This is a genomic window from uncultured Sutterella sp., assembly GCF_937923675.1.
GTDB lineage: Bacteria > Pseudomonadota > Gammaproteobacteria > Burkholderiales > Burkholderiaceae_F > Sutterella.
This window is the reverse complement of the sequence record NZ_CALDXB010000082.1, coordinates 1-57,671: the sequence shown is the minus strand read 5'-3', so window position 1 is coordinate 57,671 and position 57,671 is coordinate 1. Positions and strand designations below refer to the sequence as shown.

The window sequence follows — 57,671 nt, the reverse complement described above, 5'->3', positions numbered from 1 at the left end:
AGTTGTTCTGAATGAAGTCGCGGACGTTTATGTCGCGCTTCCAGTGCGTGCCCGTAAAGGTGCGCCAGGCTTCAGTCATGGTGGAACTCCTATGAATTAAAAAGAGAAATTAAAAAACTGGGGAAATCGGTACTGGTGTTCAAAGGCTTTTTGCCGCGCATCCGAGAATGCGCTCGGCATTGAGGATGCGTTCCTTCGACGGGGGCGGGAGGCCCTTCGTGCGGCAGGGAATGCCGAGCGCCTCCCACTTGGGTTCGGCAAAGCTGTGAAAGGGAAGAACCTCGACGCGCTCGACGTTGTCGAGCGTCTGAATGAAGCCGGAGAGGGCCTTCAGAGCCTCATCCTCGTCCGTCCAGTCGGGCACGAGCACGTGCCGGATCCAGACGGGCTTCTTCTTTTCCGAGAGATAGCGCGCGAAGTCGAGAATGGTTTCGTTCGTGAAGCCCGTGAGCTTTTTGTGGGCGTCGGGGCGGATGTGCTTGATGTCGAGAAGCACGAGGTCGGTGACGGCCATCAGGCGCTCGAACCCGGCGAGATTTTCAGGGTCGCGCGTAAAGGGCAGTCCGCTCGTGTCGATCGTGGTCGAGACGCCCGCGCGCTTCGCTTTCTCAAAAAGCTCCGTCACGAACTCCATCTGCAGCAAGGGCTCCCCGCCGCTCACGGTAATGCCGCCCTTTTCGCCCCAGTAAGGACGGTAGCGGAGCGCCCGTTCGAGGACTTCATCGGGCGAAACAATTCGCCCCGTCTGAATGCGCCAGGTATCCGGATTGTGGCAGTAGACGCAGCGCATCCGGCAGCCCTGCACGAAGACGACGAACCGCACTCCTGGTCCGTCGACGGATCCGAATGTTTCGTAAGAATGAATGCGGCCGGTAGTCATGGCGGGTGAAGAGATCCTCTGTCGGTCGGGTTCATGGGGTACTTCCCTAGGGGGAAGCCCTCGATTTCGAGCATTCCTTACTCTAAGCGAAGGGAAGCCGTAAGTCATCATTCCTTTGGATGAGAAGGACAACGAAAACGAAAGCAAAGACTACTGAATTCAAGCCTTTCCTGAGGAAAAATGGACTGAGGACGGCGCCGTCCCAATGTATACGAGCCTTGCGGGAGTTACAGTCAAAGAAAAGCCCGCGGAGCCGAAGAGGCATTTCCGCGGGCTGATAGGAAATATCGATTTGTTGAATAGCTTTTATCAAAGAACGCGCGCGAGGAAGGATTTCGTGCGCTCTTCCTTCGGCGCCACGAGGATCTCTTCGGGAGAGCCCTCTTCGACGATGCGGCCGCCGTCCATGAAGACCACGCGGTCGGCGACTTCGCGCGCGAAGCCGATTTCGTGCGTGACGACGATCATCGTCATGCCGGAGTCGGCGAGGCGCTTCATGACGGAGAGCACTTCGCCCACGAGTTCGGGGTCGAGCGCCGAGGTGGGTTCGTCAAAGAGCATCACCTTGGGCTCCATTGCGAGCGCGCGGGCAATCGCGACGCGCTGCTGCTGGCCGCCTGAGAGGCTCGCCGGATAGTCGTTCGCCTTTTCAAGGAGCCCGACGCTTTTGAGGAGCTCAAGGGCCTTTCTGCGGGCCGGTTCCTCGGCGACCTTGAGAACGATCTGCTGCGCGAGCATCACGTTTTCAACGACCGTCTTGTGGGGCCAGAGGTTGAAGCGCTGGAAGACCATGCCGAGATGTTCGCGCACCTTGTTGAGATTCGTCTTCGGGTTCGTCACCTCGACGCCGTTCACGAAGATCTTGCCCGAGGTCGGAACCTCGAGCTCGTTGATGCAGCGGAGCATCGTGGACTTGCCCGACCCCGAGGGACCGAGGACCACGACCTTTTCGCCCGGACGGACGGAAAGGTTGATGCCGTCCAAGACCACGTGATCGCCGAAGGCCTTCTTCAGGTTCTGAATCTCGACGATGGCGTTTTTGTTTTCTTCACTCATGACGTGCTCCCAAGACCGTTGTCGCCGCGACCGAGCCTCGCTTCAAGGCGGCGGATGCCCCAGGCGAGAAGAAGCGTCATCACCCAGTAGACGCAGGAAATCGTAATGTAGGGCTCCCAGTAGCGGGCGGAGGCGCCGGCCACCGTACGGGCGGCGTAGGCGAGTTCGGCGAGACCGATCGCAGAGACGAGGGACGAATCCTTCAGAATGGCGATCGCGTTGTTGCCGAGCGCCGGGAGCATCCGGCGGAAGGCCTGCGGCAGGATGATCTTGCGCATCGCCTGGAAGTAGGTCATGCCGAGCGAGCGGGCGGACTCCATCTGCCCCTTGTCGAGGGACTGGATGCCGGCGCGGAAGATTTCGCACATGTAGGCGCCGGAATTCAAAGTGATCGCGCAGATGCCGGCGAGCATGGCGCCGTAGTTGGCGCGGATTTCACGCGCAAGCGCACCGTCGATCAGAAGGCCGTCGACCGGATGAATGAAGATCGGGAGCACCGCGAAGTGCATGAGGAAGATCTGCACGAAGAGTGGCGTTCCGCGAAAGAAGCTCACGTAGACCGCGATCGGCCAGCGCACGCCGAAATGAAGGAACGACTTTGCGGGTTCGTAGCGCGCGGAGGCGAGGCGCCCCATGCCGAGGAGCGTGCCGAGAATCATGCCGAGGAAGACGCAGATCACGGTGATCTGAACGGTCATCCAGGCGCCGTGCACGAAGAGCGGCCAGTATTCAACAATGACGTCGGAATGAAAACCAAACATTGAGGGTCCGTTTATAGAAACGCGCCGGCGTCCATCTTGTGAGGACGCCGACGTGGTTTGGAAAAAGCTTTTGAGCGGGGAGGGAAGGAGGCGAGCCGCTTCTCAAAACCTCGGCGGCTTGGGGAATCCTTCCCTTCAGGCAATCAGATCAGGCAGATCAGCGGGGAAGCTTCGGAGCGTCCGTGCCGAACCACTTCTGATAGACCTTGTTGTAGGCGCCCGAGGAAATGGCCTTTTCGAGGCCGTTGTTCACGTCGTTCAGGACCTTCGTGTTGCCCTTTCTCACGCCGATGCCGAAGTATTGTTCGGCAAAGCCCGGATCGCGGCACTGGTTGAACTTCTTCTCAGGATTCTGCTTCACGTACCACTGCAGAACGCCCACGTCGCCGATCATCGCGTCGACGCCGCCATTGGCGAGCTCTTCAAGCGCGAGGGGCGTGTTGTCGAAGCGGCGGATGTTGGTCGAGGCCTTGCCGAATTCCTGCGAGGCGGCAATGTCGCCGGCGGACGCATTGACCACGGCAATGAGCTTGCCCTTCAGATCCTTCAGGCTCGTAATCTTGAGGTTCGAATTCGTGAGGATGAGCTGGTGGGCGAGGAAGTAGGGATGCGAGAAGTCGACGGCTTCCTTGCGCTTCTCCGTGATCGTGATGCCCGACATGACGATGTCGCGGTCGCCGTTGTTGAGGCCGGCGAAGATGCCGTCCCACGGCGTATTGATGAATTCAACTTCGAAGCCGCCCGCCTTGGCGATTTCCTTCATGAGGTCCACGTCGAAGCCGACGAGCTCCTTATTGGGCGTTTCGTATTCGAAGGGTCGGTAGGTCGCACCCGTGCCGACCGTGTAGGTCGCGGCGCTGGCGATGCCGGCGGCGAGGGCGGCAGAGAAGAAAGCGGCTGCAAAGACGGCTTTGGTCTTCAGAGACATGTTCTTAGTACTCCGGAAAAATGCGTGTGCGGATGCGGACGCACGGAAGGAAAGTTGAAAAATACCGGCCGTGATTGTGGGCGTTTTGTTCCGCGCGCGTAAAGGTCTGGCGGGCAAAGAATAGAGGGTTTTATGAGCTAACCGAGGTTCTCTACGAAAAGAAGGTTAGTTGCCGACAATTGTCGACAAATAAGGAGAATTGATTTGCAAGTTTGCTGTCGCCAAAAGTCAGTCTTTACTAGTTTTGAAGGACAAAGGAAGGTTGTGCTGGAGTTGGTGTTTTTTATGGTTTGAGAGAGCGTTAACACGAGAGGGAGCTCTCTGCGCCGTCCGGAAAAAGAGGGCGGATTAACCGGTCTGCCCGGCTAATCCGCCTTTCATCAGAAAATGGAGTCGATTAGGCTGCGAAGCGCTCGCGCGTCTTCGGGGCGGCTGCGAGAAGGCTCACGATCTCTGTGCGGAAGTCATTCACTTCGTCGAGCGCCATCAGGCGGCGGGCGAGCTCGGCAGAATCCACTTCAAAAAGCACCATTTCCGTTACGGACCGGAATTTTCTGAGGAGTGCCTCGTCGGTCACCGGATTCGTGGGGGCACCCAGGGGCATCGGGACGCGTTCCTCCCAGCTGCGGCCGTCCGCAAGGGTCACCCGCACGATGGGTTCGTCGTCGTCCTTCTGAGAGGGATCAATTTCAAAGCGGATTCGCTTCATCATCTCTGCAACTCTCGGATCCTCGCGGCGGCTTCTTGCAAAGGACGCGAGACTTGCCGAACCGAACACGAGGTCGGCTGCGACGCTGTAGGGAATCGAAAGCTGCGCCGCGTTCATCGGGTGAATGGCAAACTTGCCGCACATGCCGTGCACGAATGGATTGATGATGACGAGAATTTCCTTGATCTCATCAGCCTTGAAACCGTGCTTGGCCATCAGATTGTCGACCGCGTCGATTGAAGAGTGCGTTGACCGGCAGGAAGCGTGGGGCTTGATGGAGACGCGCGCGAGCTTCCAGTTAGTCCCGAGGTCCCTCAACCACGCATCGGGGTCGGAAGACGTGGGCGCAAAGCTCTTGTTGAAGCCGCCCCAGACTTCCTCAAAAACCATGGATGGGCCGGTGAAGCCCTGCCTCGCGAGGACGGCGCTCATGAGGCCGCCCCAGGCGGCGTGCCCGGCATGAAGGCGCTTATTCTGAGCTCCATCGTGGACGCAGGACCAGAGCCCGGATGCAAAGGAGCTTGCGAGCCCGAGCGCCATCTCTGTCTGGCGGTCATCGAGCTCAAGAATTTTTGCGGCTGCCGCAGCGGCGCCGAAGGGGCCGCACGTGCCGGTTGAATGGAAGCCTGCGCCGTTATGCGCTTCATATGCGCCGCAGGCTTCAAGAGCGCGGCGGGCAACGTCGTAGCCGAGAACGACGGCAGTAATGAATTCCCGGCCCGTCACCTTGCGCCCGGAGAGTTCGGCAGCCGCCACGGCCGCCGGGACGACGACGGCGCCCGAGTGGTCGCACCCGCCCGTGTCGTCAAGCTCGAAGGCGTGAGAAGCCGTGCCGTTGATGAGCGCGGCGTTCAGCGGGGAAACCGTTTCGCCGGCGCCCCAGAGGGAGGCTCTTCCTTCGCCCGCTTCCCGAAGGGTTTTGAGAAGAAGCTGGGGTTCGGGCGCAATTGCGCCCGCAATGCCCGCTCCGATGCTGTCGAGGATGTGCCTCACGGCTTTTTCGGCAATCGGGCGGGGCAGGTCGTCATAGGTCGTATTGACGACGAAGCGCGCGAGCTTCGCACTTTTGGTTTCAGTTATTTCTGTCATGGTTCAGGTCTCGGAGTAGAGATTTTTTGCGATGTGAATGGTACGACGGATGTGATTTGCTGCCCCTGAAGATGCACGGGCGGTACATCAAATATGGGTAATGGAATTCACTGCTTCAGGTGCCGATGCAAGCCATGTCAAAACGATGTATTCATCTCTAAAATCTGCCCGTTTCCCGTGCGCTGTTCACATTGGATGTTTTGGACAGCGCTTCTCTCATTCAGAAATTCCCTCTTACCACCATGGAAATGGATCTTTCTTTCTGGCTGCAGCTTGCGGTCGTGCTCGTCTGCGTCGCCATCGGCGGCAGACTGGGCGGCGTGGGCCTTGGCGCCGCGGGCGGTCTCGGCGTCTGCATTCTCGTTCTCGGCATGGGCATTCAGCCGGGTTCGCCTCCGGTCTCGGTCCTACTCATCATTACGGCGGTGATCGCCTGCACGTCCGTGCTTCAGGGCTCGGGCGGCCTCGACCTGCTTGTGCGCTGGGCGGAAAAGCTCCTTCGCAAGTGGCCGCGCGCAATTACCTTCGTGGGGCCGCTCGTCTGTTCCTTCTTCGTGATGCTGGTCGGCACGGCCTATGTCGCCTTCGCGGTCTACCCGGTGGTGGCTGAAGTGGCGGCGTCAGCCAAGGTTCGTCCAGAGCGCGCGGTTTCCGCATCCGTCATCTGCGCCGGCATCGGGGTGATGGCTTCTCCCATGTCGGCCGCCATGGCTGCAATGGTGGGCATCATGGCGATGCAGGGCATTGCCTTCTGGCAGATTCTCGCCTGCACGGTTCCGACCTTCATTCTCACGGTCCTCGTGACGGCGCTCTCCGTCTTCTGGCGCGGCTGCGAGCTTGAGGACGATCCGGAATTCAAGCGCCGTCTCGCGAACGGCGACTACCAGTGGCTCGCCGGTGTCAACGCCACGCAGAAGTATGAGGAGAAGCCTTTCGCCCGCCGCGCTGTGGCGATCTTTCTGATCGGCATTCTCGTCTCGATCTGCATGGGCTCCATCCCCGGCCTTCGTCCGGCCTGGGAAGCCGCGGGCAAGGTCTCGCAGCTCCCGATCCCGTCGCTCATCCAGATGGTGATGCTCGCCACGGCCTTCTTCATCATCCTCCTCTGCCGCGTGCCGCCTGAAAAATTTGCCTCCGGCTCCGTCTTCCGTTCGGGCCTCATCGGCGTTGTCGGCGTCTTCGGCATTGCATGGTGCACGGGCACCTTCTTCGACCTTCACACGAAGCTTCTCGCCGACGTCTTCTCGAGCCTCGCAAAGGACGCGCCCTTCGTCTTCTGCCTCGCCGCCTTCTGCGCCTCGAGCGTCATCTTCTCGCCCACGGTCTCGACCACGATCATGATGCCGCTCGGCCTCAAGTTCGGGCTTCCGCCGGAATTTCTCATTGGCACCTGGGCCTGCTGCTTCGGCGACTTCATGATCCCGGGCGGCGCTCAGATCGGCTGCACGGCCTTCGACCGCACGGGGACGACGAAGCTCGGCTCTTTCGTCATCAACCATTCGTACCTGCGCCCGGGGCTCGTCTTCGTGGTGAGCGGCACGATCATCGGCTGGTGCATTTCGAAGATCGTTTTCTAAAACGACATCGCTCCCGGGAAAGCGTCGCTTACGACGCTTTTCCCGCGAAAAGAGAAAAGGCCGGAGTTCCTCTGCGGGAGTTCCGGCCTTTCTTTTGGGTGAGCGCTGAAGGTGCTTCTCTCTCTCCTCTCTCAGCCCTTCTGCGGGAGGAGCGCTTCAATGAGCTCTGCCTCAAAGGCAAGGAGGAGGCTGTCCTCATGAAGCGCTGCCCCGTCGATCAAGAAGACGTCCTCGGCGCGTTCGCCAAGCGTCGCAATCTTCGCGGTCTGCAGGTTGACGCTGTATTTGGCAAGCACCTGCGAGATCGCATATAGAAGCCCGATTCTGTCCGTGCCGACGAGATTCAGAATGAAGGCGCGGTGCGATTCGTCCGGGTGAATATTGACGCTCGGGCGCGTGGGAAAGTGCCTCGAGCGGCGCGAGAGCCGGGCCTTGGGCGCGGGCGGGAGCGGCTTCTCGTCGATCAATGCGGCGGCGAGGCTCTTCTCCATCTGCGCGAGCTTCTCAGGCGTGTCGAACCGCCCGAAGGCGTCGGCCACGAGGAACGTGTCGAGCGCCCAGCCGTGGCGCGTGGTGTGCACGCGTGCGTCGACGACCGAGAGCGAATTCTTCCCGAACCAGGCGACGGACCGGAGGAAGAGGTCCTTTCTGTCGCGCAGGTAGAGGAGAATCGTGAGGCTTTCGGTCGTGGCATTCCGCTTCACGCGCACGATGGGCGTCGGGTCCATGACGTGGAGCGAGAGCATCTCGGTGTGCCAGGCGATCTCCTCGCTCGTATGACGCATGAAGTAGACGAGGTCGAGTTCGCGCCAGAGGCGATTGCGGGCCTCGTCGGAAACGCGGCCGTGCAGGAGTTCGACCGCTTCGCGGCGCCGCCTTTCGGCGACGTCGGCGAGCGTGGCCTCGCCCCCGGTGCCGACGATCCGGTCGAGCGCGGCATGGTAGAGGTTCTCGAGAAGCGCCGCCTTCCAGGGCGTCCATACCTTGGGCGAGGTCGCGCGGATGTCGGCGACGGTGAGAAGGTAGAGGGCGTCGAGCCGCTCCTTCGTCCCAACGAGGCGGATGAAGCGCTCGACCACCTCCGGGTCGGAGATGTCTTCCTTCTGCGCAACGCGGCTCATGACGAGGTGCTCGCGCACGAGGAAGGTGATGAAGCCCGTATCTTCCTCTGAGAGCCCGAAGCGGCGGCAGAAAAGCTCCGCCTTCTCCGCGCCGATGATTTCATGGCCGCCCCCGAGGCCCTTCCCGATATCGTGAAAGAGCCCGGCAATGAGAAGCCTCCACGAATCGGGCAGCGCCGTCATGAGCTGCGTGCAGAGCGGGTACTCGTGGGCGTGCTCGGAGCGGCGGAAGCGGCAGAGGTTCTTGACGACGAGAATCGTGTGCTGGTCGACCGTGAAGATGTGGTAGAGGTCGTGCTGCATCTGGCCGACGACATGCCGGAAAGCGGGCAGCATGCGGGAGAGAATCCCCCAGGCATTCATCATGGCGAGCGCATCGTCCGCGCCTTTTTCAAGCTTGATGATGTCGAGGAAGGTCTTCTGGTTTTCCGGATCCTCGCGGTAGGCGACGCCGATCTTCGGGGTCGCGTGCCAGAGGGCGCGCAGGAGCCGCGTGGAGAAGCGGGTGAGCTCGGGGTGAAGCGCAAAGACGAGGAAGGTTCTGAGAATCGCCTTCGGGTCCTTTTCGTAGACATCGTCCCCGGCAATGTCCATTTCGTCGCCGAGCGCGAGAAAGTCGGCGCTGAGGCGCACGGGCGTAGCAAGGGCAGAGCCTCCGACGAGACGGTCCGAGATCGTCTGGAGCTGGATGATTGACATCTGAACGACCGACTTCGCATTCCAGTAGTAGCGCTTCATGAGGGCTTCGGACGCCCGCATGAGGCCCGTCGCCTTGTAGCCGAGCCGGGCGGCAAGCGCTTCCTGAACGTCAAAGAGAAGCCGGTTCTCGTCGCGGTTCGTGAGGAGATGGAGCTCGATTCTGAGCTTCGCGAGGAAGCGGAAGCACTCCTCGATCGTATGCATCTCGCGCTCGGTAATGAGGTCCGCGTCCTTCATGCCCTGAAGGCTGTCTGCGAGGCCGGCCGCACGGGCGCACCAGAGAAAGACCTGAAGGTCTCTGAGGCCCCCGGGCGACTCCTTGAGGTTGGGTTCGAGGGCGTAGGGCGTATCTTCGTACTTCTGGTGCCTGCGGCGGAGTTCGAGCATCTTGTCGCGAAAGAAAGCCCGGGCGTCGAGGCTCGCGAAGAAGTCGTCGCGGGATTCGTCGTAGAGCTTTCGTTCGCCCCAGAGGAAGCGGCTTTCGAGATACGTGGTCGCAATCGAGACGTCTTCGGCCGCTTCCGCCGTGAATTCCTTTTCCGTTCTCACGGCCGCACCCACGGTGAGGCCGAGCTCCCAGAGCGCGGCGAGGAAGGCCGAAATCCTTGCCTTCGTCTCCTCGTCCTCTCCCCGGTCGTCTGAAAGGAGAACGAGGAGATCGATATCGGAGTGGGGGAAAAGTTCTCTCCGGCCGTAGCCGCCCACGGCGGCGAGCGCGAGCCCGCCGGAGGGAAGCTCCGCAAGGCCCCCGAGCGCGAGGACGGCGCGGTCGAGCGCGGCGCTGTGCGCGTTGAGGCACGCTTCCGTGTCGTGCGATTCATGCCAGGCGTCGGCAATGCGCGCGCGGTCTTCCTTAAAGCGCTCGACGACGGCGCTCAGCTTTTCCGGACTGATTTCCATGGCGACCGGGACTCCGCAGAAAGAAACGAGGAAATGAAAAGGCGGTCCGCATGAACCGGCGCAAGCTGCCGGCGGACGGACCGCCTTTTCAAAGACTAAAGGGTGAGGGAGAGCGCTCAGAGGTTCTCGGGAAGCTTCCAGCCCTTCACGAAGGCGGGAGGCGCCTGCGTGCCCTTGCTCACCGTGAGGACGTCGTAGCCGGTTTCCGTCACAAGCACCATGTGCTCCCACTGGGCGGAAAGCGAATGGTCCTTCGTAACCACCGTCCAGCCGTCGCCGAGCATGGTGACGCCGTAGCGGCCGGCATTCACCATGGGCTCGACCGTGAAGACCATGCCGGGCTCGAAGACGGGCGTCTGATGATGAACAGGGAAGTGATTGACGTGAGGCTCTTCATGGAAGCCCTTCCCGATCCCGTGGCCGCCGTAGTCGCGCACGACGGAGATGCCGTTCTGGTCCGCATAGCGCTGGCAGGCAACGCCGATGTCGTTGAAGCACCCGCCCGGGCGCACGGCGTCGATGCCCGCCCACATCGTGTTGAAGGCGAGGTCGACCAGGCGCTTGCCGGCAATGGTGGGCTTCCCGACGATGAACATTCTCGAGGTGTCGCCGTGGTAGCCGTTCTTGATGCTCGTCACGTCGATGTTGACGATGTCGCCCGACTTGAGGATCTTCTTGTCGCTCGGGATGCCGTGGCAGACGACGTGATTGATCGAAATGCAGGTCGTCGCCGGATAGGGCGTCATTCCGGGAGGCGTGTAGCCGAGGCACGCCGGAATGCACTTCTGCACGTTCACGGTGTAGTCGTATGCGAGGCGGTCAAGTTCTCCGGTGGAGACGCCGGGCTTCACGAACGGCGTGAGATAGTCGAGGAGCTCGGCCGCAAGACGGCCGGCAATGCGGAGTCCCGCAATGTCCTCGGGCGTTTTGATGGAAATCGCCATGATGTCTGCTGGTAATGGAAAGTCTGAGGAAATGAAATCCGGCCCGGGAGAAAACGCAGAGGCATTTCGACGCCCCCGCTCAAGAAGCTTCTCCGGAGCGCAGGCGCGGGGGAAAAGCGGGAGCGCTCTCCTGCGCCTGAAAGGTGCCCCACATTCTAATGAGGTGACGCGGCCCGGGGTCCGGAAGTCCTCGGTAAACGCGTGCGGCGGAAACCTGCTGCAACGATATGTTTCTAAGGATTCGCTAACGAAGGACTAACGATTCGCTAATCTGCGCGTCCTAAAGTTGTAAACATCAGGGGGCGCCGCAGCGCTTCCCGACCGGAAGCAGCAGGAGGGAAAGAAGTTCCCGCCTGATGAAATCCGGCAGTTTCAAATAAAAAGGCTCCCCCATGAACGGGAGCCGGGAGAGAAAAATCATGACCCGCCGCACCAATCTTCGCCTTGCCGCTCTTGCTTCGATCGCCGCTCTGGCTTTTGCCGCCGCTCCTGCCGTCCAGGCTGCCGGCCCCACGGGCTTTGACGCTCCGGCTTCGGCTGAAGCCCGCGCCCCGCAGGGCTTCGGCAACAACAAGGTCACAACCGTTCAGTGGGTGCTTGAAAAGGGCGCCGATGATCAGATTGTCGTTCTGCGCGGCAAGTTCACGCAGCACCTGAGGGGCGACAAGTACGAATTCGAGGATGAGGCCGGCACCGCCATCACCGCCGAACTTGATCACGACCGCGACTGGTCGATGGTGAAGAAGGACGCTCCGATGGAAATCCGCGCCGAAATCGACCGCGACTGGAACCGCACGAAGCTCGACGTCCGCTCCGCGAAGCCCCTGAACTAATCAAAGCGCTTCGAACGGAGACGAAATCGAAAAAAGATCCGTTTTCCGGTTGAAATCAAATTCGCGCGCACGTAAAATGCGCGCCTTGTTCCGGCCTCGGGATTTTCTCTCCTGAGGCCGGAACTATTCCGCCCGGTGTCCATGGTCGGCCCGGGTATGTACATTGCGCGCGGTCTGCGCCCGAGGTGCCTTTGATTCCGAGAAGAAGAATTGGTTCCTGCAGGCCGTGTCAGACTGACAAAACCTTGGAGAAATCAAATGGTCAGCATGCGTGAAATGCTCGAAGCGGGTTGCCACTTCGGTCATCAGACCCGTTTCTGGAACCCGAAGATGGCTCAGTACATCTTCGGCTCCCGCAACAAGATTCACATCATCAACCTCGAAAAGACGGTTGTGATGTTTGATGAAGCCTGCAAGTTCGCCCGTCAGCTCGCGAGCCAGGGCGGCCGCATCCTCTTCGTCGACACGAAGCGCGGCGGTCGCGAAATCATCGCTCAGGAAGCTCAGCGCGCCGGCTGCAGCTGGGTCGACCAGCGCTGGCTCGGCGGCACGCTCACGAACTTCAAGACGGTTCGCGGCACCATCAAGCGCCTCAAGGAAATGGAAGAGCAGCTCGAGGACGGCACCGCCGCCAAGCTGACGAAGAAGGAAGCCCTCGACTTCCAGCGCTCCGTTGAGAAGCTCAACAAGTCGATCGGCGGCATCAAGGACCTCACGGGCCTTCCCGATGCTCTCTTCATCGTCGACGTGGGCTACCACAAGATCGCCGTTCAGGAAGCCAACAAGCTCGGCATCCCCGTCATCGGCGTTGTGGATACGAACTGCTCGCCCGAAGGCATCGACTATGTCATTCCGGGCAACGATGACTCCTCGAAGGCTGTTCAGATCTACGCCGCCGGCATCGCCGACGCCGTGATCGCCGGCCGCGCCGACAGCGCCGTCTCCGCCGAGGAAGCCCCGGCTGAGGAAGAGTTCATCGAAGTGGCTGCCGCTGAGGAAGCCCCGGAAGCGACCCCCGCTGCCTAATTGACGGCTTTTGATGGCCAGGCCCCGCCGGATGCGACGGGAGGGCCTCTCTGAGAGAGGCGCGTATCCCGTCGGCATCTGACCGGCTCACAAAGGAAATGGGGCTCATTTCGGGCCCCATTTTCTTTTAGAATCCATACCGATTTTTTGTTCCTCTGATTGGAGTTAGTGAACATGGCTGCTATTTCCGCCGCCCAGGTTAAGGAGCTGCGTCTCAAGACCGACGCCCCGATGATGGAGTGCAAGAAGGCGCTCACCGAAGCCGAAGGCGATATGGCCAAGGCTGAGGAGATCCTGCGCGTCAAGCTCGGCAACAAGGCGAGCAAGGCTGCTGCCCGCATCGCCGCCGAAGGCGTCGTCGTCGTCTACGTCTCGCATGACCGCAAGCTCGGCGCGATCCTCGAAGTCAACTCCGAAACCGACTTCGTCGCGAAGAACCCGGAATTCCTCAAGATGGCTCACGACAGCGTCAAGCTCGTCGCTGAGAAGAACCCCGCCACGGTCGAAGAGCTCCTCGCTCTCCCGCTCGACGGCACCACCGTTGACGGCGTCCGCACGGGCCTCGTCGGCAAGATCGGCGAAAACATGACCTTCCGCCGCTTCCAGCGCATCGAAGCGAAGGGCGAACTTTCGCACTACGTCCACGGCAGCCGCATCGGCGTCATCGTCGACTTGGTCGGCGGCGACCATGAGCTCGCTCACGACATCGCCATGCACATTGCCGCCTCGAAGCCGAAGGCCATCGACGAGACGGGCATCGATCATGCCCTCATCGAGTCCGAACGCCGCATCGCCATCGAGAAGGCCCGCGAAGCCGGCAAGCCCGAGCAGATGCTCGAGCGCATCGCCGAAGGCTCCGTGAAGAAGTTCCTGAAGGAAGTCACGCTCGTCAACCAGCCGTTCGTCAAGGACGACAAGAAGACGATCAATGATCTTCTCAAGGCCGCCAAGGCTGAAGTCGCCACCTACGTTCTCTACGTTGTGGGCGAAGGCCTCGAAAAGAAGAGCAACGACTTTGCTGCTGAAGTGGCCGCCCAGGCCGCTGCCGCCAAGCAGGCGTAACTGCTTCTTTGAGGCTGAAGGAGACTTTCTCTGAAGAGCTCTGAGGAGCTTTCTGATTCCGGCAGTGCATGCACGGGCATTTTCGGAAAATGAAGCGCTTCTCCTGAAGCTTCCCTCCGGGAAACTCTCCTCCAATCGAAAGGGACGCTGCCTTCCTTGCACGAAGGGGCGTCCTTTCCTTTTGCGCGTTCGCAGCGGGTGCGAGCGGAAGCAAAAAGTTCTAAGCAATATTCCTCAGCCGCGTATAATTTCGCCCCGAGCCAGAACTTGGCAGACGGGCACGGTCCCTGAAGCCTGATGCCGGCAATCTTCCCAACAGTCATGCATTGAGGAGTTGATCGATGGACAACGCAGCGCAGGGTAAGCCCGTTTACAAACGAATTCTTCTGAAGCTTTCGGGCGAAGCCCTCATGGGCGATGATGCTTTCGGCATCAACCGTCAGGTGCTTCAGCACATGATTGAAGAAATCCGCTCCGTCCTTGATCTGGGCGTGCAGATCGGCATCGTCGTGGGCGGCGGCAACATCTTCCGCGGCGTTGCGCTCGGCGCCACCGGCATGGACCGCGCCACGGGCGACTACATGGGCATGCTCGCCACGGTGATGAACGCCATGGCTCTTCAGGACTGCTGCCGCAACAACGGCATCGAGGCGCGCGTGCAGTCGGCGCTTCATATTGAACAGGTCGCCGAACCCTACATCCGCGGAAAGGCCCTGCGCCATCTGCGCCTGGGCCGCGTCGTGATCTTTGCGGCCGGCACCGGCAACCCCTTCATGACGACCGATACCACTGCTGCGCTTCGCGGCGCGGAAGTGGGCGCCGACATCGTCCTCAAGGCGACGAAGGTCGACGGCATCTACACGGCCGACCCCAAGAAGGATCCGACTGCCACGATGTATGACGAAATCACCTTCGACCATGCGCTTCGCACCAACCTCAAGGTGATGGACGCCACCGCCTTCGCGCTCTGCCGCGAGCAGGGGCTCCCGATCAAGGTCTTCAACATCAACAAGAAGGGGGCGCTGCGCCGCGTCGTCCTCGGCGAAAAGGAAGGCACGCTCGTTCATAGCTGAGGCCGACCTTTGATAAAATAACAAATTGCGCATGGGCCGGAGGGTTCGCTTTCCGGCCCATGTTCGTACCGAATTCAGTGATTCAAAAGTTTCCGCTCTGGATGCGCCTTGAGCCTTCACCAAGGTTCGGCGCCTTAAGCGGAAATGCTCCAAGGAGATTTTTTATGACCGCTCAGGAAGTTATCCAGCAGACCGAGCACAAGATGGGCGTCACCGTCGAGAAGCTTCGCGAAGACTTCACGCGCATCCGCACGGGTCGTGCCAGCACGGGCCTGCTCGACAAGATCAAGGTCGACTACTACGGCTGCCCGACCCCGATCAACCAGGTTGCTCAGGTGGGCGTCGGCGACGCGCACACGCTTACCGTCCAGCCCTGGGAAAAGAACATGGTGAAGGTCGTCGAGAAGGCGATCCGCGACTCCGACCTCGGCCTCAACCCGGCTACCTCGGGCGACGTCATCCGCGTGCCGCTCCCCCCGCTCACCGAAGAGCGCCGCCGCGAACTCTCGAAGATCGTGAAGGGCTTCGGCGAAGACGCCAAGGTTGCCGTGCGCAACCTCCGCCGCGACGCCAACGGCCAGATCGAACGCCTCGAGAAGGATAAGGAAATCTCCGAGGACGATCAGCGCCGCTTCGAGACGGACATTCAGAAGCTCACGGACCGCTACGTCGCCGAAATCGACAAGGTGATCACGGAGAAGGAAAAGGAAATCATGACGGTCTAAAGACCTTCTGAATTCCATTTCAAAGAAAAGCCCGCAGTCTGCTTTTTCTGAGCAGTGCGGGCTTTTTGCTGTGTTTGAGCTTCCCGAAGCCGGAAGGAGCGATTTCTCAGCTTCCCGGGAGGAGTCAGGAGGACCTGCCGCATCCCGGGTGAACCGCTGGGGGAAGCTTGAGTCTCTCCGCCTCAATCCTCCGCGAGGAGCCTGAGGATTTCGTCTCTCGAGAGGCGGTTCGACATGTCGGAGCCTTCGAGAAGCGCGTCCGCCAAAGACTTCTTCGTTTCATGGAGCCGGATGATCTTCTCCTCGATCGTGTTCTCGGCGATCAGGCGGTAGATCGTCACCGGATTCTCCTGCCCGATGCGGTAGGCACGGTCCGAGGCCTGGCTTTCGATCGCCGGATTCCACCAGGGGTCGAGAATCGCAACGTAGTCGGCGGCAGTGAGGTTGAGGCCCGTGCCGCCCGCCTTAAGGCTGATGAGGAAGAGCGGCATTTCTCCCTTCTGGAAGGCGTCGACCAACTTCTGGCGCTGGCCCGCGGGCGTTGCGCCGTCGAGATAGAGGTACTTGATCTTCTTCTTGTCGAGTTCCTTCCTGAGGATCGCGAGGTAGGACGTGAACTGGCTGAAGACGAGCGCCCGGTGGCCGCCTTCGATGAGCGTATCGGCGAGCTTCAGGAACGCATTGATCTTCGAGGACTCGAGCTTCAACTTCGGATTCACGAGTTCGGCCGCGCACGCCGCCTGACGAAGCTTCATGAGTTCTGCAAGGGCTTCAATCGGATTGATTTCGCCCGTCTCGAGGCGCTGCGAGGCCGTTTCGCGCAGGCTCTCATAGAGCGTGCGTTCGGCTTCGGAGAGTTCGACCCGGAGCGTAACCTCGGTCTTTTCGGGGAGTTCGTCAAGCACCTCGGCCTTCGTGCGGCGAAGGATGAAGGGCGAAATCAGGCGCTTCAGAAGCCTCTGGCAGTTGCGGTCCTTGTTGCGCTCGATCGGAATGATGAAGCGCTCCGCGAAGCTCTGGCTGCTCCCGAGAAGGCCGGGGTTGGCGAACTCGAAGAGATTCCAGATTTCGCCGAGGTTGTTCTGAAGGGGCGTGCCGGTAAGAAGAACGCGGGCAGCGGATTTGAGCTGCATGGCGGCCTTCGACATCTTGGTGTCCCGGTTCTTGATGTTGTGCGCTTCATCGAGCACCACGGTCGTCCATTCGCGGCCGCTCAAGGCTTCAATCTCGGCGGAAAGAATGCCGTAGGTCGTGAGGACGACGTCGCCCGCTTCCGCCTCGTCGACGAGCTTTTTGCGGTCTTCGGCCTGCTGAAGCATCTTGACGCTGAGACTAGGCGCGAAGCGCTGGAGTTCGTCGCTCCAGTTGAAGAGAACGGCCGCAGGCATCACGACGAGCTGAGGACCATCCTTGGCGCGGGAGAGAAGGAGCGCAATTGCCTGAATGGTTTTGCCCAAGCCCATGTCGTCGGCGAGAAGCGCGCCCGCGCCCCAGCTGATGAGGCGCGAGAGCCATTCAAACCCTTCCTGCTGATAGGGGCGAAGCTCGGTGCGAAGACCCGCAGGGATTTCGGGCGTGAAGTGCTCTGCCTCGCGGATGCGGCTGCAGAGCGACCGGAAGGCTTCGTCGGAATCGATTTCAATCCCTTCCTCGCCGAGCTTTTCAATGGAGTCGGCATTGAAGGCGGAAATCCGGAGTTCGCCCTTCTTTTGAGACGTAACGAGACTCTCGATATGCTCGAGCTCCTTTTTGAGGCTTTCCGTGAGGGCAACGTATTCGTCGTCGCCCAAGCGTATAAAGCGGCCTTCGGATTCCCTGAGGCGCTCAAGGAGCTCATTGACGGTGAGGACCGTTTTTTCGTCGATCTGAACCTTGCCTTCAAGCTCGAACCAGCTTCCCATGCTCCGAAGCGAGAGCTTCAGGTTCGAGGGGAAGATCTGCGGGCGGGAGACGCGGAATTTGACGCCCTCGGGCCACTCAAGGAGCGCCGTATCCGGATGGGTGCGGAGCACCTCGAGCATCTCGAGCGTTTCAGCGGCCGGAAGCTCCCAGGAGAATTCACTGTCTCTCAGTTCCTCGAGCCGCGAGAGCGCGGAGAGGAGCTCATCAAAGTTTTTACGCTCCTTCTTCAGGTCGCGCGCGACCTGAACCGTTTTGGTGCCGATCCGGGTGGCGATGAAGGAAAGTCCTTCGCCCGGCGAGCAGGCAAGCGGGTTCTCCGCGACCGGATGCACGAGCGCGGTGACGTGGTGCGTGCCCGCTCCGAAGGGTTCGAGGCGGAAGGTGATTCTTGCGTCGCCCGACTGCTTCTCAAGGTGCTTGGAGTCCTTGAGGAGGTCCGACATAACAGGGGTTCGGGCCGAAAGCTTTTCGAGGTAGTGCGTGAGCTTTTCCCGTGCCGCGAGCGGGAAGTTGATGCCGCGCACGGCTTTCAAAAGCTCGCGTTCATTGTCTGTCGGCCGGGTGACGATGATCAGGCTGCTGCTCGCTCTCGTAAGGCTGATCTTGTCCTCTTCAGGATCAAATTCAGGACTGAGATTGTTGGTGAAAGAGTAGGTGTCGTTATTGCGCAGAACCGAAATTTCGAGCGGTCTCTTCTCCACGTCGATCGGTTCAAGCGTTTTCGCGTCGATGACATTCTGAGAGCCGACAAGCTCCATCAGCGCTTCAGGGACGTTGAGGACGTGCATGCCTCTCGTCCAATACATGCTTTCCAGGTGAACTGCATTGGCGACGCGCTGCGCTTCATCGGAGAGCTTCGGCGCGCGCTCGACGAAAGTGGAAAGCTTCATGACCGTGCCCTTGAGCCAGGTCCGGGTCGTCGCCTTGAATTTCTGCGAGCGGATGGTGATTTCCCAGCCGGGCTTTTCGGTGTCGACGGCGTATGCAATGCGTTCTGTCGGGAGCTGACCTTCAGTGTAGTCCTGACCGCTGCCGCCGGAGATGCCCGGGCGCGCGATCAGACGGTCGAGCACCAGATCCCATTCCGGACGGATGACGTAATGGGGAAGAAACTGCTTGATTCCGTACTTGCGGGCAATGCTTTCGGCTTCCTCGTTCCTGCCGGTGAGACGCTGGAATTCGAAATCGAGCATCGGCAGAAAGCTCATCCATTTCCTGGCGTTCTCGCCCACAAAGTCGATTTTTTCAAGGAGTCCGAAATTGAGCGCCGTGATTGCAAAGGGAACGGCAATTTGAGGGTTGAGCTGTTCAATGGCCTCACCGGGAAGGGATTCCATGAAAGCTTCCCGGAAGCTCGCGGCAGCCTTCCTGGCATCTCTGCCGCAGCCGAGGAGGGCAATCAGAATCGCCGGCTTCAGATAAACATTTTCGGCGACTTTTTTGACTTCCATCATTCGCTCGAGCTTCCGAACGGATGCGGGGTTTGCGCGATCGCGATAGAGCGCAATGGCATAGAGCCAGGCTTCAAACCAGGTTTCAAAGTGGACCTGGTGGAGGCGCGAGAGAGCGATTCTCATGCAGGAGACGGCATTGGAGGGCTCTTCGTCGTCCATGATGGAGGCTGCCGCGCTCACGATCATGTACCACGGGGACTCGCAGTTCATTTTCTTAAGCAGCTCGTGCGGCTTCCCGCTGCAGAGGAAATCAGCGTAGTAATGGCGCCAGTCGCGGTATTCAGCGGCTGCTTCCTTGGAGAGATGCCGCATCAGATAGTCTCTGAATTTGTCGCTGGTAACGTCGAAGCCGCGGACATCCGCGGTATCCTGCGCAACGCGGAGTGCCGCGCGGGCGATGATCTTCGCAGGAAGCGCTTCGACGAAGGGCTTCCAGTGGTCATAGTCGAGGAGCTGAACCATGAAGGCGGCTTCCATGGAAGCCCATGTCTTGATTTCATCCTCACTGAACGTTTCGCTGAGGGGCGCCGGGAGGCGTCCGGTCTGGATGAAGTTGACCGCGGCCTTCATGACGGTGATGTGCATTCTGACATCCCTGTCGAGGCGAACCTTTTCCAGCTTATTGAAGACGGCGTCAAATGTTTTGCGCGACACGAGCCGCGTCATCATGTTGATCCCGCCAGGCGTCACAAAGAGTATCTCGTACGAACCCCAGTAGCCCTCCTTGGGCTGTCTGATCCATCCCTTCCCGGCAAACTCGCTGATGGCGTCGGTGAACTCCTTTACAGGTAGCTTTCGATTTGAAGCATATGATTTGACGTCTGAAGCAGAAGGAAGCGTGTAGGTGCTGAGCGCGTAAGCAATGGCTTCAGACTGGATTTGAGGAATGGACATGCTGGGAAAGGCCGAGGGAAAAGTTTGAAAATCTAAGGCGCTTAAGTTTAGTCGGGGAAAAAGCGGCAAGAGGTTTGAAAAAGCATTTTCGCGGGAACGGCAAATGCATGGATCCGCTTGCAATCCGTCACAAGCGGGGCGCGGCGCCTTTGCTAGACTTTCTGCCGCTTCAAACTTTTCAGTGCACCCATCATGGCCGACCTTCCTCATCTGCCCGGACACATTGCGATCATCATGGACGGCAACGGCCGCTGGGCGAGATCGCGGTTTCTGCCGCGTGCGGAAGGCCATCGCCAGGGGGTGCTCGCGCTCGAGCGCGTGGTGGAGGCGTCGGTGCGCCTCGGCATCCGGGCGCTTACCGTTTTTGCCTTTTCGAGCGAAAACTGGCGCCGCCCAGCGGCGGAAGTCGCCGCCCTCATGAAGATCTTCGCGACGGCCCTTGCCCGCTGGGAAGAGCCGCTCCTGAAGGCGGGCGTCAGCATCCGCATCATCGGGGACCGGAGGGCTTTCTCGGAAGACCTTCAGCGCGCGATCGACCATGCCGAGAAGACCACTGCCCCGGGGAGCCGCATGCATCTCAATATTGCAGCCAATTACGGCGGCCGCTGGGATGCGCTTCAGGCCGCGCAGGCCGCTGCCGCTGCGGGCGACCTCACGCTCGAAGGCATTGAAAAGCGGCTTTCCGCGCATGACGACGGCGAGGTGGATCTTTTGATCCGCACCGGCGGGGAAAGGCGCATTTCGAATTTCCTCCTCTGGCAGGCAGCCTATGCCGAGCTCTACTTCACGGATACGCTGTGGCCCGACTTCGATGCGGCAGCGCTCGACGACGCGCTCAACTGGTACATCGGGCGCGAGCGTCGCTTCGGGATGACGAGCGAGCAGCTGCGCGAAATCGGGTGAAGCTAACCCGAAGATTCCTCAGTACTGAGAAAGGGTTCAAGGACGGCATCAATGGCGGAGAGCCAGAAGTCAACGCTGCGTATGTTGTCCCCCGTGTGGCGCAATACCCAGTCTTCAGTGGACATGCTTCCGCTTTCGAGCCACATTTCTTCGATATTGAGATTGCAGGCGCTTTTTCCATAAGTGAGGAACTCGCGCGCGAGTTTGGCCGCAATGAGAAAGCCGAATGTGTACTGCCAATCGTAGAAGATCGGCTTCATGCGGTAAAAGTGCTGCTTGTAGGCCCAGAGGTAGCGGTCGGTTTCGGCTGTTGTATTCCCGTAGTAGTGCCGCCAGGCATCATCAGAAAGCTGATTGAGTCGACTGACAGGCAAAACCGCTTCACTACGCTCCCGAAGGATGGAGAGCAGAAGACGATGCCGAGCGGGGAGCGTGAGAAGCAGGTTTCCGATGCGGGTGAGCGCCTGCCAGCGGACAGATACCCTCTCGATGGGGGAGACTGCTTCTGTCAGAAGATGATGCGTGAAGATGGCCTCATAAAAGCTGCCGGCTATTTCGGTTACGGAAAGCGGGAAGAAGCGGCTTGCCGAAGGGGCCCGATGCATGAGCGATCGATGTCGCGCCACGCCGAACAAATGCGAGAGCGCAAGTGAGCCTGCAAGCGTCGGACGATAGTTGGCGAGAATGCGGACCTCATCGAGAGCTGGAAGATCATCGCACCAGGTGCCGCCCGAATTCTGCGGAAGAGGACGGCAGTCAATCTGTCTGCGGCTGTGAAGCGATTCGAGGAATGGTATGAATCCTTTATCGATCGATTCCAAAGCGCGGATTAAATCGGTGAGCGTGCGGGCATAAGGCCGCCCTTCGGCATAGAAGCTTTCCGGAGCGGGAGCTAGGATATTGGAGACCCGCATCGGGCCTTTGCCGATTCGGTTCTGCCGGATTTCTACAGTCTGCCGCAGGCGTCCGAGACGCATTTCAATGGCATCAAACATGGCGCGATAGCTTTGCAGACTGACGCGTTCAGAACGTGTTGCGCGCTCCAGCAGGTCTGCGCCGGCTGCCTTCAGAACGGTTATGCGGAATCCCGTAATGGCATTCAGCAGGTCGGCGATGGCGGACCCATGGGACGCAAGCCAGGCATTCATGGCATTGAATGTGGTGCGCCTCAATTCGGGATCGTCGGAGGTTTTCATGACGGCTATGCTTGAACCGAAGCCCTGCGTTCGCGTCTCCCCAGACTGAGTCCGGACTTCCAGCGTCATGGGACTCATGAGATGAGTGAAAAGGTTTGAGAGCGGGCTGAGCACGGCGGTTTCGAGTTCTGCCGTGTAGCTGCCGAGTGCAGACGGCAGACCATCTGCGAGCGAGGGCTCTGAGTCAAAAATGCGCTTCCAGATCTTCAGCTCCGGCGTGCGCGCAAAAACAGGCTCATTACCTTCCAGATTCCGGATCACCTGAAAGGACGGCTCGGCATAGTTTCTGATTTCGACCAGAATTCCGAGGACTTCAGCTCGGGCGGCGCCGGTGTCCGTCGCTGTGGGTGATAGTCCTGCATGAGCACGGCAAAGGGTGAGGAGCGACGTCCCAAGATCGTAGGCTCTGCCGTAGAGACGAAGGATTTCGTTAGCAGCGTCGGGCGTCAGCTCACCCTGATTTTTCGGGATGGCCGCCGCCATGGCCTTTTTGACCATGCAGAGGCTTGAGAGAAGAGCCTCAAAGCTTTCTGACCGAACGGATGAAGTGGAGGCATGCGGCCATTGCGGAAGCTTCTGGGAAGCGAGGATTGAATGCATCGCAGGAAAGTCTTTCTCACTGACGGGAGCAATTCCTGAAGAAAGTAGGGGTTTGTTCTTGGTAATCATGGTGTTAACCCGAATAACAACTGAATCCTGAGCAGCTAAGGGAACGTTCGGCGGATGTAATCAAGCGGGCATACCTTTTGAGAGGTAAGGAATAACCGCAGAAAACGCACTGAGCTTCCCGATAAACCCGAAGATTCCTGACGATCTCTAAAGAGAATAGCTTCAGGAGGCGCCTGGAGGGGGGTCTCCGGACCAAGAAGAATTACTAACCACAGGGACCCAACATCATGACAGGCATCCTTATTGGCTGCGCAATGCTCGTAGTCGTCGGATGGGCAATCATCAAGGGCAAATACGCTCCTCTAGTCCTTTTTGCGAGCGGTGCAGCCATGCTCGTACTGTCCATCATCTTCGACACGGGCACATTCATGCCGAAAAAGGCGCTTGCGACCGGCAATGATTATCTGAATGTGATCGAATTCATCCGCTACATGTTTTCGACCCGCCTTGCCGGCCTCGGTTTGCTCATTATGACCATGGTGGGCTTTGCGTCCTACATGACGCATATCGGAGCGAACGACGCATTCGTCAATATTGCGATCAAGCCGCTTTCATTCATCAAGTCTCCCTATGCGCTGGTCTTCATTGCCTTCCTTCTGGGAAAGGCTGTGTCGATGGTGATTACCTCGGCCGTGGGGCTCGGCGTCCTCTGTCTTGCACTCATGGGACCGGCGCTTGCCGCGCTCGGCATGAACAAGAAGGCCATCGGCGCCGTATTCGTTACTTCGGGCGCTGCTTCCCTGGTGCTTCTCGGCGGTTCAACTGCAGCGGCTTCCAAAGCCTGCGAGCTGTCCGTCCTTGACTATGTCTTCATGTACAAGATTCCGGCGGGGCTTCCGACAGTTCTCGTCATGGGCATTGCACATGTGTTCTGGCAGAAGTGGCTCGATGCGCGCGAAGGCTGGAAGCCTTCAGAGCACCTTGGGGAAACGCTCACCTTCGCTGAGGACGTAAAGCGTCCCTCTACAGCCGCGCCGAAGTTCTACGCCATTCTTCCCTTCCTGCCGATGATCCTCGTCGTCGTGTTCTCGCGCTATTGCATTGATTGGATCAAGCTCGACATTTCCGCGCTCATGATCCTTTCGATCGTGATCGGCATGTTCTGCGAAACGCTGCGCTGGAAGTTCGACTCCAAGAAAATCGGCGATGGTCTGAAGGCCTGCCTCCAGGCGATGGGCAAGGCTCTGTCCGGCGTGGTGGCGCTTGTTATTGCAGCAGGCGTCTTTGCGGAAGGCTTCAAGGCTCTCGGCATGCTGGATGCGATTGTCGGCCTTGCTTCCTCGGTCGGCGCCGGAGCTGTCGGCATGTCGATTCTCTTTGTGGTGATCACGACGCTCGTCACGATTATTGCGGGTTCCAACGGCGCTTCCTTCTACCCGCTCGTAGAGATGGTGCCGAAGATTGCCCGCGATATGGGCGTCAATCCCGTTACGCTCGTTCTGCCGATGCATCAGGCATCAACGATCGCCCGTCCGTTGTCGCCGGTTGCCGGCGTTGTGGTGGCGATTGCTGCCATGCTCAACATGAGCCCGATTGAACTCGTGAAGCGCGCATCCGTGCCTTGCATCGCAGGCCTCATCTTCCATCACATCTTTGTTTTCTGGCTTGCGGTCTGATAGGGCGGCTCAGTAAAAAATGACAAAAACCGACATTAATCAAATCCTCGGAGGCCCGGAGTGGACCATGGAGGACGCCTATGGCGACATTGGTTCCGCCCGTTATGAGGAAAGCCTCCGGGAGGCTCATGCGGCAGCTGAAAAGCTCGCTCAGCTCGGCGAGTGTCCCGAAGCGGAAATCCAGGAGCGTCTCGGCATGTATTCCGATGCATGGGAGCGTATTTCCTCGCTCACGAGCTTCGTGAAGTGTCTTGGCGCCAAGAATGCTGAAGACGGCCGCGTTTCTGCAGCAAAGGGAAGACTCACGGAGATTTCTGCTCAGCTGGATGTCGCTGCAGGAAAGCTCTTCGCCGCGATCGCCTCGCTTGCCGCGGAGAGCCCTCTTTGGAACGAACGTCCGCTCTCGGACTGGAGCTTTGTGCTGCGCGAGCGGATGCATGACTGGAAGTCGAAATTATCCCCTTCGGATCGCGAGTGGCTCGAACACTTTGAAGTTCGCTGCTTTACCCCGATGGGCGACCTCTTCAAGGAATTTCAGAAGGGCGTCGACTTTACCGCAAGGCGATCGGACGGAACCGAGGAACGCATCCGAGCGGCCAAACTGGTTGCAGTGATCAAGGGAGCGCCGGACCGCGTGCTGAGAGATTCCGTCCATGCCGGTCTTGTGAAGAGCTATGGAGAACGCAAGGGGCTTTATGCGGGGCTCCTCAATGAACTTCACGGCTTCCGCCTGACTGCTTTTGAGCGCGCAGGGACAACGCCGCTTGCTGTTTCTCTCGCCCAGAACCGCATGAGCGAAGGCGCGCTTAAAGCAATGCGCAAGGCCATTCTTTCCGAGATTGACCTTGTGCGCGAGAGCGTCCTGCTGCGTGCGCCGTTTTTCGGCAGCGAGAAGCTGGCTGTATTCGACCTCATGGCGCCTGCGCCCGAAAAGGACAGCCGGGTGCCGCAGCTTATTCCTTACCGCGACGGCATTGAAATTGTGAAGAAGGCGCTCGGGAGCGTTGATCCGGAGATGGCCGGATTCATCGACATGATGCTTGAAAAGCATTGGGTTGACGCAGTCGTTTCCGACAACAAGATCGGCGGAGCCTTTTATTCGCGCATGAATGAGTTCCGCATGCCGAGAGTCTTCACGTCCTACATGGGGACGCTCACGACGGTGCTTCAGCAGGGGCATGAGCTCGGTCATGCTTATCACTACTGGGTGATGCGCGACATGCCTGCGATCCTGACTGAATTTCCGATGACGCTTACGGAAACGGCAAGCACCTTCAATGAAGCCTTAATCCGCAGGTACCTCCTCGCCCGGGCAGATGACCGTGAAGCATTCGGAATGCTCTGGCAGGAGCTGCGAAGCGCCGCCAATTTCCTCATGAACACGATGGTGAGGATGGAGTTCGAGCTGAAGTTCCTTGAGGAGCGCCGCTCCGGGCTTGTGTCGGCAGATCGCTGCATTGAGCTCATGCGCGAGGCCTGGCGCGAATGGTACGGAGATTCGACAGAGGAAGCTGACGACTATCTCTGGGCCTACAAGCTTCACTACTACAAAACTGATCAGCTCATCTACAACTACCCGTACACGGTGGGCTACCTCTTGTCGCAGGGGCTTCTCACCGAACTGGATCGCCGGGGAGACGACTTCATGCAGTTCTACAAGGCGATGCTTCGCGATACAGGACGCATGACCGTGGATGAGATCATCGGGACTCACTTCAATCAAAACGCAGAAGATCCCGGCTTCTGGCAGGGCTGCATGAAGGGAGCGCTGGCATCTATCCGGCGTTTCCGCGAACTCACTCAACAAAAGAAACTTTGATTTGACCTGTTCGTCTGGAGGAGCCGGCCTCTTCCAGACATCAATTTCCCACTAAGGAGAAAGAAAAATGAAAAAGACATGCCTGGCGCTCGCTCTTGCCTCTCTGGCTGCCGCCGGAACTGCTGCAGCTGCGGATGTGCAGATTTACGGCCGCGTTGACGCGGGTCTGCGCTATACGTCGGTCAAGCACGGCGACGATACGCTCAAGATGGAATCCGGCAACCGCGCGCACAACCGCATCGGCTTCAACGTTACTGAAGACATCGGCAACGGCCTCAAGGCGAAGGCTTATCTTGAGAACGGCTTCACGCTTGACGACGGCAATCTGGATACGTCCGGCCAGCTTTTCAACCGCCGTTCGATTCTGGCTCTGGAATCCAAGACCTGGGGTGAAGTAGGCTTCGGCAGAATGGGCACGGTGCATTCGACCATGGCGCCCTATGCGCTTGGCATGGCGAAGTGGGACCCGTTCGGAACGTCCTACAGCCAGGCATCCATCGGTTCCACTTTTGCCAATTCGAGCCGCGTGAACAACGGCATCACCTGGGTGTCGCCGAACTTCTCCGGCTGGAAGGGCGGCGTCACCTATTCGCTCGGCGACTCGTCGGACGACACGGAGGCCTACACCGACCGCAATCACACTTTGGCTGCAGCGCTCAGCTACCAGGGTGAAAACTTCTTTGTTTCGACGGCTTTTGCCAATATCACGCAGAGTCATGTTGCCAGCGTGAAGATTGGTGCCGATAAGGATACGGCCAAGGCCAAGTCCGTCCGTCAGGATATCAAGGACGCGCAGCTCTACGGCATCGGCGGCTGGTTCCGCGTCACGCCTGAGGCTCGCATCTGGGCGGCTGCTCAGTGGCAGGAAAATTTCCGTACGGGCGGCGGCATTTCCATGGCAAACCTTGGCGGCAGCTGGTTCAAGTCTGTTGAAGATGCCGAGGAAAATGCTCCGGCCCTCGCTGAAGAAGGCGTTTCGGGCTACAGCCTGCTCCTTGGTACCGATTATGTGACCGGTCAGCACAAGGTGATTCTGGGTGCTCAGTACTTTGACGGCGAATATGCCGGCGAGAGCGATCTTGACTTCCAGCGCACGGTCGTCGCGGCCGCTTATGAGTACAAGCTTGCCAAAACGGTCTGGTTCTATGTGGCCGCTACCCATTCGATGGGCCACGGCAACGCCAAGTCCCTTGCCAAGACAAACGGCAACTATAAGGGAGATGCTTCGGAGCTCATGACCGGCTTCAACTGGAACTTCTAACCTCAAGCCAAGTCTCTCAATTCCGGACTCCATTACGGGCGGGGTCCGGAAGAGCAGAGCGGGTTTGTGTTTCAGAGCTTCCGCTGCCAGAACGGCACGGAAGCTCTTTTCGCCTCAATAGGGCAGGGACTTAAGGAAGAGATTCTCCCGGATTCAGTAAAATCGCGGGAAACGATAAGACCCCGTTCCCGGAAGGAAGCGTTCTTCCGGCTGATTTTTCTTACTCAAAGGTCCTCCAAGATGCTGTCGCTTCGCATTGCCACTGCGTCCGTGCTCTTTCTCATCCTGCTTCTCGCCATCTGGGCAGGACCCCTCTGGTTTGCCGGAGTGATGGCGATTGCCTTCGGCCTCGCGCTCTACGAGTGGCTGAGAATCGGCAACCTCGGCCCCGTTCCGGCCGCTCTGATTGCCGCGATTGAGATGATCACGCAGTTTTCGCTCTACTGGGCGGGGGCGCTCCCGAAGATGGACTGGTTCCTCTTCATCGTGAACGGCGTCGTAATGATCGCCTGGTTCGTGATCTTCTTCCTTGAGCTCTTCCATCGCGAGAGCGGCTTCAAGGTGAACGTTTTCCAGTGCCTCCTTTCGGCAGTGGTCTTTGTTCCTGCGGCCTATCTTTCCTTCCTCTGGCTCAACGAGCAGGGCACCTGGGTGCTGGTTCTCTCGGTGATGCTCATCATCTGGGGCGCGGACATCTGCGCCTACTTCTGCGGCCGCGCCTGGGGCAAGCACAAGCTCTGCCCGGCGATTTCGCCCAAGAAGACCTGGGAAGGCGTGATCGGCGCCTACGTGATCGTGATCGTCTTCTTCCTCCTTTGCTACTGGTTCTGCGACCAGAAGGTGGTCTTCACGAACTTCATCTTCGAGCGTGCGGGCTTCGGCTGGGGCGTTGTGATCCTGGCGATCCTGATTGCGCTTTCGATCGCGGGCGACCTCTTCGAGTCGATGCTGAAGCGCCTCGCGGGGATCAAGGATTCGTCCAATCTCCTTCCCGGTCACGGCGGGTTCTTCGACCGCATGGACAGCTCCATGCCGGTGATCCCGGCGGCGACCTGGATGATGCTTGCCGTGCTTCTCTTCTGACCTTCAGGCATGACAGAGCTCTACCCCGTTCCTGATCTTCCTCCGGGAAGCTTTCATCGAACCGAGGACACCATCCGGCGCTCGCGCTTCATCGTGAGCGTCGCGCGTGCGGCTTCGCCCGAAGCCGCGCACGCCTTCATCGAACAAATCCGTACGGAGCACGCGCAGGCGACGCACAACTGCTGGGCGTTCAACGCGGGCGCGCCCGGATCGACCGCGCAGGTTGGCGCGAGCGACGATGGGGAGCCCAAGGGCACGGCCGGCCGGCCGATGCTGACGGCCGTGCTTCACAGCGGCATCGGCGAAGTCGTCGTTGTCGTCACCCGCTATTTCGGCGGGATACTCTTAGGCACCGGCGGGCTCGTGCGGGCCTATCAGGGGACCGCGAAGCTCGGGCTCGAAACCGTCCCTACGCGGGAGCGGGAGGTGCTCGTGCGCTATGTGGTCTCGATGGATCCGGCCTTTGACGGGACTTTCCAGAACCTTGTGCGGCAGCTCGGCGTCGTCATTGTCTCTTCAGACTACCGGTTCGATGCCTCCTACGAGCTCCTCGTTCCGGAGGCGAATGCCGGAAAGCTTGAAGGCGAACTCGCCCGCATCACCATGGGCGAAGCTCTGGTGGACCGGCAGGAAGAGGAAGCGGTTTAGCGTGCAGAGTCGGCAGAAGCCCGAAAGAAAACGATACAAAAGTCTCTTTCCGAGGGCTCCTCATTCCGCTTCAATTTCCCGCTTTCCCGTTAATCTTGGGGCGCAATTCCAGACAAGGCGGGAGAATCCCTCATTCCGCCTTTCTCCCTCATTCGTCCCGCTTCTGCTTGAAACATGCGTTTTGCCGTCTTTCATCTGATCATGGCCCTCTGGGTGCTCTGGCGCTTCGTGCTCCCGCTCAGAATGGGCCGAGGCGCAAAATGGGCGCTTGCGCTCGTCATCGTCGCAATTTCGCTTTTTTCCACCGTCACGACGCTCTTCTTCGGGGGCCTTCTTTCGCCCGAACTCCCGAGAGCGGTGCTGATCGCGGGGAATTTCGGCGAGGCGGTGCTTCTCTTTCTCACGGTCTTCACGCTTCTGAGGGAAGTCGTCATCTTCTTTTCCGTCCTCGCGGGGCGCTCAGGCGAAAAGCTCCACCAGGCCGTGCAGCAGGATAAGCGCGCGGCGATCGGCTTGGGCGCCCTGAGCGTCGGGCTTGCAGCCTTCGGCATCAAAAAGGGCATTGAAGTGCCGGAGGTGCGCTACCACACGGCAAAAATTCCGGATCTTCCGCCCGAGCTCGAGGGCTTCGAATTCGTTCAGCTTTCCGACACCCACTGCTCGGCCCTTCTGACGGAACCTCATTCAGAAGCCCTCGTTGAGCGCGTCAATGCGCTTAACCCGAAGCTCATTCTCATCACGGGCGACTTCGTCGACGGCGCGGTCGAGCGGCGCGAAAGGGACATTGCGCCCTTTGCGAAATTCAGGGCCCGCTACGGCGTCTGGGGGTGCGACGGCAACCACGAGCACTACGGCGACTACCCGAGGTGGGAGAAGAAGTTCGCCGAACTCGGGATCCGCGTTCTGAGAAACGAACATGCCGTTTTGGAAGTTGAGGGGAATGACGGCAAGCCCGCGAGGCTCTGCCTCGGCGGCGTCTGCGACCCGATGGCCGAGCGCTTCGGCAGGGAGCTCCCGGATGCCCGGAAGACCTTTGCCGGCGCTCCCGACCCCAGGGCGGTTCCCCGCATTCTGATGGCGCATCAGCCTAAGATGTTCCCGCGCTACCGCGCGAACGCCGAATTTGCGCTCCAGCTTTCGGGCCACACGCACGGCGGCCAGATCATCGGCATGGACCGGGCGGTCGCCATCATGAACGGAACTTACGTGCGCGGATTCTACCGGAGTCCCGAAGGGGCGCTCCTTTACGTGCATCCGGGCTCGGGCCTCTGGAACGGATTCCCGATCCGCGTGGGCGTGCCCTCTGAAATTGCAGTGATCCGGCTTAAGCGAAGAGTCTGACGGATTAGAAAAGAATAAAAAACCAAAAAAACGGATTAGAGACATGCAGAACATCGCACTCCTCGGTGCAACAGGCAGCATCGGACGCTCGGCGCTTGCCGTGGCGGCGCTGCACCCCGACCGCTACCGCATCCATTCCATCGCGGGCGGCAGCCGCGTTGCGGAACTCGTTGAAATCGCAGGGAACGTTCATCCGAAGCACGTCGTCATTGCGGATGAGTCGAAATTCAGGGATCTTCAGGAGGCGCTTTCCAGTGCCGGACTGAAGGACGTCGAAGCGCATGCGGGCGCGGCAGCCGTCCGAGCGCTCGCCGAGGACCCGGAAGCCGATGCAGTGCTGCAGGCAATCGTGGGGGCGGCTGGCGTTGCGCCCACCTTTGCAGCGGCCATGGCCGGGAAGCGCCTCATGCTCGCCAATAAGGAGAGCGTCGTCTGCGGCGGCGCGCTTCTCATGAAGACGATTGCGGAAAACGGCGCCGAGCTTCTCCCTGTTGACAGCGAACACAGCGCGGTCTTCCAGTGCCTTGCCGCCGCCGACGAAAAGATGAAGAAGGATGCGAGGATCATCCTCACCGCCTCGGGCGGCCCCTTCCGCGGGCGGCGCGACCTCTCGGGGATCACGCCCGAAATGGCCGTGAAGCACCCGCGCTGGAGCATGGGCCGGAAGATCAGCGTCGACAGCGCCACCCTCATGAATAAGGGGCTCGAAATCATTGAAGCCTCGTGGCTCTTCGGCTTCCCCGAAGACCGGATTGACGTTCTCGTCCACCCCGAATCGATCATTCATTCGATGGTGGAGTTTTCTGACGGCGCTGTGATGGCCGAACTCGGCACGCCCGACATGAAGACCCCGATCGCGGTCGCCATGAGCTGGCCCGAAAGAATCGCGAGCGGAACGGAACGGCTTAATCTCGCAAAGCTCGGGAAACTCACCTTCGAAGCCCCCGACGCGGAAACATTCCCGCTCCTCGGGCTTGCGCGCGAATCGCTGAGAAAAGGCGGCATCGCCTCGATCGTGATGAATGCGGCGAACGAAGTGGCGGTAGCCGCCTTCCTCGATCGGAAGCTTCCCTTCACGGGAATTTTCGATGTGGTGACGGCGATGACGCGATCGTTCGAAGCCTCAGCTCCGACTTCGGCAGAAGAGATCCTTGCGGTCGATGCCGAAGCCCGACGCCGTACGGCGGAATTCATGGCAGCGCGCCGTTAAAGGAAATTTGAAGCATGGGATCGTTATCAGTACTCCTCTCCGTCGTGGGCTTTCTTCTCACGATCGGCGTCGTTGTGCTTATTCACGAGGGCGGCCACTACCTTGCCGCCAAGTGGCTCGGGTTTGCCGTGAGGCGCTTTTCCATCGGCATGGGAAAGGTTGTCTGGAGAAAGAACGCCTGGGACACGGAATTTGCGATTTCGCTCCTTCCGATCGGCGGCTACGTTGCCTTTGAGGAAGAGGAAAAGCGCGAGGACGGCACGCCCGTCAAGGGGATGCTTTTTGAAACGGGGCCCCGCTGGCGCCGCGCCATCGTGATCGCAGCCGGCCCCCTCATGAATTTCGTTCTCGCCGTGGCGCTCTTCACGGCTTCGGGCGCGATCGGCGTTTCCGACCTTGCACCCTATGTGACGGCTGCCCCCAACTCTCAGGCGGCGGAGCAGGGAATTGAGCGCATGGACCGCGTTACTGCGGTGGCGGGCCGCCCTGTTTCGGGCCTCACGGACTTCAACGCGACGCTTCTCGAGCAGACGGGGCGGCCGGATGTCCGGATTGAATTCGAGCGAAAGGGCGAGCCCTTCGTTCGGCACTTCGACCTCACGGGCGTGACGCTCGAAGACGCCACGAAGACGAAGGGCCTCATCTTGCCGAAGCTCGGCTTCATGCTCGCGGGCAAGGGCGTTCTGGTGGTCGACGCCATTAAGGGCGGCCCGGCCGCGTCGGCAGGACTCAAGGCCGGCGACATGATTCTCCGGATCAACGGCGAACCCTCGGATTTCCAGACCTTCGCCTCGATGATCCGCACGCATGCCGGAAAACCCCTTGAGCTCGAGGTGCAGAGCCTCGCTTCCGAGGATGCGCCCGTGCGCCGTCTCACGATGACGCCGAGGGCCGAGACGGATCAAAAGACCGGCGCCGTTTCGGGCAAGGCGGATCTGCGCTTTGCCGAGGGCGTCGAGCGCGTGACGGTTCGCCGCGGCCCGATTGAATCCCTTTCGATCGCTGTCGACAAGGTGATCGGCCTCACGCGCTTCCAGGCGGAAGCCGTGGGCGATATGGCCAAGGGCGAGCTGAGTACGGAGAATCTTTCGGGCCCCGTCGGCATCGCCGGCATGGCAGGGAGCGCCCTGACTGCGGGCCTCTCGGCCTTCCTTGAGTTCCTTGCCCTCATTTCGATTGCGATCGGCTTCATGAATCTGATTCCGATTCCGGCACTGGACGGCGGACAGCTCGTGATCCTCGGCATCGAGGCCGTCATGGGGCGGGATATTCCGCGGGGCGTCCGGGAAAAGCTGGGCGCCGTCAGCATGGCGCTTCTGATACTCCTCGCCGTTTACGTCACGGTGAACGATGTCGGAAGGCTCGGAAGCTGAGCGCTTTTCATGTTTTCTGCAACCCATTTCGAATAGCCCGGGTGCTTGGGGCCTACAAGTCCCTTGTGGTAACCTTAGAGCCGATTTTTGATCGGGTTCCCGCGAGCGGGCTTCAATGCGACGCAAGCGCGAGCCTTCAGGCCGAACGCCCGGCCCTCATACCGTTTCGAAAGAAGAGAGAGTTCGTTTTGCAGCTCCATCAACTCAACCGCCTGGCGGCCGGCATCACTGCCGCCTTTCTTTTCGCCGGATCGGCTTCGGCCTTCGTCATCTCGGATATCCGTGTTGAAGGCCTGACGAGAACAGAACCCGGCACGGTCTTCTCCCACCTGCCTTTCCGCGCCGGCGAGGACTACACGGCTGAAAAGGGCGTGCGCGCCATTCATTCTCTCTACCAGTCGGGACTTTTCCGCGACGTGACGCTCTCGCAGGACGGCGACGTGGTCGTGGTCCGCGTGATGGAGCGCCCGGCCGTGGCGACGATTGAAACGCACGGCATCAAGGCGTTCGACAAGGAAGCCGTTGAGAAGAGCCTGCGCGATGTCGGCATGGCTGAAGGCCGCATTTTCGACCACGCGATTCTTGAGCGCGCCGACCAGGAGCTGAGACGCCAGTACCTCGCCCGCGGCTATTACGGCGCGAATGTGACGACGACGGTGACGCCGCTTGAACGCAACCGCGTCCGCATCACCATCAATGTGGATGAAGGCTCCGCATCCTCGATCGCCTCGATCCGCTTCACCGGGAATTCGCTCTTTGATTCGGACGATCTCCTTGATCTCATGCAGCTCGGGACCCCGAACTGGTTCTCCTGGTACACGAAGCGCGACCTCTATTCGCGCGAGAAGCTAGCGGCCGACCTTGAGACGATCCGCTCCTTCTACATGAATCAGGGCTACCTCGACTTCCGGATCGACTCGGTTCAGGTTTCGATTGCCCCGAACAAGTCCGACGTCTACATCACGATCAACCTGACCGAAGGCGAAAAGTACACGATCCGTTCGGCGAAGCTCCAGGGCGACATGCTCGGGCTTGATGATCAGCTGAACGCCCTCGTGACCCTGAAGGAAGGCGACATCTACAACGCCCAGGCCGTGAAGGACGTTTCGACCGCCATTACGGACAAGCTTTCCACGCTCGGCTACGCCTTTGCGAGCGCCAATCCCAATCCGATCTCGGATCCGGAAAAGCGCACCGTCGACATCGTCTACACGATTGACCCAGGCCGCCGCGCCTACGTGCGCCGCGTCAACATTACGGGCAACAACCGCACGCGCGACGAAGTGATCCGCCGCGAAGTGCGCCAGTACGAAGCCGCCTGGTTCGACAGCGACAAGGTGAAGCTTTCGCGCGACCGCATCGACCGTCTCGGCTACTTTGAGACCGTAACGGCAGAACCCAAGCCCGTTCCGGGCACCCGCGACCAGGTCGACCTTGAAGTGAACGTGAAGGAACGTCCGACGGGCTCGATTTCCCTGGGCGCCGGCTACTCCACCTCGGAAGGCATCATTCTTTCGGCGGGCTTCGCGCAGAACAACGTCTTCGGTACCGGCAATTCGGTCTCGGTCGACGTGAATACCTCGAAGTCGCAGCGCACGTACGCACTCTCCGTCGTCGAGCCCTACGTCACGCCCGAAGGCGTGAGCCGTTCGTACGAAATCTACGACCGCCGCGTCGACCTTGAAGAGCTCGACGTTGCCGACGTGAAGTACGAAACGTACGGTGCGGGCGTGAGCTGGGGCATCCCGTTCACGGAACTCGACCGCATTTTCTTGGGCACCCGCATGGAATCCACCACGGTGGACACCAACCGCAATTCGCCGAGGCGCTATCAGAACTACGTCGACCAGTTCGGCGACAACCCGATCAGCGTGGCGCTCACTGCCGGCTGGTCGCGCGACAGCCGCGACAACTCGCTCGCGCCGACCCGCGGCGTCTACCAGCGCTTCTCGGGCGAATTCGGACTGCCGGGCTTCGACATTCAGTACTACAAGGCGACCTACCAGTACCAGCACTTCATTCCGCTCTCACGCACGTGGACGCTGGCCTTCAACGGCGAAGTGGGCTGGGGCGACGTCTACGGCAGCACCGATCAGTTCCCGTTCTTCAAGAACTTCTACGTGGGCGGCATCGGTTCGGTGCGCGGCTTCGAATCCGGCACGCTGGGTCCGAAGGACTATTCGGTCGACAACGACGGCGACAACCTCGGCGGCGACCGCATGCTGACGGGCAACATCGAAATCCTCGCGCCGCTCCCGGGCGGCGACAGAACGCTGCGCATCTTCGGCTTCCTCGATACCGGTTATGCCTGGGGCTATGAAGGCGATGCGTATGGCCACTACAAGCGCCAGAAGATCGACTTCGGCGATCTGCGCTACTCGACGGGCTTCGGCGTCGCCTGGATTTCGCCCCTCGGGCCGCTCAAGTTCTCGATTGCCTTCCCGCTGAACGAACAGGAAGGCGACGATACGCAGCGCTTCCAGTTCCAGATCGGCACGGGCTTCTGATACCAGATCTCCGAAGTCTCTCAGGAACTTGAAAACAAAAGGCCGCGCTCCGGAAAAACGATTCCGGCGCGGCTTTTTGTTGTTTACGGTCTTTGACGCGAATAATGCGGCGTCAAAAATGGTAGCCTAAGCGTTTGCCTTCAATTTTCCCTGACCCTGAATGGGTTCATTCCCTCTGGAGGACTCCGCAATTGGATTTTCTCAGCAGCATTGTCGGTTCGATCAACGACGTTCTCTGGTCCTACGTTCTCATCATCCTTCTGGTCGGATGCGGCCTCTGGTTTACGGCAAGGACCGGCTTCGTGCAGATTCGCCATGTGGGCGAAATGTTCCGTCTTCTCGGCGACGGCTCCGCGCATAAGGCCCGCGAAGGCCACATTTCCACCTTCCAGGCATTCTGCGTCTCCACGGCCTCGCGCGTGGGCGTCGGCAACATCGCCGGCATTGCGATTGCGGTCGTTGTGGGCGGCCCGGGCGCCGTCTTTTGGATGTGGGTGATCGCCATTCTCGGCGCCGCCACCGGGTTCGTCGAATCGACGCTCGCGCAGATCTATAAGGCGCCGAGAAAGGGCGGAGGCTACGTGGGCGGCCCCGCCTACTACATCGGCAACGTGCTGGGTTCTCCCTTCTTCGCGTGGCTCTTTGCGGTGCTCCTCGCAGTCACCTACGGCCTCATCTTCAACAGCGTCCAGTCGAATACCATTGCACTCTCGCTCAAGACGTCGCTGAGCGCCGACCCCTGGTACACGGGTCTTGCCATCGCCGTCCTGACGGGGCTTGTGATCTTCGGCGGCCTCACCCGCATCGCGAAGGTGGTCGGGATGCTCGTTCCGGTGATGGCGGGCGCCTATCTTCTCGTTGCGCTCATCGTAACCATCATGAACATCTCGCTTGTGCCCGATGTTCTGAAGCTCATCGTCACAAGCGCCTTCAGTTTTGATTCCGCCATGGGCGCGGGCTTCGGCCTTGCCGTCATGACGGGCGTGAAGCGCGGGCTCTTTTCGAACGAGGCCGGCATGGGGTCGGTGCCGAATGCCGCCGCCACCGCCGACGCGACGCACCCGGTGAAGCAGGGCCTCGTGCAGGCGCTCGGGGTCTTCGTCGACACCCTGATGGTCTGCACGGCCTCGGCCATGATCGTGCTTCTCTCGCCCGACTGGCAGGGTTCCGGCCTCACGGGCATTGAGCTCGCGCAGCATGCGCTCACGGGGCAGCTCGGTGCCTGGACCAACATCTTCATGACCGTGATGATTCTCTTCTTCGCCTTCAGCTCCATCATCGGGAACTACTTCTACGGCGAAGTGAACATGGACTTCATCAGCCGCTTTCAGGGCGCCGTCTGGATCTACCGCGCGCTCGTGGTCTGCATGGTGTTTTTCGGCGCCGTGGCGAGCCTCGACCTCGTCTGGAGTCTTGCGGACCTCTTCATGGCCCTGATGGCGATGCTCAACCTCGGCGCAATCCTTCTTCTCGGCCGCTACGCCTTCATCGCCCAGAAGGACTACTTCCGCCAGAAGGCGGAGGGGATTGCAGAGCCGGAATTCGATCCTTCGATTCTTCCCACGCAGAAGGGGATCCTCGCCTGGCCGAGAAAAGGCGAGGACTGACTGAAAAACTGAAGTCGCCCGACTTCCCCGCCCGCAGCGCGGACCGCATGCCTTTTGAAAGACGGCGGTCAAAGCTCTGTGGGCTTTTTGTTTTCAGGGGATTCGCGGCGGCATGCAAACCTTCGGGAGGGAGGGTTTGTACGGGTGGGGTGGTGCTGATTTATCTCATAAGGGGTATTAAGTGCGTATTGGACGATTGTAAACAACTGTCTTTCTAGGATTTCAAGGTGTTGAGAATGGCTCTCAACAGGGGCTTTGCCTCTCCCTTCAGGGAGCTTTAAGAAACGATTAAGGAAAAATACAATTCCTTTCATAAGACAAAGAAAGCAACTTTCTTCACGGATTTGTAAATCCGGGAGAAATAATCCATCCGCAAGGAAAGGAGACCCCCATGAAGTCTCAGCATATGTTTACCGCGCTCGCCGCCGCCATGCTCTCCCTCGGAGCGTATTCCACCGCCGCGAACGCTGCAGATCTCGCCAACTGCACGGTCTGCCACTCGAACATCACCAAGGCCCACGCCGGCGCCGCCCATAAGGACGTCGCCTGCACGTCGTGCCATACCGGCCTCGACGAACATCTGAAGAAGCCTTCGGCCCGTCCGACCGTCAACATGGATCCGGCCAACTGCGGCGCCTGCCATCAGCCCCAGTACACGTCGCTCTACAAGGACGAAGGCCGTCCCGCCCGTCAGTCGAAGAAGGCTGCCAACGGCCCGGCGCCTGACCCGTTCTTCGACCGTGCGCTCGGCGCTCACGGCTTCACGAAGGAGCACGACCTTCCGCGCGCCCACACCTGGATGGCGATCGACCAGTTCATCGTCGACCGCGCCTTCGGCGGCCGCTTTGAGCCGAAGGACGGCTGGCTCTACACCACGCTCGAGGGCGGCAAGTCCTACAAGGTCTGGGATGTCCTCAAGGACAACTATCCGGACAACAACGCTCAGAAGCCGCATAAGCCCGGCACCGCTGCCGCCGGCAACGGCGTCTGCTGGAGCTGCAAGTCGGCCGACCTGATGCTCGACTGGGCCTACATGGGCGACAAGGTTGAGGGCGCCACCTTCAGCCGCGGCTCGAACCCCGTAGACGTGGTCCGCAAGGTCAACCACGCGCTCAACTGCAACTTCTGCCACGATCCGCATACGGCTCAGCCGCGAATCATCCGCGACGCGCTCATTGACGCCGTCACCCGCGACAACAAGGATGTTCCGAACGTCTGGAAGTCCGTTGCCGCTCATCCGACCAAGGTCGACGTGAAGGACTTCGGCATGCGCGGCTTCACCCGCAAGGTGGGCTACCTCGAACGTCCGGATGCGAACCTCATGTGCGCTCAGTGCCACGTTGAATACGTCTGCAACCCGGGCTTCAACGGCAAGACGGGCGAAAAGGTCGGCTTCGACAACCGCTGGACGAACCTCTTCCCGTTCGTCAATGCCGATCAGATCGAGGAGTACTACGACAAGGTTCCGTTCCGCGACTTCAAGCACAACGTGACGGGCGCCTCCCTCATCAAGATGCAGCATCCGGATGCGGAAACGTTCTTCGGTTCCGTGCATGACAAGGTGGGCGCCACCTGCCAGTCCTGCCATATGCCGAAGGTGAAGGACGAGAAGACGGGCAAGATGTACACCCTCCACTGGGCTACCTCGCCGCGTCACTACATGAAGGAAACGTGCCTTACCTGCCATAAGGACAAGACCGAGAAGCAGATGAATCTCGCGATCGACGCGATGAAGGGTCACTTCGAAGGCAAGGTCCGCGAGGCCGAATCCCGCATGAACGACATGTTCGACGCCTTTGATCTCGCGATCGCCGCCGGCGTTGACCAGAAGACTCTCGACGAAGCGAGAAAGCTCCACGCCTCCGCTCACGTCAACTGGGAATACTGGACGGCTGCCAACGGTGCGTACTTCCACAATCCTGAACTCGCCACGCGCAGTCTCGCGAAGAGCGCCAAGGCCGCGAGCGACGCTGCCGCTCTCCTGAGAAAGGCTGTTGCCGCCAAGGCCCAGGCCAAGAAGTAATCGCCTGAAATAAGCTCCAGGAAATTTCTGAAGCAAAAAATTGAAAGGGACGACATCGCAGGGTGCCGTCCCTTTCGCTACAGTTAAGGGTTATCCTTAATTCCTTCATTTTTTCTGCACGCCACCATGTCTAATCCCTGGATCCTCTACGCCGTCTGCGCGGTGATGCTCATCATCGCTATCGCGGCGCTTCTTCCGACCATCTTCCGCGCCAAAGAAGCGGAAACGGAAGACGTCCGCAATGCGCGTGCGGAATCCTTCGTGAGCGAGGCGCTCCGCGCGGAGAAGGCGCAGCTCGACAGCGACTTTGCGGACGGAAGGCTCGATCAAGCGCACTACGACGCGATGCTCGCCGACCTGAGGCGCCGCATTATCGAAGAGCAGAAGCCTGCCTTGAACGACGAGGAAAAGAAGCTCGAGCGCACGCCCCTCAGGGTGACGCGCGGGCAGCTTGCCGCCATCGTGGTGGCGCTCGTCACCTTTGTTTCCGTCGGAAGCTACTGGTTCCTGGGGGCGCCCGAGATGCTGGAGCTTGCAGAGGCGCAGAAGGTGCTTCAGGGCACGGCTTCCGCTGAATCGATCGAGGCCTATCTCGAGAAGGCGCCGAAGGACGGCCGTGCGTGGGTGCTCCTTGCCCACCGGAAGATCGACGAGGGCGACTTCAGAACGGCGTCGCGCGCCTACAAGGCCGCACGCGATTCGTCTGAAAAGATTGCCCGCGACCCCGACGTGATGCTTGAGTACGGTGCTGCGGTTCTTACGGCGAAGGAAACGGAACTCTATCCCGACGCCTATAAGGCGCTCACGGAAGCGCTGGTGCTTAAGGCCGGAGACCCCCGCGCCGAGCAGCTCGCGCTCATGGGGGCCATTGCCGTGGAAGACTGGTCGGGAGCGGCTTCGCTCGTAAGAAACATGATTCAGAAGATGCCGCCCGACAGCTCCGACTTCATGCAGGCCGAGCAGACGTTGAGAATGCTTGAGGCCCGTGCGCAGAGCAAGGCAGAGGCGAAGGGTGCGGCACAAGCGAAGCCCTGATCGGAATCTGCAATGCATCTTGGAGTGTGCTGACGCTTCGCCGAATTGCACTGAGTAACAGCCTGTCGCCGCCCATTGCGGTGCTGAGGGCTGAAAGAAAAAGCCGCTTTGGAATTTGCATTCCGGCGGCTTTTTGGGCTGGTAAGAGAGGAATAAAGGCTTTTCTGCTTCAGACCTGAGGTTCAGACTTCTCAACCAGAATCTGCGTCTTCCTGCCGCCGCTTTCCGTATGCGCGAGCACCCATTTGCGCACCGTGGAGACGGAGATGCCCGTGAGGCGGTTGATTTCCGACCAGGAGTAGCCCTGAAGCCGGAGCCTCACCGCGCGTTCGCGAACGGCCTTCGGGTAGCGGTACTGATTGTCGGCGAGGTCCGCCTTGAAGGCGCCCTTGATGAAGGCGCGGTGCCAGTCTCTCAGCGTATTGGGAGACATGTCGAGGATGCGGGAGGCCTTGGTGTAGCCGATCCCGTGGCGGAAGAGTTCAAGTGCCTGAGCACGCTTTTCGTCCGTCGCGTACGTCTTGGGACGGACCCGTTCGTACGAGATCTCGGGCGATTCGGACGGCAATGTCTTCGTGACTGCCGTCATTTTCGGCATGCGTTTGCGCGGCGAGCGCTTCACTTGCGCAGGCATTTGAATGCTTCTCCAGCGGGAGATAAGAGGGGAAGGCGAAAAGAAAGGCCCGGAGCCCCAAACGGGTTTCGGGCCCTTCAAACGCTTTAAAGGCTTTTTCTTTCCGGGATGCTCCGGAGAGCATCCGGAAAGAGAAGAGAGTCGGGACCCCGGGGCTTGGAGTCAGGAGACTTCAGACCCCGGGAGTCTTCCGGCTTCTTGCCTTAGAACGCGTAGCGGACGTTGGCGTTGAACGAGTTGTTCATGCGGTCATCCGAACCGACGCCGAGCTTGTAGTTGAGACCAAAGCCCCAGGCACCGTTCGTCGCGTTGACGCCGAGCTGAGCCTGAACCGGGTTCGAGTCGATCACGCGGACGGAGTAGTCAGACGTGGCGGAAGCACCGGTGACGCCGAGCTTGAGGTCCGCATCCTTGTCGCCGAAGGTCGGGACGACAGAGAGGTCGAACTTCGGAGCGATCGTCCAGCCGGAGGTTTCGAAGTCAGCAGAAACCGTCACGCCGACCGGCATCTGGAAGATGTTCTGGTCGTCGATGTCGGTAACGTAGGCAGCTTCAAAGCCGTCCGTGGAGAGGGCCGTGTAGCGCAGACCAACGTGCGGAACGATGTTGACCGAACCAGCCTTCGTGAGGACTTCGCCGCGGACGCCGAACGTGAAGGCATCGGTGTCTTGGTCGAACTTGTAGTTGAAGCCGTAGCCGTCAGCCTTGACTTCGTTCGAGGCCTGGAGGTAGCCGATGTCGGCGGAGACGTTCCAGATGTCGGCGAAAGTCTTCGAAGCGTAGACCGAGAAGCCGACGAGGTCGGAATCGGTCGAAGCCTTAAAGGCAGAGTTCTTGCTGTCGGTGTCAGCCGTGCCGATCATCAGAGCAGCACCGAGGACGGCGTTGCAGCTGAACTGGTAGTCGAGGCCGAGGACGCCCGAGTAGATGTCGGAGCTGTAGCCCGCGCCATCAAAGAGGGTCTTGGCTTCGAACTTGCCGCCGTTCACGTCGGCCCAGACGTTGACGCCCTGGCCGCGCTGCGTGAGAACGGAGGTGCGGTCGGCGACGGTGTCAGCCATCTGAGCGACAGCATCCATCGTCATCGTCTGCACGCCGGTCGTAGCGCCGAGGGCACCAGCAGCATTGGCGATCGACTTGATGACTTCAGGCATCACGTCAAGGGTGCCATCAGAGTAGGTGCCATAGCCGGCAGAGGTGCCGCGCGTGTAGAGCCATTCGGTGAACTTGGCAGAGGATGTAGCGGCAGTACCGCGATCGCTGTTGGCAAAATAGCTGTAAGCGGCATCAAAACCAGCAATGCTGGAATCAAGACCGTACATCTTCTGCAGATCAGTCTTGTCGTACATCGAGACGGTCAGAACATTGTTCTTGTCCGCATCGGCATACGAAAGGATGTCGCCCGTGAACTGAACGCTTTCCCAATCGAAATCGCTGTCATTAAGCGTGCCTGCCGTCAGCAGAACCTTATCGCCCACCTTGAGGTTGTTGGCGATCACCACGGCATCATGCGCGAGGTTCAGATCCTGACCGAACAGAGCCGTTGTACCGGTTGTATCAACCGTAGCGGTATCAAAAACCAGCGCGCTGTTGTCGGCAATGTTGACGCCGCCAGCAGCACGAGTTTTAACGGTGTTGGTGGTATCCACAGCGCCGAGGTAAGCCTTAGCATCTGTCGTAGCCGACTTTCCGCCGTCAACGTAGACAACCGAATTGACCGTACGGGTATCGATGGAACTGACTTCAATATCATCAGTCGTATTGGTGTCGACGGTCTTGGCGAGCGTGAAGCCGGCAGCCGTCAGGGCCTTCTGAGCAGCTGTCGTATCAGTCGTTCCGAGTGCAACATAGGCGTTCTGATCAACATTGATCTGAGTACCCGCCGCGGCAGACTTCACGGCGATGGAGGTGGCCGGAGCCGTCCATTCACCATAGCTAACAGTGCCATTGACGCTCTGGTCGTAAGACTTCTTAGCTTCAATCGTGCCGGAAGCAAGTTCTGTGACGGCGAGCGTGCCGGCCACGTCTTCCTTGGTGTCAGCATTCCAATTGCCGATCGTGGTAGTTCCAGCAGCAAGCTTCGCAACAGTGACCGAACCGCCGAGCACTTGACCGTCGGTTACCGTGAGTTCTTTAACGTCTGCCGTGCCCGTGACCTTGAGATTCGTGGCTTCAACAGTATTGGCAGCAGCGTTGAATGCACCGTCAACAGTGAGATTGGTCACTTTAACGGTATACGGGGTCGTAGCTTCACCAATCGTCAGGGTAGCCGTTTCGTCAACGGACACTTCACCCGCGGCAAGATTGCCCTGAACAGTCAGAGTGTTCTCGGCAACATTGACGATACCCTGGCCCGTGACAGCGCCGATCACGCCGTTGCCCTTCGTGACGAGAGTAGAGTTAGCCCCGGCAAGCGTGACGCCAGCGACCTTATCGTCAGCATACTGAACGAGATTGACAGCCGTGTCACCCATACCGCTGAGCGTAAGGGTCACATTGTCATCAACGGTCAGACCAGCGGCTCCAGTATCCTCTGAAGACTTCTTCGCAAGTTCGACAGCACCATAGCTAGCCGTAGACGTGATCGTGTCGCCAACTCCCGTAATGCGGGAAGACTTGAGCGTATCAGTCGTGATGCCCTCAAAGCCGGCCAAATCAGTAAGTTTGATTTCACCGTTAGTAACCGCGATGGCGGTGTCGCGATCTGTGTATAGATCAACCGCACCGACATCAATGAGACCACCTTGAGTCTGAAGCAAATTCTTCAGCGTCGTAGCTGAGGTCTTTACCAGCTTATCGGAGCCGAGGTCGAGAGCGAGAGTGCCGTTCTGACCAAGAGTCAGGAAGCCATCCGTGACCGACTTAGTCTTATCCTTGATTGCAGCAATAGCGCCTGTGGTCGAATTGACTTCAAGGTTCATCGCCTTCAGGGAAGTCGTCAGCGTGCCTTCTCCGACATTGATCGAAGAGGCTTCCGCAGACAGAGAGTCCGTCACACACAGAGAACCGTTTACCGTAACGCCATTTGCAACAGCATCAAGTGTCTTGACCGTCACATTGCCAGTCTTATCGGTGGCGGCATTGCCGACATTGAAAGCAGCGCCCGTAGCCTGTTTGACCGTATCAAGGGCGTATTCGCCGTTGAGGGTCAGAGAATCAGAAGCGCCGAGATTGAACTTCGTAACAGGCGCATCAGCAGCCGTGCCGAGCACGCCGCCGTTCAGAACGAAACTCTTTCCGCCGAGGCTCAGCGAATCATTGTCAGCAGTGATCTTGGCGTTCAGAGACGTAATAAAGGCACCGCCTTCTTCCACCGTCGTTGTATCAACAACGTAGCTATCGGTAGCAATAGCGCTTTCTACCACGCCGCCTTTTTCAACCTTCACGGTTGAAGCCGTAACCTTGCCGGTATAAGCGTCTGCAGTAACAACACTCTTCAGATTGGAGAGCTTGCCGGCAACCGTGATGTCCTTCACGGCGATGGATCCCTTATTGGAGAGCGTCCCGTTAACTGCAACAGCGCCGGAGGTGTTGGCATTGCCGAGCGTCGCCGTCTTGGCGTTATCCAGCGATCCGTCAATAACCAGCTTGCCGCCATCGGCAGTGAAGCCGATCGTCTTATTGTTCGTAAGGTCGCCCGACAGAGTCAGCACACCAGTGGCACCGATGTTGAGAGTGCCCTTATCGATCTTAGAACCGGCTCCGGCGATTTCCACGTTGCCAGCAGAAACTTCGAATGTACCGTCGAGCGTAAGCTTGTTGACCCCAACAGCGCTCTTCTTGTTGCTATTCATCAGAGTGAGGCTCTTCTGATCAGCAATTGTCAGGTCGCCGAGCGACATCGTGCCGTACGTGTCGTTTGTAACGGTAGCAGAAGTAGCCGTCACCTCAGTGGCAGGGGCTTCAACCTTGGTAGCGTTGGTGAAGTTGCCAGCGATTTCGAGGGTTTTGCCGACGACCAGAGAACCTTTGCCGTCGGTAGCGTTGGTTGCCTTACCAATCTGAACCGAAGTGGTGCCCTTGATGCCGATCGTGTTCTTTTCGGTCGCCGTGGTGGGCTTGCCGTCAGTAAGCGCAACAACTTCACCGATCTTCACGTAATCGCCGGTGATGTCGCCGGTTACCGTCACAGCATCACCCTCAACATTCAGGTATCCGGACTTGCCGTCATAGTCAGCGGCTAACGCAACGGCACCGGTAGACTTGAGGGAAAGCACACCCGTATTGGCGATGGTGCTCTCAGCTCCCACCGCAATGCTGGTACCGGAAACAGTCAGTTCGCCGGCATTGGTCAGAGCGACGTTCGTCAGGTTGGCATTAGCACCAGCCTGAAGAGTAGCCTTCAGACCCGCCGCATTCTTGACGGCAACCTGAGAAGAAGCAAGGCCAAGTTCAGCGTCGCCAGCCGTACCGAGATTAATGTTCCCAGCAACTAAGGTGGCGGTGCCGGTCGTGACTTTATCGGCAGCAGTATCGTTTTTGCTGTCCTGAGTGTTGATGCCGAAATTGATTTCGCCAACGGAAATGCCAATTTCGTTCATGTTCAGGTACGCATCCTGGCCGGCTCCCTGATAGGCATTAACAGCAATGTTGCCTTCGATCTGAGAGGCAGCCGTACCAAAAGCAGTCCCTTGCGTGATTTGTTCGGTCTTACCAAACCCGGCATTCACGACAATGGCTCCACCTTTGAAGGAGGGCTGGTTCGAGAAAGTAACTTCAGTCCCATCGGTGATGGCTGTGGCAGTTTGATCACTGCCCTTTTTACCCGTGGCGGTTGTACCTTTAATGGTAATTTTTCCGTTTTCGTATACAACCGTAGCACCTTCATTAACAGTAACGTCGGTGTAAGCGGTCGCGGCAGCCATCGCACCACCCGCCATCATCATGGCAGCAGCCGCAGCGATAACCGTCTTCACGGCCTTGCCCTGATAGGAAGAAGCCTTTTCGCTTGTCACGACTGTGCCGCGCGTCAGCGAGCGAGCCACTTTGAATGTCTTATTCATTTTTTGGGTTAACTCCAAATCAATTGATTTTGGTGAGGTTTTCCTGTCTCCTCCCGGAGCAGAAAACGCTCATGCCCGTCCGTCGGCTTCGCATGAGGAGAAGCCGCGCGGTTCGAGCACAGGCTTGATCCTAAAAAATGCAATTGGACGGGGGGGGGGTTAACCCTTATAATGATTAATGAATAGCGGTTGAAGTTTGAATTTTCGCTGAAAGAAAATGGGTAGGGGAAACGCTGATAAAGTTGTTTTGTGAGATGCGTGCAACAATTGATCAGGGTTTCTACTCATATTTCAAAACAGAGCTCTTTGCGCTCTCAGTAAACCTCCGGCAGCGTCTCGTCTTCCTTCTGCCTGGGCCACGGGAACTGCCGCCAGGAACCGCCTTCGGAAAGCAGCGACTCGAGCAGCGTCGTCATCTGATGAAGCGCGTCCTCGGCAGCATGGACGCTCTCTTCGAGCCCGATCCAGACGGCCGCAATCTGAAGCGCCCGGGCGAGCGATTCCCAGGAGGAATAGCGAAGAAGGAGCTCCCCGCCGATTCTCTTTTTGAAGTGCCCGGCGTCCTCAGCGGAAATCATTTCGCCCGCAATCGCCTTTTCAATGAGGGCGGCCCCCTTGAGAAGGTCCCAGCAGCGAAGCGTCATCCAGTCGATTTCGCCTCGGAAAGCGTCGGCAAAGACGCGCTTTCTCTTCAAGGCTTCCTGAAGAGCCTGGTTCTGCGTTTCCACTTCAAAGCCGCTCCAGCCCATAACGGCGCTGTTTTTCCAGAGAAGGGAAACCGAGCGGGCTTCGAGAATCCTGCGATAGTCGGCGGCAACTCCCTGACCCTCGACGTCCATGAGGAACGCTTCATTCAGATCCTCTCCGCTCATGATGTCGAGTTCGGACGAAAGATCATGAAGAATTTCGCCCGTGGAGAGGTTCGAGTCCGGAATATCGCCCTTCGCCCACCCGGAAAGCATGAGTGGGAGCCTCGCCGCCTCGCGCACGAAGGCTTCGAGCGGCAAGTCTTCCCAGAGCACGGGCTCGGCATCGTTAGCCTCGGGCTCCGGGAACTTCGTCATCGCCGTCTTCAGGTCGCCAATGAGCGCCGCCATTACCGGGTTCGGCGACAGGATTTCGAGGGTTTCTTCGTCGTCAAGCAGCATGGCGGGGACCTTGAGAAATTTTGGGGAAAGAAATGGAAGCCGGGGCGTCAGTCATCAGACTAGCGGCGGCGCTTCGTCTGCGCTCGCGCTGCGCCTTCGCGAGCGCGCTTCGGGTTCCCGGCGGCGCCCCTGAAGCCCGAAGACTGCGCTTTCGGCTTCCGGGCGGAAACGGGCCTCTCTTCGCGCGAAGACGCTTTGGGCGGAATTGCTTCCCTTTTCTCCCGGCGCTTCCGCGTGAGGTCATCGATCGCCGTGATCGTCATCTCGCAGGGATTTTCCTTGCAGTGGAACTCGGCTTCAAAGTGCTCGCCTGCGGAATTGATGAGGATAAGCGGTTCCGGGCGCAGGAGCGCGCGATCCGTCGTCTGGAGGATTTCCGGGAAGGCCTTGAGCATCTTGGGGCAGAGCTTCAGGGCTGCCCTCACGCAGTGGCGGCAGGTCATGAGGTCCGCCTTCTGAACGGGCTTGATCTCAAAGGCGGGCTCGAGCTCGCGGCTTCCGTGCGCAAGATAGAAGCGCCTTGCGGCCGAGTTGGCGATGTTGGCCTTGTAGGAAAGGAACTTCACCGGGTAGGGAACGGCATCGTCCCAGGGCGCGCGCTCCGTGCGGACGCGGGACGCTTCGCGCATGGCGAGGAGCTCCTCCACGGCGCTGCGCCTCAGGTGGTTCGCAAAGCTCGCGGGCACGAAGACGTCGAGATTCTCGGGAACGAAGATCTCCTTCGGCGAGAAAGGCGTGTCGCCGAGCTTCGCGAGATTGGCGTTGAGGGACGCAATGTTTTTCTGCGGGTCTGACGGAGCCGTGAGATCGAGCGCTACGGAAGCGCTCGCGCAGTGGGTGCCGTCGGTCGCCATCAGGTCAAGCGAATCCTCGTGCGCGGAGAAGATGAGGTCGATCGGAATGCGCCGTTCGGCGGTCTTTCCTTCCATCGTCTTCATGAAGAGATGGTCGCGGTTGCGCTTCAGTTCCAGTCCGCGTTCGAGCCCCTCGAGCTTTCTCGGGGACTGAAGGAGATAAAGCGCCCAGAGGTCCTTCTCCTTCAGGGGCTCCGCGCGGTTGACGGAGATCCCGCGGATTTCCTCATCCTCGGCGAGGTAGGTGAGCCCGTCGCCGTTCGCAAAGGTGACGCCGGGGAGCGCCCGCACGACGAGGCGCTTTTCTTCAATGCGCTCAACCCGGCCGACGGGCTTCCCTGCATGCTTGGGGCTCTCAAGCTCGGCGAGCTCATAGGGTGCGTCGAATTCGCGTCCGTGAATGAAGTAGTCGGTCTTTCCGCGGTTGAAGACCTTGTCGGGCGAAGGCGTGAAGGAATAGGTGCTTACGCCCTCAGAGGTGCGGGAGAGCTCAGGCCTGCGCCGGATGATGTTGTCGATTTTTTCGCGGTAGAAGGCCGTGACGTTCTTCACGTACGCCATGTCTTTGAGGCGACCCTCAATCTTGAAGGAGGAGACGCCCGCATCGATGAGCGATTCGAGGTTCGCGCTCTGGTCGTTGTCTTTCAGGGACAGTACGTGTTTCCTCCGGGCTAGAACCTGGCCTTCCGGCGTTTCAACATCGTAGGGGAGGCGGCAGAGCTGAGAGCATTCGCCGCGGTTGGCAGAGCGCCCCGTGAGCGCCTCGCTCATCCAACACTGGCCGGAGTAGCTTACGCAAAGCGCTCCGTGGACAAAGAATTCAATGCGCGCGTGCGCAAGCTTCTCCCGCACGGCCCGGATCTGGTCGAGCGAGAGTTCGCGCGCGAGAACGAGCTGCGAGAAGCCCACGGCCTCGAGAAACGCCGCCTTTTCGGGCGTCCGGATGTCGCACTGCGTCGACGCATGGAGCTCCATGTCGGGGAGGTCCCCGGCGAGAAGCCCCATGTCCTGAACGATCAGAACGTCGGCCTGAGTCTTCTGAATCTCGAAGGCAAGCCGCCGTGCGGCCTCCACTTCGTCCTCCTTAAAGAGCGTATTCAAGGCGACGAAGACGCGGGCATTGAAGCGGTGCGCATAGTCTGCGAGCCGCGCGATGTCGTCGAGCGAATTCCCCGCAGCTGCGCGCGCGCCGAAGGCGGGGCCGCCGATATAAACGGCGTCCGCGCCATGGTCGATCGCAGCGATTCCGGTGTCGGCATCGCGTGCGGGAGCGAGGAGCTCGAGCGCAGTGCGCGGCGGCACGCTCTCCCAGGATCCGGCATGAAGAGTCATGGCTTATTTCTTCTTCCCGACAACGGCGCAGGCTTCAATGGCGAGGTACTTGGCAAGCTCCTGGTCGCCCGCGCGGCGGGCGAAGTCGGCAGGCGACTCGCGCTTGTCGGTGCAGTAGTCGCGATAGGCGCCGGCCCTGAGGAGCGCCATGACGGAGGCGCGCGAGGGCTTTCTCGCCGCCATGATGAGAGGCGTCACGCCGGAAGACGTCTGCACGTTGGGCGAGACCCCGAGCGAAAGTAGCTTCTCGATCATGTCCGTGCGGCCTTCGGTTGCGGCGTAGTGGAGCGCCGTCCAGTTGGCGCCGCCCTTCGGGTCGGCTCCGGCTTTGAGGAGCTCGTCAAAGAGTTCGTTGTTGCCCTTGAAGACCGCCATCATGAGGGGCGTTTCGCCGAAGCGGTTGGCGTCGTTGAGGGCAAGCTTTCCTGATTTCAGAAGTGCTTCCGCCACCTGCGGGGTATCGGCCCGAACGGCATAGGTGAAGCCCGTATCGCCGTTTTCCATGCGAAAGTTGGGCGAGGCGCCCTTTTTGACAAGGTCTTCGACAACGCTCGCCTGTCCGGCGCGCACGGCCTGTCGGATCTCGGCGAGCTGCGCGGACGTGAGGGCGTTTTCCTCCTGAGGGGCGGCGGAAAGCGGGAAGGAGACGGCAGCGGCAAAAAGGGCAAGCGCGGCGCTCGCGCCGGCAAAGAGGGGTCTGATGCGCATGGTGACGGAAGGATCCGTGAAAGATTTTGATGGTCTGGAAGAATAACACCCGGCGGGAGGCGTCCCGTCGGGTGATCTCTCAAAAGAGTGCAAGCAGGCTTAACGGTTTTCGCCGGGCATCGGCGCCTTTGCCTGAGAAGCGTTTTCAGCCGCTCTCCGGATCAGAGCGCAATGGGAAGCCTGAAGAGCCTCACGGTGTTCTCTGCGGTGGCGAAGAGCACTTCGTCGAAGTCGAGCCCTTTGGCTGCGGCTATCGCCCGCGCCACTTCCCTCGAATAGACGGGTTCGCAGCGTTTTCCCCGGAAGGGAACGGGCGCCATGTAGGGAGAGTCGGTTTCAATCAGCAGGCGATCGAGCGGAATTTTTCCCGCGATCTCGCGGAGCATCTCATTCTTTTTGAAGGTGAGGTTCCCCGTGAAGCTCACGTGTCCGCCGGCAGCAACGACGCCCTCGGCGGTCTCGAGCGTCCCGCAGAAGCAGTGCATCACGAACCCGAGGTCTCCCGCCTTTTCCTCCTTCAGGATTTCGAGCGCCGCGCTTTCCGCGTCCCGCGCGTGAATGATCAGGGGCTTGCCCGTTTTCCTTGCCGCCGCAATGTGGCGTCTGAAGCGGTCCCGCTGCCAGTCAAGGGGTTCCTTGCACCAGTAGAAGTCGAGTCCCGTCTCGCCGACCGCGACCATGCCGGGTTCGTTAGCCCGCTCCGCGATTTCGTCGACGTCGGCTTCCCTCAGTTCCGGGTATTCGGGATGCACGGCCCAGGCGCCGAAGAGAAAGCCCGGATGGGCGTCGAGGATCGCGCGCAGGGGCTTGATGTCGCCGTCTTCGCAGCCGATCGTGATGCCCGCGACCATGCCGGCATCCTTCATGCGCTCAATTGCGGCCTCCCGGTCTTCGTCAAAGGCCTTGTCCGTCAGGTGGCAGTGAGAGTCAATGTAGGGAGTGAGCATTTCAAGAGTCCTTAGACCACGTCCTCTGCCGCGCCTTGGAGCGGCTCATGCCGTTCCATCGAGGCAAGCCGAAGCACGTAGCAGAGGCCGTAGAAGCCCGTGAGGAGGAGGAGATGAAGGAGCGCGGGGAGAATGTCCTTCAGTTCCGCGCCGTCCTGAGCGGCGGCGGCCGAAGCGAAAATCCCGGGCGTCGTCGGAATCAGTTGCGAGACGGCAATCGCCGCCCAATGCAGGTTTTCAAGCGGCCAGACGGCGCCCGAAATAAAGAGCGCGGGGGCGGAGATAATCACCGTTACGGGAGCGGCCCAGGCGTTGGAGCCGAGAAGCGTCACGACGGCAAGCCCGAAAGCGGTGACGGCGGCCGAAAAGAATGCGCTCACGAGAATGACGGCCTCAGGGTTTCCGAAGGCGCCGTAGTCGCCGAACCGGAAGCCGAAGCCTTCGATGTAAAGCATCCAGCCGAAGGCAATCGACCAGAAAGCGAGAAAGACCCCGAGCCCCTCGCACCAGGGGCGCCGCATGACGTTCCGCATGAAGGGAAGGCGCGGCCGGCCCGCGAGCCACCCGCCCATCGCCATGCCGATCCCCATGAGAATCACGGCCTGGAGAATGACGGGCCCCACCATCGGCACGGTGTAGTTGCCGTAGCCTGAGATCTCGTTGAAGCGGTAGGTGACGAGAAGCCCTGGAGCAGCGATGGCCGCAGCCTCGAGCGAGGCGACGGGTGTTCCCGGCGTCATCAGGGAGGCGTTGTCAAGGAGCGCCTTTTTGTCTGAAATGATGCCGGCGGCGGCCGACTGAACGGCGCGCGCCTTCACCGGATAGGCGCCGCTTCCGAGGATGTGAATCGTCGTGTTTTCGCCTCTTGCGAGCGACTCCGAATAGTCCTCCGGAATCGTGACGAGAACGTCCGTTTTCTGACGACGGAAGAGGTCGAACGCCTCGCTCTCCGAATGAAGAACAAAGCTGATTCTCGTCGTGGGCGAGGCGTTGAGCGCATTGATGAGGCGCCGCGAAGCCCCCGACCGGTCGAGGTCGAGAATTCCCGTCGGGATGTTCTCGATCTGCTGCGTGCCGTAGGGCCAGCCGTAAAAGACGAGATAAAAGGCCGCGGCCATGCCGAAAATGGCGATGGTGTCGCGCGAGAGGAAGCTCGCCTTAAGCGTCAGCGCGAAGGTTTTCCAGAAGCCCGCTGCCAGCGGATTACCCTGCGGCGGGACCTGAGCCTCCGCTGCTCTTAAGCCCGCAGCCATGACTTCGGCCTTCTTCCACTGACGAATGCGCAGAGGCAGAATCAGGAGCGCGGCGGCAAAGCAGATGATGGGAAAGAGCGCGAGCGTCATCTGCGTGCGGGCGACGGCGTCAAGCGGCGCATTCATCACCCAGATCTGGCTCTGGGCTTCGAGGTAGTGCGTGAGCGGGAGAAGTTCGCCGAAGGCGCGCGCGCCCGGCGTCATCGCGTCGAGCGGGAAGGAAAAGCCCGTAAAGGGAAAGGTCGGGGCAACCAGACAGATGGAGGCCGAGAGCGCAATCACCCAGGTGGGCGAAATGGCGACGACGAGAAGCGCGAGCCCCGCCATGGCGAGGATCAGAAGCCATCCGGCGGTGAACCAGAGAAAGAGCGGTCCCGCCGCACCCCAGCCCGCCCAGCCGGCAAAGCCCGCCGTCCAGACGGAAATGGCAAGCAGCCAGAAGAGAAGCCAGGGCGCGAGCTTTCCGACGACGATCGCCGTTGCCGAGCCCCCGGATTCCTTGAGGAGCATTCTTAAGCCGCCCTCGCGCCATTCGCGCGCGAGCATGGAGACGAAGGCGAGAAGCGCGCCCAGCGCCATGAGGCCGGGCACAAAGGTCGGAAGCAGGTAGGCGACGAAATTGAAGCTCGGGTTCCCGAGGAACCAGACGTCGGGGAGCGTGGCTCTCAGATGGCCGCCGTTCTCCGTGAAGGTGCCCCCCGCGGCCGCGGTCCGCTTCACGGCAAGCTTCGTCATCTGGAGGGTTGAGAGCGCCGTCTTGATGTCGACCTCAAGAATCGTGCCGATCGCGTAGTAGGTTTTGTTGAGCTCGAGCACGACCGGAGCGCCGGAACCGCGGCGGTTCTCTTCCTCGAACCCCTTCGGGATGGTGATCGTGCCGTACGTGCGGCGAGCTCTCAGATCCTCGTCGGCAGTGAGGGACGAGTCCCGCGTTTCGAGCCGGATGGAGGGAATGGCGTCGAGCGCCTGAATGGTTTCGCGCGAGAGCGCGGACCTGTCCATGTCGACGAGCCCCACGGGGAGCTTCGTCATGATGCCCGTCCCGAAGGCAATCGACATCAGAAGCGCCCAGAAGAGCGGCACGGCAAGCCCCGCAATCCATTCGACCGGATGCGAAAGAACCTGCCTTACTTCAAGGCGCGAAATGGAGAGCGCACGCTGACACCAGACCCGCATGGATTGGACTCGCTTCCAGAATCTGCGTTAGTGTTGGGCGCGGTCGATGATGACCGTCATGCCGGGGCGAAGTCCGTCGGTCTTTTCGACGGGCCTTGCGCGCACTTCAAACGTGCGGATGTCGTAGCCCGAGGACTGGCGCGTTGCGCGCCAGACAGCGTAGTCGCCCCGCGGGTTGATCCAGTAGACGCGGAAGGAAACGTCCTTGCCGAGGGCGGGAACTTTGGCCGTAAAGGTCTTGCCGACCTCCATCCCGGGGAGCTCGTCCTCGCGCACGTTGAAGGTGGCCCAGCTGTCCTCGAGGTTCGTGACGAGAACGACCGGGAAGCCGGCCGGGGCGATTTCGCCTTCGTGAAGAACGACGCGCGTGACTTCACCCGAAGCGGGAGAGCGGACGTCGGCCTCGCCGGCAAGGGACGACGCTTCCTCAACGCCCCCCGCGGCCTGACGGGCGAGCGCCTCGGCGGCAGCCTTTTCCTGCCGGCGGGCGCCGTCCTCGAGCGCAGACACCTTGGCTTCGGCAGCGGCGACGAGCTTTTCCGCGCTTTCACGCTGCGCGAGCACTTCGTCGCGGCGCTGCGCGCTGATGAGGCCTTCCTTCTGAAGCGCGTCGACGCGCTTCCAGGAACTCTGCGCGAGCGCGAGGCCTGCACGCGCGCGGGCGAGATCGGCTCTGGCCGCATCAAGCTCCTGCGTCCGGGGACCTTCATCGGCAAGCGACGCCTTGGCTTCAGCCGCCGCCTGAAGGGCCTTCGCCTGAGTGACCTTTGCATTGATTTCAGGCAAAGCCAGACGCGCCATCGCGTCGCCAGCCTTCACTTGGTCGCCCTCGCGGACGTGAATCGCGGCAATGCGGCCGGGAACCTTCGCGGAAACGGAGACGGTCGTCGCGTCCATCATGCCCTGAAGCGGCACGGGCACGGGCGTCATCGCCTGCCAGATGCCCCAGCCGATGAAGGCGGCAGCGCCGAGAAGAACCAGGGCGCCGAAGACTGCGGGAAGAATGGAGGGTTTCTGAGCCTGACGGCCCGAAGCTGCGCTCTGCATGACGGTTGAAGGAGAAAAGAAGAAAAAAGAGAAAAAGGATTTCGGAGGCTTCTGAAGGCGATAGAAGCGTTATTCAACGCGCTTCAGATCCGGGCGGGAGAGCGTCGCGACAAAGTCCGGCATGACGCCCGCGGCGCCATGGAGCATGGCCCAGGAGACGACGAACTTGTAGGCGGCGGCGCGCTCGGCAATCTGCGCGCCCGTCATCTGCGTGCGGGCTTCTCGGACGTCGAGCGCCGTCGAGAGCCCCTCGGCGAAGCTCGCTTCCCGAAGCCGGAGGTTTTCCTTCGCAAGCGCTACGGTCGACGCCGTGAGGAGATATTCCTCGCGCGCCTGCGTGGTGCGCAGGAACGCGGTTTCAACGGCGCTCGCGAGCGCATTGTCGGCTTCGGCCTTTGCCGCGCGCGCCTTTTCTTCCTGCGCGTGCGAGGCGGCAAGCGACGAGAAGCGGTCGCGGTTGTCCCAGAGCGTGAATTTGATGCCGAGCCCCACCATCCAGTCGGGTTCGACCGGGGTGAGGTAGTGCTTCACGAGGTTCTTCATGCCGAAGGCGAAGACCTGCGGATGAAAGGCGCTTTCAGCAACCCGCACGCCTTCTCCGGCCTGACTCACCTGCGCGTCGATCCTCGAGAGCACTGGGGAATTAATCCTCGCGCGCGACTGCCACTCGGAGAGCGTCCCGAGGTCGCCCGTGAGAATGAAGAGCGGCGTTGCAAGGGCGGGGAGCTCCTTCTCGCGAAGCGCGCTCATGAGTTCGGCTTCCGCCACGCGGGCGCTCGTTCCCGCAGACACGAGCTCGCGCCTTGCCGCATCGCGCGACACCTCGACCGACATGCGCTCGATCCGGGAAATAAGGCCTTTCTTTTCAAAGCGCATGGCGCGGTGAACCTGCTCTTCCTCGTCCTTAAGGCGCTCGCGGCGGAGCTCCTCCACCGAGCGCGCGAGCTGCACGCCCCAGTAGCGCATCGCGAGGTCGGCGTCCTTTTCTTCCAGCCGGGCGCTCTGCGCGGCCGAAGCCTCGCGGACCTTGTGCTCAAGAAGGTTCTGCTGCGCCGTGATGGCGCCGCCCGTATAAAGGGGCCATGTGGCTGAAATCATCGCGCGCGGCCCCGAAAGGTCGAGCTCGTCCGAAAAGCGCATGGAGCTCGGTATGGGATATTTGCCGCCCGTCAGCGCGCTTCCAAGCTGCTGCACGCTTGCCGGAATGTCGAGATTGAGGTCAAGGTCCTTCCTTCCTTCGACCTGCATCGCCGTAATGTCCACCTTGGGGCCTGAGAGCGATTTGGCGCTCTCCGAAACCTGGCGCGCGCGCTCGACTTCCGCAGCGTCTGCGCGGAAGATGTCGGCGCGCTCATGAAAGCGCGCCCGGGCGGCTTCGAAGGTAAGGGAGTCGGCCGCCGACGCAGTGCCGGCACTCAGAAGTGCGCTGACGGCGAGTACGAGCGGAAGCGTGCGGAAAGGTACGGACATGGGATGGAAGGAAAAAAGAGTCTCGGGCTTCGCGAGCCGTGGTTCGGAAAGGCAGGGATTTTAACGCGACTATACGGGTTATCCCATGTTCGCGGGAAGACTTTCAGCGGAGTGGCGTCCTGAACCTTCATCGCTTCAGGGCGCCGGACAAAAAGGAAGGCGCGGAAGCCTGTAGCTCCTGCGCCTGTTGAAGGAGAGAAAGGGAGGCGTTCGTTTCTAAAGCGCCTCCGGGCAAATTGGTTTAAAGGAAAATCAGGCCTTGAGGGCCTTCACGGCTTCCTTCGCGGAGAGTCGTCCCCAGATCACCGCAGCCGTGAGCTGCGAGCCCACGATGTAGTCATAGTAGAAGAGACCGCCGATCGCATTGCCGCTGGCGAAGAGCCCCGGAACCGGCTGGTTTTCGCCGTTCAGAACCTCGCCGTTTCTGCCGATCTTCGGGCCGCCGAAGGTGGCCGTCATACCGCCCTGGAAAGCAAAGGCCATAAAGGGTCCCTTTTCAATGAGGCGGGGCTTCTCGAGCGTGTTGGGGGGCGTGAGCTGATCGGCCTTGCCGACCTTCACTGCGGCGTTGTAGTCGGCAACGGTCTTTTCGAGCACCTTTTCGTTGACGCCCATCGAGCGCGCAAGTTCGGCGATGGTATTGCCCGTGGCAATCGGGGCCTTCGCCTTCTCGTAGCGGGCGATGCGGGTCGCGACCGTGTCGATGTCCTTCACCTGGCTGTCGATGATGATGAAGGCCCAGTTGTCCTTCGTGAGGAGCGGCAGCTCCTTCGCGACGGCGACGTAGGTCTTTTCTTCGTCAATGATGCGCTGGGCGTCCTTGTTGACGATGACGCCGTAGTTCACCATGGTGGAGGGATTCGCCTGATTGACGCCGATCGGGCCGCCGTGGAACTGGTCCATGTTGACGAGATTCGGGAAGAACGGTTTCGTGAGCGTGATGTTTTCGCCCATCATGAAAGCCGACCCGCGAAGCGGCATCCAGGCAACGCCGCCGCCCATGTACTTGCAGATCATTTCCTTATTGGCGTGGAAGCCCCCGGTCGCGACCACGACGCCGCACTTCGAATCAATGTCGAGGGCGCCTTCTTTCTTGGAAACGGCAATGGCGCCCGTGCAGCGGAGCGTCGCGGACTTCTTGAGCTCGATCACCTTCGTGTTCGTCATGAAGGTGATGTTCGGGTGCTTCTTCACCTCCGCGAGCATCTGGGAAGTGAGCTGTGCGCCGCCCGGCTTCTGCGGACCGTCGACTACGTGGCCGCGAACAGTGGCGGGCCACACTTCCTTCACCATCTTTTTCCACTTGATGCCGCAGCGCTTCGAAAGCCACTCGATGCAGTCGGCGCTCTTTTCGCAGTAGATGCGCGTGAGAGCAGGATCACCGCGGCCCTGCGAGACCGTCATCATGTCCTTGTAGAACTCGTCGATCGTGTCGGTGAGGCCGTTTTCCTTCTGCACGAAGGTGTTCGTCGCGTTGAAGTGGCCGCCCGCGTAGATCGTATTGCCGAAAGGCATATTCATCTTTTCAAGGAGCGCCACTTTGGCGCCGAGGTCGGCGGCTTCGAGCGCGGCGGTCATGCCTGCGCACCCGGCGCCGATGACGACGAGGTCGAACTGGAGCTTCTTGTATTCGTTCGATTCGGGAGCAGCTTCCTTCGCGGAAAGCGTGCCGGCGGCGGTGGCGGCAACAGCGCCGAAGATGCCGGTGCGGATGGCGGAGCGGCGGTTGAGATCGGGCATTATTTTTCTCCTTTTAGTGGCTTTCAGAAATTGAAGATCTCTGAAATGAATGAAAAAATATTAGGAGAAAAGTACCGATAGGTATGCTTGAGTCATCTCAAGAGGATGAGAAATGTTCTCAATAGGAGATCCGAAAAGTGCGTTAAAGCTCCAGCCTCAACCTGAAATAACGTGATCAGAGAAGCCTCGTCACTCACAGTGATGAGCCTCGGTTTTGCTTGTGCTGTCAAAGGTGTTCCAGTTCAGAGTCTTCCAATCACGGCACGTTCACCGTCAACCGCATTCCGGTTGAAATGCATGCGGTGGTTGAGGTGCCTGTTGGTGCGGCGTCCTGCGTTGCTTAAGCGTCCGTTGCAGAGGCCGCAGCCTGGCGGGAGGCTATGATTGAAAATCTCCCTGCCATTCAGACGGCAGTCCGGGAGTTTGACCGCTCTG

39 protein-coding genes (1 of these 39 running past the window's edge) are annotated in these 57,671 nt (G+C 60.0%); 19 read left to right on the top strand and 20 right to left on the bottom strand.

Translation table 11 applies throughout. The features are described from left to right. The 6 genes from pflB to Q0106_RS08935 all read right to left on the bottom strand — a co-directional run. Positions 1-79 carry the beginning of a formate C-acetyltransferase gene (pflB, locus tag Q0106_RS08960; RefSeq protein ID WP_297611790.1) on the bottom strand. It extends 2,168 nt beyond the left edge of the window, so 79 of the gene's 2,247 nt are visible here — the first part of the coding sequence; it begins with the start codon at positions 77-79; its stop codon lies beyond the left edge, outside the window. Between the two features lie 60 nt (positions 80-139). Continuing rightward, positions 140-880: a pyruvate formate-lyase-activating protein gene (pflA, locus tag Q0106_RS08955; RefSeq protein ID WP_297611787.1), complete on the bottom strand. Its 741-nt coding sequence runs from the start codon at positions 878-880 to the stop codon at positions 140-142. 309 nt (positions 881-1,189) lie between these two features. Next, positions 1,190-1,936, bottom strand: a complete 747-nt coding sequence (locus tag Q0106_RS08950) for an amino acid ABC transporter ATP-binding protein (RefSeq protein ID WP_297611785.1) — start codon at positions 1,934-1,936, stop codon at positions 1,190-1,192. Beyond that, positions 1,933-2,697, bottom strand: coding sequence for an amino acid ABC transporter permease (locus tag Q0106_RS08945; protein ID WP_295488849.1), 765 nt, complete (start codon positions 2,695-2,697; stop codon positions 1,933-1,935). Before Q0106_RS08945 ends, Q0106_RS08950 begins: the two co-directional genes overlap by 4 nt. Before the next feature lie 157 nt (positions 2,698-2,854). Then, entirely contained in the window at positions 2,855-3,625 is a 771-nt protein-coding gene (locus Q0106_RS08940; RefSeq protein ID WP_139688840.1) for a basic amino acid ABC transporter substrate-binding protein, read from the bottom strand. Positions 3,626-4,022: 397 nt separating this feature from the next. Further along, positions 4,023-5,423, bottom strand: a complete 1,401-nt coding sequence (locus tag Q0106_RS08935) for an MmgE/PrpD family protein (protein WP_297611782.1) — start codon at positions 5,421-5,423, stop codon at positions 4,023-4,025. Between the two features lie 248 nt (positions 5,424-5,671). On the opposite strand from Q0106_RS08935, the gene Q0106_RS08930 reads away from it, so the two are divergent. Further along, the gene (locus tag Q0106_RS08930; RefSeq protein WP_297611780.1) at positions 5,672-7,000 is read left to right on the top strand and encodes an anaerobic C4-dicarboxylate transporter family protein; all 1,329 of its coding nucleotides are present in this window, start codon (positions 5,672-5,674) and stop codon (positions 6,998-7,000) included. A 131-nt stretch (positions 7,001-7,131) separates the two neighbouring features. Here the strand turns inward: Q0106_RS08930 and Q0106_RS08925 are convergent, their stop codons facing one another. Together Q0106_RS08925 and map are read right to left on the bottom strand one after the other, a co-directional pair. Further along, positions 7,132-9,720 carry a [protein-PII] uridylyltransferase gene (locus tag Q0106_RS08925; RefSeq protein ID WP_297611777.1) on the bottom strand — a complete coding sequence of 863 codons (2,589 nt, stop codon included), beginning with the start codon at positions 9,718-9,720 and terminating at the stop codon, positions 7,132-7,134. Between the two features lie 116 nt (positions 9,721-9,836). After that, the gene (map, locus tag Q0106_RS08920; RefSeq protein ID WP_152157729.1) at positions 9,837-10,664 is read right to left on the bottom strand and encodes a type I methionyl aminopeptidase; all 828 of its coding nucleotides are present in this window, start codon (positions 10,662-10,664) and stop codon (positions 9,837-9,839) included. Between the two features lie 419 nt (positions 10,665-11,083). On the opposite strand from map, the gene Q0106_RS08915 reads away from it, so the two are divergent. The 5 genes from Q0106_RS08915 (at position 11,084) to frr (ending at position 15,383) form a co-directional block, all read left to right on the top strand. Continuing rightward, positions 11,084-11,497 carry a NirD/YgiW/YdeI family stress tolerance protein gene (locus Q0106_RS08915; RefSeq protein WP_297611775.1) on the top strand — a complete coding sequence of 138 codons (414 nt, stop codon included), beginning with the start codon at positions 11,084-11,086 and terminating at the stop codon, positions 11,495-11,497. Between the two features lie 258 nt (positions 11,498-11,755). Beyond that, positions 11,756-12,523: a 30S ribosomal protein S2 gene (gene rpsB / locus Q0106_RS08910; RefSeq protein ID WP_297611774.1), complete on the top strand. Its 768-nt coding sequence runs from the start codon at positions 11,756-11,758 to the stop codon at positions 12,521-12,523. Positions 12,524-12,697: 174 nt separating this feature from the next. After that, positions 12,698-13,585 carry a translation elongation factor Ts gene (tsf, locus tag Q0106_RS08905; RefSeq protein WP_152157732.1) on the top strand — a complete coding sequence of 296 codons (888 nt, stop codon included), beginning with the start codon at positions 12,698-12,700 and terminating at the stop codon, positions 13,583-13,585. A 341-nt stretch (positions 13,586-13,926) separates the two neighbouring features. Then, positions 13,927-14,658 (top strand): UMP kinase, encoded by a 732-nt coding sequence (gene pyrH / locus Q0106_RS08900; RefSeq protein WP_139688851.1) that lies wholly within the window; start codon positions 13,927-13,929, stop codon positions 14,656-14,658. A gap of 164 nt (positions 14,659-14,822) precedes the next feature. Continuing rightward, on the top strand, positions 14,823-15,383 hold the full coding sequence (gene frr, locus Q0106_RS08895) for a ribosome recycling factor (protein WP_297611771.1): 561 nt from the start codon (positions 14,823-14,825) through the stop codon (positions 15,381-15,383). A gap of 182 nt (positions 15,384-15,565) precedes the next feature. Here frr and Q0106_RS08890 read toward each other — a convergent pair whose 3' ends face one another. Next, positions 15,566-19,633, bottom strand: coding sequence for a DEAD/DEAH box helicase (locus Q0106_RS08890; RefSeq protein ID WP_297611768.1), 4,068 nt, complete (start codon positions 19,631-19,633; stop codon positions 15,566-15,568). A gap of 192 nt (positions 19,634-19,825) precedes the next feature. Here Q0106_RS08890 and uppS point away from each other — a divergent pair, with 192 nt between their 5' ends. Beyond that, complete coding sequence (gene uppS / locus Q0106_RS08885; protein WP_297611765.1) at positions 19,826-20,536, top strand: polyprenyl diphosphate synthase; 711 nt, start codon at positions 19,826-19,828, stop codon at positions 20,534-20,536. A 2-nt stretch (positions 20,537-20,538) separates the two neighbouring features. Here uppS and Q0106_RS08880 read toward each other — a convergent pair whose 3' ends face one another. Then, positions 20,539-22,332, bottom strand: coding sequence for a hypothetical protein (locus Q0106_RS08880; protein ID WP_297611762.1), 1,794 nt, complete (start codon positions 22,330-22,332; stop codon positions 20,539-20,541). Between the two features lie 296 nt (positions 22,333-22,628). Between Q0106_RS08880 and dcuC the strand changes: the two genes are divergently transcribed. The 12 genes from dcuC to ccmI all read left to right on the top strand — a co-directional run bounded on the left by dcuC (position 22,629) and on the right by ccmI (position 39,924). Beyond that, a complete protein-coding gene (dcuC, locus tag Q0106_RS08875; RefSeq protein ID WP_297611759.1) occupies positions 22,629-24,017 on the top strand; it encodes a C4-dicarboxylate transporter DcuC in 1,389 nt (462 codons plus the stop codon). A 67-nt stretch (positions 24,018-24,084) separates the two neighbouring features. Next, on the top strand, positions 24,085-25,836 hold the full coding sequence (locus Q0106_RS08870; protein ID WP_297611756.1) for a M3 family metallopeptidase: 1,752 nt from the start codon (positions 24,085-24,087) through the stop codon (positions 25,834-25,836). A 67-nt stretch (positions 25,837-25,903) separates the two neighbouring features. Further along, positions 25,904-27,097 (top strand): porin, encoded by a 1,194-nt coding sequence (locus tag Q0106_RS08865; protein ID WP_297611753.1) that lies wholly within the window; start codon positions 25,904-25,906, stop codon positions 27,095-27,097. 240 nt (positions 27,098-27,337) lie between these two features. Next, positions 27,338-28,180 (top strand): phosphatidate cytidylyltransferase, encoded by an 843-nt coding sequence (locus tag Q0106_RS08860; RefSeq protein ID WP_297611750.1) that lies wholly within the window; start codon positions 27,338-27,340, stop codon positions 28,178-28,180. A 9-nt stretch (positions 28,181-28,189) separates the two neighbouring features. Next, positions 28,190-28,828 (top strand): YigZ family protein, encoded by a 639-nt coding sequence (locus Q0106_RS08855; RefSeq protein WP_297611747.1) that lies wholly within the window; start codon positions 28,190-28,192, stop codon positions 28,826-28,828. Between the two features lie 174 nt (positions 28,829-29,002). Next, the gene (locus Q0106_RS08850) at positions 29,003-30,169 is read left to right on the top strand and encodes a metallophosphoesterase (protein WP_297611744.1); all 1,167 of its coding nucleotides are present in this window, start codon (positions 29,003-29,005) and stop codon (positions 30,167-30,169) included. A gap of 43 nt (positions 30,170-30,212) precedes the next feature. Beyond that, positions 30,213-31,379, top strand: coding sequence for a 1-deoxy-D-xylulose-5-phosphate reductoisomerase (dxr, locus tag Q0106_RS08845; RefSeq protein WP_297611741.1), 1,167 nt, complete (start codon positions 30,213-30,215; stop codon positions 31,377-31,379). A 14-nt stretch (positions 31,380-31,393) separates the two neighbouring features. Beyond that, positions 31,394-32,752 carry an RIP metalloprotease RseP gene (gene rseP, locus Q0106_RS08840; RefSeq protein ID WP_297611738.1) on the top strand — a complete coding sequence of 453 codons (1,359 nt, stop codon included), beginning with the start codon at positions 31,394-31,396 and terminating at the stop codon, positions 32,750-32,752. 188 nt (positions 32,753-32,940) lie between these two features. Continuing rightward, a complete protein-coding gene (gene bamA, locus Q0106_RS08835; RefSeq protein WP_297611735.1) occupies positions 32,941-35,259 on the top strand; it encodes an outer membrane protein assembly factor BamA in 2,319 nt (772 codons plus the stop codon). 191 nt (positions 35,260-35,450) lie between these two features. Further along, a complete protein-coding gene (locus Q0106_RS08830; protein WP_297611732.1) occupies positions 35,451-36,866 on the top strand; it encodes an alanine/glycine:cation symporter family protein in 1,416 nt (471 codons plus the stop codon). Between the two features lie 391 nt (positions 36,867-37,257). Further along, the gene (locus Q0106_RS08825) at positions 37,258-38,889 is read left to right on the top strand and encodes an ammonia-forming cytochrome c nitrite reductase subunit c552 (protein ID WP_297611729.1); all 1,632 of its coding nucleotides are present in this window, start codon (positions 37,258-37,260) and stop codon (positions 38,887-38,889) included. A gap of 126 nt (positions 38,890-39,015) precedes the next feature. Then, the gene (ccmI, locus tag Q0106_RS08820) at positions 39,016-39,924 is read left to right on the top strand and encodes a c-type cytochrome biogenesis protein CcmI (protein WP_297611726.1); all 909 of its coding nucleotides are present in this window, start codon (positions 39,016-39,018) and stop codon (positions 39,922-39,924) included. Positions 39,925-40,093: 169 nt separating this feature from the next. Here the strand turns inward: ccmI and Q0106_RS08815 are convergent, their stop codons facing one another. The 10 genes from Q0106_RS08815 to Q0106_RS08770 form a co-directional block, all read right to left on the bottom strand. Then, positions 40,094-40,558: a helix-turn-helix domain-containing protein gene (locus Q0106_RS08815; protein WP_297611723.1), complete on the bottom strand. Its 465-nt coding sequence runs from the start codon at positions 40,556-40,558 to the stop codon at positions 40,094-40,096. Between the two features lie 203 nt (positions 40,559-40,761). Continuing rightward, positions 40,762-45,561 carry an autotransporter domain-containing protein gene (locus Q0106_RS08810; RefSeq protein WP_297611720.1) on the bottom strand — a complete coding sequence of 1,600 codons (4,800 nt, stop codon included), beginning with the start codon at positions 45,559-45,561 and terminating at the stop codon, positions 40,762-40,764. Between the two features lie 314 nt (positions 45,562-45,875). Next, the gene (locus tag Q0106_RS08805) at positions 45,876-46,709 is read right to left on the bottom strand and encodes a DUF1266 domain-containing protein (RefSeq protein WP_297611717.1); all 834 of its coding nucleotides are present in this window, start codon (positions 46,707-46,709) and stop codon (positions 45,876-45,878) included. A 59-nt stretch (positions 46,710-46,768) separates the two neighbouring features. Beyond that, the gene (locus Q0106_RS08800; RefSeq protein ID WP_297611714.1) at positions 46,769-48,895 is read right to left on the bottom strand and encodes a U32 family peptidase; all 2,127 of its coding nucleotides are present in this window, start codon (positions 48,893-48,895) and stop codon (positions 46,769-46,771) included. 3 nt (positions 48,896-48,898) lie between these two features. Beyond that, the gene (locus Q0106_RS08795; RefSeq protein WP_297611711.1) at positions 48,899-49,603 is read right to left on the bottom strand and encodes an ankyrin repeat domain-containing protein; all 705 of its coding nucleotides are present in this window, start codon (positions 49,601-49,603) and stop codon (positions 48,899-48,901) included. Positions 49,604-49,764: 161 nt separating this feature from the next. Then, positions 49,765-50,550, bottom strand: a complete 786-nt coding sequence (locus Q0106_RS08790; protein ID WP_297611708.1) for a TatD family hydrolase — start codon at positions 50,548-50,550, stop codon at positions 49,765-49,767. Between the two features lie 11 nt (positions 50,551-50,561). Continuing rightward, a complete protein-coding gene (locus Q0106_RS08785) occupies positions 50,562-52,979 on the bottom strand; it encodes an ABC transporter permease (protein WP_297611705.1) in 2,418 nt (805 codons plus the stop codon). Positions 52,980-53,006: 27 nt separating this feature from the next. Continuing rightward, complete coding sequence (locus tag Q0106_RS08780) at positions 53,007-54,026, bottom strand: efflux RND transporter periplasmic adaptor subunit (RefSeq protein WP_297611702.1); 1,020 nt, start codon at positions 54,024-54,026, stop codon at positions 53,007-53,009. A 69-nt stretch (positions 54,027-54,095) separates the two neighbouring features. Next, the gene (locus Q0106_RS08775; RefSeq protein WP_297611699.1) at positions 54,096-55,496 is read right to left on the bottom strand and encodes a TolC family protein; all 1,401 of its coding nucleotides are present in this window, start codon (positions 55,494-55,496) and stop codon (positions 54,096-54,098) included. Between the two features lie 252 nt (positions 55,497-55,748). Further along, complete coding sequence (locus tag Q0106_RS08770) at positions 55,749-57,236, bottom strand: FAD-dependent oxidoreductase (protein WP_297611696.1); 1,488 nt, start codon at positions 57,234-57,236, stop codon at positions 55,749-55,751. Positions 57,237-57,671 lie beyond the last annotated feature (435 nt).

Bases quoted from the DNA above. Each gene is read 5' to 3' on its own strand.
- pflA (WP_297611787.1), bottom strand. From the start codon at position 880: ATGACTACCGGCCGCATTCATTCTTACGAAACATTCGGATCCGTCGAC.
- Q0106_RS08950 (WP_297611785.1), bottom strand. From the start codon at position 1,936: ATGAGTGAAGAAAACAAAAACGCCATCGTCGAGATTCAGAACCTGAAG.
- Q0106_RS08945 (WP_295488849.1), bottom strand. From the start codon at position 2,697: ATGTTTGGTTTTCATTCCGACGTCATTGTTGAATACTGGCCGCTCTTC.
- Q0106_RS08940 (WP_139688840.1), bottom strand. From the start codon at position 3,625: ATGTCTCTGAAGACCAAAGCCGTCTTTGCAGCCGCTTTCTTCTCTGCC.
- Q0106_RS08935 (WP_297611782.1), bottom strand. From the start codon at position 5,423: ATGACAGAAATAACTGAAACCAAAAGTGCGAAGCTCGCGCGCTTCGTC.
- Q0106_RS08930 (WP_297611780.1), top strand. From the start codon at position 5,672: ATGGATCTTTCTTTCTGGCTGCAGCTTGCGGTCGTGCTCGTCTGCGTC.
- Q0106_RS08925 (WP_297611777.1), bottom strand. From the start codon at position 9,720: ATGGAAATCAGTCCGGAAAAGCTGAGCGCCGTCGTCGAGCGCTTTAAG.
- map (WP_152157729.1), bottom strand. From the start codon at position 10,664: ATGGCGATTTCCATCAAAACGCCCGAGGACATTGCGGGACTCCGCATT.
- Q0106_RS08915 (WP_297611775.1), top strand. From the start codon at position 11,084: ATGACCCGCCGCACCAATCTTCGCCTTGCCGCTCTTGCTTCGATCGCC.
- rpsB (WP_297611774.1), top strand. From the start codon at position 11,756: ATGGTCAGCATGCGTGAAATGCTCGAAGCGGGTTGCCACTTCGGTCAT.
- tsf (WP_152157732.1), top strand. From the start codon at position 12,698: ATGGCTGCTATTTCCGCCGCCCAGGTTAAGGAGCTGCGTCTCAAGACC.
- pyrH (WP_139688851.1), top strand. From the start codon at position 13,927: ATGGACAACGCAGCGCAGGGTAAGCCCGTTTACAAACGAATTCTTCTG.
- frr (WP_297611771.1), top strand. From the start codon at position 14,823: ATGACCGCTCAGGAAGTTATCCAGCAGACCGAGCACAAGATGGGCGTC.
- Q0106_RS08890 (WP_297611768.1), bottom strand. From the start codon at position 19,633: ATGTCCATTCCTCAAATCCAGTCTGAAGCCATTGCTTACGCGCTCAGC.
- uppS (WP_297611765.1), top strand. From the start codon at position 19,826: ATGGCCGACCTTCCTCATCTGCCCGGACACATTGCGATCATCATGGAC.
- Q0106_RS08880 (WP_297611762.1), bottom strand. From the start codon at position 22,332: ATGCATTCAATCCTCGCTTCCCAGAAGCTTCCGCAATGGCCGCATGCC.
- dcuC (WP_297611759.1), top strand. From the start codon at position 22,629: ATGACAGGCATCCTTATTGGCTGCGCAATGCTCGTAGTCGTCGGATGG.
- Q0106_RS08870 (WP_297611756.1), top strand. From the start codon at position 24,085: ATGGAGGACGCCTATGGCGACATTGGTTCCGCCCGTTATGAGGAAAGC.
- Q0106_RS08865 (WP_297611753.1), top strand. From the start codon at position 25,904: ATGAAAAAGACATGCCTGGCGCTCGCTCTTGCCTCTCTGGCTGCCGCC.
- Q0106_RS08860 (WP_297611750.1), top strand. From the start codon at position 27,338: ATGCTGTCGCTTCGCATTGCCACTGCGTCCGTGCTCTTTCTCATCCTG.
- Q0106_RS08855 (WP_297611747.1), top strand. From the start codon at position 28,190: ATGACAGAGCTCTACCCCGTTCCTGATCTTCCTCCGGGAAGCTTTCAT.
- Q0106_RS08850 (WP_297611744.1), top strand. From the start codon at position 29,003: ATGCGTTTTGCCGTCTTTCATCTGATCATGGCCCTCTGGGTGCTCTGG.
- dxr (WP_297611741.1), top strand. From the start codon at position 30,213: ATGCAGAACATCGCACTCCTCGGTGCAACAGGCAGCATCGGACGCTCG.
- rseP (WP_297611738.1), top strand. From the start codon at position 31,394: ATGGGATCGTTATCAGTACTCCTCTCCGTCGTGGGCTTTCTTCTCACG.
- Q0106_RS08825 (WP_297611729.1), top strand. From the start codon at position 37,258: ATGAAGTCTCAGCATATGTTTACCGCGCTCGCCGCCGCCATGCTCTCC.
- ccmI (WP_297611726.1), top strand. From the start codon at position 39,016: ATGTCTAATCCCTGGATCCTCTACGCCGTCTGCGCGGTGATGCTCATC.
- Q0106_RS08815 (WP_297611723.1), bottom strand. From the start codon at position 40,558: ATGCCTGCGCAAGTGAAGCGCTCGCCGCGCAAACGCATGCCGAAAATG.
- Q0106_RS08810 (WP_297611720.1), bottom strand. From the start codon at position 45,561: ATGAATAAGACATTCAAAGTGGCTCGCTCGCTGACGCGCGGCACAGTC.
- Q0106_RS08805 (WP_297611717.1), bottom strand. From the start codon at position 46,709: ATGCTGCTTGACGACGAAGAAACCCTCGAAATCCTGTCGCCGAACCCG.
- Q0106_RS08800 (WP_297611714.1), bottom strand. From the start codon at position 48,895: ATGACTCTTCATGCCGGATCCTGGGAGAGCGTGCCGCCGCGCACTGCG.
- Q0106_RS08795 (WP_297611711.1), bottom strand. From the start codon at position 49,603: ATGCGCATCAGACCCCTCTTTGCCGGCGCGAGCGCCGCGCTTGCCCTT.
- Q0106_RS08790 (WP_297611708.1), bottom strand. From the start codon at position 50,550: ATGCTCACTCCCTACATTGACTCTCACTGCCACCTGACGGACAAGGCC.
- Q0106_RS08785 (WP_297611705.1), bottom strand. From the start codon at position 52,979: ATGCGGGTCTGGTGTCAGCGTGCGCTCTCCATTTCGCGCCTTGAAGTA.
- Q0106_RS08780 (WP_297611702.1), bottom strand. From the start codon at position 54,026: ATGCAGAGCGCAGCTTCGGGCCGTCAGGCTCAGAAACCCTCCATTCTT.
- Q0106_RS08775 (WP_297611699.1), bottom strand. From the start codon at position 55,496: ATGTCCGTACCTTTCCGCACGCTTCCGCTCGTACTCGCCGTCAGCGCA.
- Q0106_RS08770 (WP_297611696.1), bottom strand. From the start codon at position 57,236: ATGCCCGATCTCAACCGCCGCTCCGCCATCCGCACCGGCATCTTCGGC.